Below are 50,519 nucleotides of genomic sequence, written 5' to 3' on the forward strand. Positions count from 1 at the left end.
GCGGCCGACGGTGCGACCGACGAGGAAGTCGTCGCGGCGCTGACGCACGACCTCGGCAAGCTGATGAGCATCCCGAACCACGGCGCGATCCAGGCGGAGGTGCTCAAGCCCTATGTCTCCGACGACATCTATTACGGCGTGATGTGGCACCAGCATTTCCAGGGCCGCTATTATTACGAATATCTCGGCAGGCCCGGCAACATGCGCGACCAGTTCGCCGATCAGCCATGGTATGCCTTCGCCGAGAAGCTCGTCGACCGCTGGGACGCGCCCGCGTTCGATCCGGATTTCGCGGTCGACAGCCTCGACAGCTTCGAACCGCAGGTGATGAAGGTGTTCGGCGCGCCCAAGCGCGCATTCTAGGGCGGATGGCGGCTGCGGCGTTGTCGGCGCGGACGCGGGAACATGAGTATGCCGGTGCCCGATAGCGACCCCGCCATCGACCCCAGCCGCGCCCATCGCGCAGGTCGCCCCCGCCGACGTGCCCGGCCTGAACGGGCTGCTCGGGCTCGCGGTCGGGGTGGTCGTCATCGCGGCGCTGTATTTCGCGCGCGAAGTGCTCGTGCCGATCATGCTCGCGGTGCTGCTGTCGTTCGTGCTGGCCCCCGGTGGTCGGGCTGCTCCGCCGGGCGCACCTGCCGCGCGTGCTCGCGGTGGTGACGACGGTGCTGTTCGCGCTCGGGCTCGCCGGGTTGCTCGCCGCCTGATCGGCACGCAGATCGCGTCGCTGACCGGCGACGTGCCGCGCTATGCGGCCTCGGTCGAGGCGAAGGTCGCGGGCTTGCGCGCGTCGACGATCGGCTCGCTGCCCCGGTTGATCGACAAGGTCGGGCGGCAGTTCGACCGGGCCAGCGGCGGCCAGCCCGCAGTGCTGCGGCGCGCGGCGGTCGGCAGCGCGGCGCGGCCGATGCAGGTCGAGGTCCAGCCCGCCCCCGCGACGCCGCTCGGGCTGGCGCGGTCGGTGCTCGGGCCCGTCGTGGGGCCGCTTGAAACGACGCTCATCGTCGTCATCGTCGCGATCTTCATCCTGCTGCAGCGCGAGGATCTGCGCGACCGCATGATCCGGCTGCTCGGGTCGACCGACCTCCACCGCACGACCACCGCGATGGACGACGCGGCCGCGCGGCTCGGGCGCTATTTCCTCAGCCAGCTGGCGATCAACGCGGTCTTCGGCATGGTCATCGCAGTCGGTCTGGCGCTGATCGGCGTGCCGCTACCGCTCTTGTGGGGCGTGCTCGCCGGGCTGCTGCGCTTCCTGCCGTATATCCGGCGCGTTCCTGTCGGCGATGCCGCCGCTGATCCTCGCGGGTGCGGTCGGCGCGGACTGGACGCTGGCGATCGAGACAGTGTTTGCTGTTCCTCGTCGCCGAGCCGGTGATGGGCTATGTCGTCGAGCCGCTCGTCTACGGCCGTTCGACCGGGTTGTCGCCGGCCGCGGTGGTCATCTCCGCGGTGTTCTGGACGTGGCTGTGGGGCCCCATCGGGCTGGTGCTGTCGACGCCGCTGACGCTGTGCCTCGTCGTCCTCGGCCGGCATTTCGACCGGCTCGAGTTCCTCGACGTGCTGCTCGGCGACCGGCCGGCGCTGTCGCCGATCGAAAGCTTCTATCAGCGGCTGCTGGCGGGCGACGCGGACGAGCTGCTGCACCAGGCCGAGCAGCAGCTGACCGAACGCCCGCTCGCGGCCTATTACGACGAGATCGCGCTGCCGGCGTTGCGGCTGGCTGCGGCCGACGCCGAACGCGGCGTGCTGACGCCGACGCGGCTCGTCCGCGTGCGGCGGGCAAGCGCGGCGTTGCTCGCCGACCTGGCCGACCATGTCGATACCGTCGCGGCGCCGCAGCGGCCGGTGCCCGGACCGGTCGCCGCGCCGGCGGCTGCCATCCGCCGCGTCGGCGACACCGGCGCTGCGCTTGCCGCGGCATGGACCGTGGCGGGCGCGGTCGCGTGCATCGCCGGTCGCGGGCCGTTCGACGAGGCGGCTGCGACGATGGTCGCCCAGCTTGCCGAGCGGCAGGGCTTCGGCTGCACGGTGTTCGCGCACGAAGCGGCGTCGCGCGAGCGTCTGCCCGGGCTCGATCTGCGCGCCGCGATGGCGATCGTCGTGTGCGGTGTCGGCTTCGGGGGCGTCCAGCCGAACCTGCGCTTCCTGCTGCGGCGCCTGCGGCAGCGGCTGCCCGGCGTGCCGATCGGCGTCGCCGTCTGGCAGCCGGGCGCGGACGAGGGCGAGCATCGCGGGGCGGTCGCCGCCGACGATTTCGGGACGAGCCTGCGCGAGGCGATCACGCAGTTGCGCGCGCATGCCGTCCGCGCGAACGACAGCGACCGCCAGATGCTGACGGCCGCGTTCGGGACCGATGCCTAGCTCGGCTTGACGCCGTACCCGGCGTAATCCTCGTCGATGCGCGGCGCGAAGAAGCGTGCGCCGTCGAGGTCGGCGTCACCCGTCGCGGCCGCGCCCTGGCGGCGGCGGACGACCCCGCGCAGGTAAAGGCTGGCGGCGAGGTTGGGGTGCAGGTCGAGCGCGGCATCGAGGTCGGCGCGCGCATCGTCGAGCCGGCCGAGCTTGAAGTAGACCAGCGCGCGGCTGTCGAGCGCCGCTGCGGGCGAGTCGCCGAGCTCGATCGCCTTCGTGCAGTCCTTGAGCGCGGTGTCGAGCTTGACGCCCTGCGTCGCCTTGATCCAGCAGCGCGCCGTTCAGCAGCTGCGCGTCGCCCGGCTTCGACGCGACCGCGGCATCGACCGCCGCCAGCGCCCCGTCGGTATCGCCGCCATGCGCGAGCACCTCGGCCTTCGTCGCCTGCAGCCGCGCGCGGTTCTCGCCGCCCGCCGCGATCCGTTCGTCGAGCAGCGCGAGGGCTGCCGCCTGCTGGCCCCATCCGCGCCTGGTAGAAGGTCAGCTGCGCAACCGTGTCGGGCGCGCCCGGGTCGAGCGCATAGGCCGCGCGGACGTCGGCGAGCGCCGTGGCGTCGGCGCGCAGCTGCCAGTGCAGGAACGCGCGCTCCCGATAGGCCGCGACCGTGGGGCGGGTGGCGATGACCTGATCGAGGTCGGCGATGGCGGCGCGTCGGTCGTAGACGCCGGCATGGAACTGCGCGCGCTTCTGGTAGGACGAGGCTTTTTCGGTCGCTTCCACGATCGCCCTCGCATAGGCCGCCTCGATCGGCTTGAGCCGCCCCGACTGCGCGGCGCTGCGGATCACCGTCCACTCGGGCGGATAGTCGCGCGGCGCGGTCGCCTTGAGCAGCCGCGACTGCGCCAGCTGCAACCGCGCGCGCGTTTCGGCGACGGCGGCGGGCGCGATCTCGCTCCCGGTCTCCTCGACCCGCTCGGTCAGCACCACCGTGCCTGCGGTGTTCGTCACCGACCGCACGATATGCTCGCCCGCGATGGTGGTATCGAGCGTCTGGTCGCCGTCCAGCGCGAAGCCCTTGCCGCCGGCGGGCAGCACCACCCGCGTCTGGCGCAGCAAGGTGGCGACGACGCCGGTGGCGACTGGAATGTCGCGCCATTCGGGCCGGGCGCGGTCGCCGCCGAACTTGAACTGCGCGACGCTGCGGTCGATCTGCCATTCGAAGCGCTGGTCGTCGCGCCGCCAGTCGCCGTCGGTCAACCCCGTGACCTTGATCGTCGCCGTCGCGCTGTCGCCGTCGTAATGGACCTCGCGCGTGACGATCGTCGCCGGGCGGACGAGCCGGCCGATTAGGTTGTCGATCAGCTCGCGGCGTTTCTCGGGCGTCGCCTGCGCGGCGGCGGCATTGGCCTGCTCGGCCAGCGGCCCGCGGAGCGACACGGTCGCCGCGAACGGTGCGACGATGCCGATCCCGGCGGACTGGTCGATGGTCTCGTCGATCATATAGTCGGGCCGGGCATTGGCATGGGTCGGCACCGGCATCAGCGTCGCGCCGCCGCTGCGCACCGGCAGGACGGTGTGCAGAAACGGCGTGTCGCCGAGGTCCGCAAGCCGCGTGCCGGTTCTGGTGCCGTCGAGCCAGTAGCTCGCGCCGTCGATGGTGGCGCGCACCAGGACATGGTTGAACGCCGCGGGGGAGGGCAGTCGCCGGGGCAGATAGTCGCCGAGCTGCGTATGCGCGAGCACCGGCTCGGCCTCGATCCCGAGCCCGGCGAGGATCGTCAGCAACAACATGGTCTTCGCCTTGCAGTCGCCGTAGCGCACCGCCCACGTCGTCTCGGGCGGCTGCGGGATATAGTTGCCGTGGTCCATCCCGTTGAACAGGTAGCGGACGTCGGACTGGACGGTGCGCAGCGCGAGCGCGGTCCGCGTCTTCGCGTCGGGGCTGGCGGCCTTGATGCGCGCGACCTCGGCGGCGAGCGGCGAGCCCGGCTTGATCAGCCCCGCCGTCTGGTAGAGCGGTGCCATCACCTTCGACACCGCCGCCCAGTCGTCGAAGCTCGACAGCTCGAGCACGGGCAGCGGGTGGAAACGCGCCGGCGCATCGCCGGGAAGCTCGATCGGCTTGGCGAGCGGCAGCGTGACCGTCAGCTCGCGGAAGCCCCCGACGGTCGCGAGTTTCGCCGCGACCGTGGTCTGCGCCTTCCAGTGGACGGTCGACCCGGCCCACAGGATGCGGGCGCGCGCGAAGCTGGCGCGCACCGGATCGGCGATCAGATAGGCGCTCGACTGCATCGCGCCCTTGAGCACCGGATCGCGCCGGGTGGCCGAATAGGTCACGCGCAGCACGTCGCCGACGCGCAGGTCCTTGATCGCCATCGTCGCGGTCAGCGTGCCGTCGAGCTGCAGCTGCTCGAGCCCGCGTTCGCGGCGTAGGACGGTTAGCGGCGGGTGGTCGCCGGGCTTGTCGCCGAGCTGGTCGATGGTCTCGCTACCCCGGATAACGGCGATGCGGTGGACGATGAGGTCGCCCAGGTCGGGCTGCCACTGCAGGTTGATCGTGCCGGCGTGCGCGAGCGCCTGCTCGGAGGTGATCCGGTTGGCGACATCGAGATACACCCAGGTCTCGCCGTCGACGAGACGCTGCTGCTGGTCGAAGATCGCGATGTCGGGGGCACCGTCGCCGGGCCGCGCATCGGCGGCGGGCGCGGGCACGATCCACGACGGCGCCGGGGCATAGACCGGTTTCTCGCCGGCGAGCGCCGGAGCCGCTGCCGCCATCAACACAATCGCCGCCAACCGCATCGTCGCCCCCGCCGGATCCGGCCTAGGGCTTAAGTGCTAACCGCTTGGCATACAAGCGGCACGCGGTTACGCGGCGCGCGCCAGGCCGGGCTTCAGCACGACCTTCGTCGCCTCGTTGGGGTGGTCGTGGAACAGCTTGTACCCGTCCGCGGCGGCTTCGAGCGGCAGCCGGTGGCTGATCATGAACTCGGTATCGATCTTGCCGTCGAGGATCGCCGTCAGCAGCGCCGGCAGGTATTTCTGGACGTGCGTCTGGCCGGTCTTCAACGTCAGCCCCTTCTCCATCACCGCGCCCATCGGGAACTTGTCGAGGAAGCCGCCGTAGACGCCGGGCACCGAGACGCGCCCGCCCTTGCGGCAGGCGATGATCGCCTGGCGCAGCGCATGCGGCCGGTCGGTGCCGAGGAAGGTCGACACCTTGAGCTGGTCGAGAACGTTGTCGACGAACAGCCCGTGGCTTTCCAGCCCGACCGAATCGATGCACGCGTCGGGACCGAGGCCGCCAGTCATCGCCTGCAGCGCCTCGGAAGTCTTCGATTCCTCGAAGTTGATCGTCTCGGCGCCGAAGCGCTTGGCAAGTTCGAGCCGGTGCGGGAGATGGTCGATCGCGATGACGCGCTCGGCCCCCATCAAAAACGCCGACTGGACCGCGAACAGCCCGACCGGGCCGCAGCCCCACACCGCGACGGTGTCGCCGGGCTCGATGCCGGCATTCTCGGCCGCCATCCAGCCGGTCGGCAGGATGTCGGACAGGAACAGCACCTTGTCGTCGTCGATGCCCTCGGGGATAACGATCGGGCCGAAATCGGAGAACGGCACGCGGACATATTCGGCCTGCCCGCCCGAATAGCCGCCGGTCAGGTGGCTGTAGCCGAACAGCCCGGCCATCGGCTGGCCGTAGACGGTCTGGCCGAGATCCTGGTTGTCGACCGGCAAGCCGTTGTCGCAGGCCGAGAACTGCTGCTTGCCGCAGTAGAAGCACGACCCGCAGGCGATGACGAACGGCACGACGACGCGCTGGCCCTTCTGGAGCGTCGACTTCGGCCCGACCTCGACGACCTCGCCCATGAACTCGTGGCCCAGAATGTCGCCCGCTTTCATCGTGGGGATGTAGTGGTCGTAAAGATGCAGGTCGGACCCGCAGATCGCGGTCGACGTGACCTTGATGATCGCGTCGCGCGGGTTGACGATGCCGGGATCGTCGACGGTATCGACGCGGACGTCGTGCTTGCCGTGCCAGGTCAGTGCGCGCATCGGATCAACCTTTCATGTCGTCGGCGTCGGCAGCGGCGCGGTTGCGCGCGGCGGTCGCGATTTCGCCGGTTTCCATCAACTGCTTCAGCCGGCGCAGGTCGCGGCGCGACTGGATGCTCGGTTCCTTCTGGAACAGCAGCGCGATCAGCTTGCCGACCTTGCCGCCCGGCGGGTCGTAGGTCAGCGTCGCGCTGACGACGGTCCCCCGGCCGCCAGGCGCGTCGCGGAACTCGATACGGCCGGAGTTGGCGATGTCGGCATCGCCGGTCGAGGTGTAGGTGAAGCGCTCGCCCGGCGTCTCGTCGGTGATCACCGAGTCCCATTCGACGGTGCGGCCGGCAGGTGCCGCGACGACCCAGTGCGAATGCGTCGCGTCGCGAACGTCGATCCGGACGATGTTCTCCATGAAATGCGGCAGGTTGGTGAAGTCGCGGAAGAACGCATACAGTTCGGCGCGGGGCTTGCCGATCGTCACCGACTGCAGGCTGATCTCATGGCCCTCCGCCCCGATCTCGGCCGCGGTCTCGCGCCGCACCGCGGCATCCTTGGCGACCGCGCCGGGGGCGTCGTCATGCAGTTCGGCATCAGTGGCGGGGCGGGCGGAAGTCATGGCACGGCTCCGGTCGTTGGCCGCCAGACAACCGGCCTGCGCGCGTCGCGTTCCCTCCGCCGACGAAACAATCCGCCGTGCGGGGTCAGCCGGGCGCGTGGGCGGCGAGCAGCGCGGGCGGCAGTTCGATCGGTGTCGCGGTTGCGGTGAACAGCAGCGTCGCCTCGATCGGCCGGTCGCCGAAGATCACGCGCAGCGCCGCGACATAGGCCGCCATCTGGCGCAGGTAATAGACCGGCACCTCGGCAGCGCTCGCCGGAACCGCACGGCCGGTCTTGAAGTCGATCAGCCGGACGCGGTCGGGAAGCACGAGCAGCCGGTCGACCTTGCCGGCGATCACCGCCGTGCCGACGACCGCCGCGATCGGGGCCTCGGCGAGCGCGTCGGGCCCGAACAGGTTAGCGAAGCGCGGGTCGTCGACGATGCCGAGCACCGTCGCAAGCAGGCCGCCACGCGCCGCGTCGTCGAGATCGGCCGCGTTGCGCGCCAGCCATGTGGCACCCCGCTCTGCCCGCGCCGCGGCCGGCACCACCGGCAGCCGTTCAAACAGCGCATGGAGCAGCTGGCCGCGGCGTGCCGCGAGCTGCCCGGCGGGCGACGGCGGCACGTTGACGATGTCGTCCGCCGCGATCGCCGAGGGACTGAGCGGCCGCGGCGGCCGCGCCTCCTCGCGTGCGGCAGTCGTCGCCCAGGCGGGCAGCCGCGTCGGTGTTTGCGCGGCAGTGGCCGAGGTCGCGGTCGGCGCGGGCACCGCCGACCCGGCGCGGTAGCGGCGGACTTCGCCCCACACCGCATCCGGCTCAAGCGCCTGCGGATCGGTCGCCTGGACCGCTGCCTCGATGACGGCATACCAGCTTGCCTCGGGCAGCTTGGCGGGGCCATCGCCGCGCGGTTTCGCGAGCGCGCCGCCGACGAACAGCAGGTCCTCGGCGCGGGTCAGCGCAACGTACAGCAGCCGCCAATGCTCGGCGCGCCGGTCCGCGGCCGCCGCGGCGACCGCGGCTTCGATGCGGCCGACCTGCCCGGGCTTGCCGCCGTGGAAGATGGGCACGTGCACGTCGCCGTCGCCGAGCTCCATCAGCACATGGCCGCCCTGCTCGGCCGCCGGCGGCGCGGTCGCATCCGCGAGCACGACCACCGGGGCCTGCAGTCCCTTCGCGGCGTGGACGGTAAGGATGCGCACCGCATCGACCGGCGCGTCGGGGTCGCGCTTCAGGTCGACGTCGTCGGCCTCGATCCACGCGAGGAAACCCTGCAGCGACGGTGCATTCGCGACCTCGAACACCAGCGCCTGCGCGAGCAGCGCGTCGATCGCCGCCCGCGCCTCGCTGCCCAGCCGCGCGAGCAGCCTGGCGCGGCCGCCGAGCGGCCCCGACAGCACCGTCTCGAGGAACTCGTACGGCGCGCTGTAGTCGGCCAGCGCGAGCGCCGCGCGCAGCCAGTCGGCGGCCGGACCGCCCGCCGCGCGCACCGCCGGCCACAGTCGGCCTGGCCGGCCGTGCGCGAGCGCGAATAGCGTGTCGTGGTCCAGCCCGATGAACGGCGAGGTCAGCAGCGTCGCGCACGCCAGATCGTCGTTCGGCTGCAGCACGAAGCGGATCAGCGCGAGACAGTCCTGCACCGCGAGCGGCGCGGTCAGCCGCAGCCGGTCGACGCCGGCGACCGGTACGCCGCGGTCGTGGAGCGCGCCGACCAACGCCCCGACGAACTCGCCGCGGCTGCGCACCAGCACGAGAATGTCCTCGGGACGCACCGCGCGGCCGCGCGCCGGCAGCCAGAGCGGCGTCGACGGCGCGAGCCACGCGGCGATCTGGTCGGCGAGCTTGTTCGCCATGCGGACCTGCGCCTTCGGCAGCCACGCGACCTCCTCGCCGTCGTCGCTCTCGTCGGCGTCCGCGACATCGGGCGCGAGCGGCGGCCACAGCGTCACCGCGCCGGGCAGGTCGCCGCGCGCGGCATGGTGCGGCGGGATCGCATCGGGGCGGCCGAACGCCGCCGGGGTCAGCGTCGCGACGACCGCATCGACGACCTCGAGCACCGCGCGGACCGAGCGGAACGACTGGCTGAGCGGGACATCGGCCCAGCCCAGCTGCGCATCGGCGACGCGGCCGGCGAAATGCTCGCGGCGGTCGCCGAAGACCCGCGGATCGGAGCCCTGGAAGCTGAAGATCGCCTGTTTGAAGTCGCCGACCACGAACAGCGTGCGACGGACGTCGCGCGCGCCCGCACCGTCGAAGAACTCGTCGGTCAGCGCCTCGATGATCGTCCACTGGTCGACGTTGGTGTCCTGCGCCTCGTCGATCAGCAGATGGTCGATGCGGCTGTCGAGCTTGAAGCGCACCCACTCGCCGAGCCCCGGCTGCGTCAGCAGCGCGGCGGCGCGCGCGATCATGTCGCCGTAGTCGATCACGCCGGCGCGGTGCTTGTAGAGCGCATAGGCCCCGCCGATCCGCGCGCCGACGCGCAGGTAGCGCGCCGCATGCGCCGCCGTCGCCAGCCGCGCGGCGAGCCCGCCTACCGCGCCGACCGCGTCCGCTAGCTGCTCGGCGAGCAGGACCTGCGCCGGGTTCGCCTTGCTGCCGCCGGGCATCAGCGACTTGAAGCGTTCGCCGCCGACACCGTAGAATACCCGCTGCAGCATCGGCAGCTGCTCGACCTGCATCGCTGGCGAACAACCGAGCCAGCCGAGCAGCGCATCGGCGCGGTCGACATAGGTCGCCGTGCCGCTCGCGAGCCAGACGTTCGCCAGCCGGCGCAGTCCGGGCTGGTCGAGCCGCGCGACCGCGGCCGCGACGATCTCGGCCACACTGCCGCCGACCGGCACCTCGAGCAGCCGGCGCAGCTGCGCTTCGAACCCGGCCGGGTTGCCGAGTGCTGCGACCGCGTCGGCATTGGCGAGCAGCGTGGTCGTCACGTTCGCCAGCCGCGCTTCGCCGCCGGCGACGCTGATCGCGGCGATGTCGGCCTCGAACCCGGCGTCGCCCGCGGCTGCCGCCGCGTCGATCGCGTCGGCGAGCACGCGCGACCGAGCGCCGAGCGCCGAGCGGTCGTCGAGCGCGGTGAATCCCGGCGCGATCCCGGCCTCGAGCGGGAAACTGGCGAGCAGCGACTGCGCGAAGCCGTGCAGCGTCTGGATATTGAGCCCGCCGCGCGCCTCGAGCGTGCGTGCGAACAGCCGGCGCGCGGCCGCACAGGTCGGCGGATCGGCGGGGCTGCGGATCGCCGCGAGATCGGCGCGCAACGCCGCGTCGTCGATCGTCACCCAGTCGGCGAGCCGCGCGAAGATGCGGCTCTGCATCTCGGCCGCGGCCGCCTTGGTGTAGGTCAGGCACAGGATGCGCTCGGGCGACGCGCCTTCGAGCAGCAGCCGCAGGACGCGCGCGGCGAGCACCTGCGTCTTGCCGGTGCCGGCGGACGCCGACACCCACGCGCTGTCGGCCGGCTGCGCGCCGTCCGCCTGGTCGTCGGTGAGCGGCTTGAGCGCGCTCATGCTTCGGGTCGCCCGCGCCATTCGGCGACCCGCGCGAGCTGGTCGAAATCGGTGTATTTCTCCGCATAGTCGGGGTGCAGCTTGGCGGTGAACGGCGCATCGCCGAGCAGCCGCTGCGCGCACAGCGCGTCGAACTGCGCGGCGATCATCGCGATATGGTCCGCGGCCGGCATCGTCAGCTTGCGCAGCGTCAGCGGATCGTTGACCGCCCCGGGCTTCGTGCCGCCGCCGAGCTTCCAGTAGCGCAGCGCGCCGACCGGGCCTGCCGGCAGGTCGGCGAAGTCGCCGCGTGTCGCGAGCCAGCCGAGCAGGCCCAGCTGCGGCGCATAGCCGGCGGCGACCTGCGCGCGGCTGGGCACCGCGCCGGTCTTGTAATCGATGATCGCATAGTCGCCGCCGCGGCGGTCGATGCGGTCCGCAGCGCCGGTCAGCACGATGCCGTTCGGCAGTGTCACCGCGGTGCGGGCCTCCGCCGCGACCGGCTGCCAGCCGTCCGCCTCCCACGCGGCGAGCGTTACCGCGACCCAGTCCATCATCCGCCGCACCCGCGGCGCCCACAGCGCGCGCATCAGCGGGTGCCCGGCCCAGCGTGCCAGCTCCGCCTCGGTGAGCGTCGCCAGAACGGCGACGTCGCGGTCGCCGGATTTGACCCAGCGTTCGAGCACCGCATGCACCGCGCTGCCGCGCTCGGCGGCGGTCGGATCCTGATCGAGCGGCTCGAGCGGGCGCAACTTCAGCATCCGCGCCGCATAGAAACTGAACGGGTCGGCCTTGAGCTGCTCTGCCGCCGTCACCGACAGCCGGCGCGGCCGCAGCACCGCGGGCGGCGCGGGCTTGGGCCGCGACGCGGGCTTCACCGCGTCGCTGCGGTCGAGCGCGCGGGCGTGCGCGAGCAGTTCGTCGTCGGGCGCGATCGCGGCGCCCGCCAGCGCCTGCAGCCGCAGCCACAGCCGCGACGGCACCTGCGGCGCGGTATCGCTGCGCCGCGCGCGCGTCAGCAGCACCGCGGGCCCCCCCATCGCGGCGACGAAGTCGTGTGCGGCAAGCCCGACCCGCCGATCGAGCGATGGCAGCCGCAGCCGCGCGCGGATCGCGGGGGCGAGCCATGGGTCGGGGCTCGGCTGCGGCGGCCAGCTGCCTTCGCTAAGGCCGCCGAGGATCATCAGGTCGGCGCGCTGCAGCCGCGCCTCGAGCAGGCCGTAGATCGCCAGCCGCGGATGCTGGCCGAACGCCTCGCGCACCGCGGTCTCGCCGAGGAACGCCGCCATCAGCGCCGGCGCGTCGGCGGGCGCGAACGGCTGGAGCGCGTAGCCGAACCGCTCGAGCCGTTCGATGAGGCCAGCGAGCGCGCGGCCCGCGGCTCCGGCCCACAGCGTGTCGCCGCACAGCGCGGCCGCGACGCCGCGCAAGCCCGCGACGATGCGCGCAAGGTCGGTCGCATCGCCGTCGAAGCAGCCGGCGAGCGGGGCGAAGGTCGCCGCGAGCGCCTGCCACCACGGCGCGAGCGTCGGGTCGCCCGCGGCGACGCGCGCGCCGACACCCGCAAGGCCCGGAGCGGGCCGGACACCGCGCAACACCAGATCGAGCCGGCGCGCATGGTCGAGCCAGTCGAGCCGTGCCGTGCCGCCGTCGACGAGCGGATGCTTCAGCACCGCGAGCAGCGCGACCGGCGTGAACCCGCGCGCGGCCGCCTCGACCAGCGCGAGCAGCAGCGCGCCCGGCGGCGTGTTGCGCAGCGGCGTGCCGGCCGAATCGTCGATCGCGATCCCCCAGCGCGCGCAGTGCGCCGCCACCCGCCGCGCCAGCCCGCGATCGGGGGTGACCAGTGCGGCGGTCCGGCCCGGCGTCTCGAGCGCGCGGCGCAGCGCGAGCGCAATCACCTGCGCCTCCTCCGCCGGGTCGTTCGCGACGACGCTGGTGACGCCCTCGAACAGCGCCGGGTCGGCGGGCGCCGTCCGCCCGGTGAACGCCGCCGGCCGCATCGCGCGCGCGACCGCGGCGGTACGCGCGGCGGGGCCGTCGGCAGCGCTCGTCGCCGGCCACGCGATCACCTCGCCGCGTGCGACGCCCAGCCGGTGGAGCAGGCATTTGAGCGTATATTGCGGGTGGTTCTCGCTGTCCGCACCGGCATGCTCGGCGTCGGGTTCGGTCAGGTGGCAGCGGATGCCGGCCCATTCGTCGTCGGGCATCGCGGTGTCGAGTCCGGGCAGCACGACCATGCCCTGCGGCAGCCGCGCGACCGCGGCGAGCAGCCGCGCGACCGGCGGCGCGGCCGCGGTCACGCCGGCGGCGACGATCGGCCCCGCCGGCAGGTCGCCGGCCCGCCAGCGCGCGGTCAGCCGGGCGAGCAGCAGGCGCTGACGCTGCGCCGGGTCGGCCGCGCCGAGAGCCGCCAGTTCCGCCGGCCAGTGCTCCAGCAGCACGCGGAAGACCTGCAGCGTCTTGTCCCAGTGCACCGCGAGGCCCTCGGGAACGACGTCCGCAAGCGCTGAACTGGCGGCGGTGCGCTCGGCGCTGGCGGCGCTGCCTTATGTCCCGGACCCGGCGTATCTTGCCATCAACGTCTCGCCCGCGGTCGCGACCGCGCCCGCGTTGCGCGTTTTGCTTGAGCAGGCGCCCTCGGGACGGCTGTTGCTGGAGGTGACCGAGCATGCCGCGATCGAGGACTATGATCTCCTTTCGCGCGCACTGGCGCCGCTGCGCAGTCACATCCGCATCGCAATCGACGATGTCGGTGCGGGCTATGCCGGATTGCGCCACATCCTTGATCTCGCACCCGATGTGCTCAAGCTCGACATCGGCCTGACCCGCGACGTCGATCGCGATCCGGCGCGCCGGGCGCTGATCGAGGCGATGGTGCGGTTCGGCGGCGACATCGGCGCGAGCATCGTTGCAGAGGGTGTCGAGCGCGAAGGCGAGCGCGCAACGCTCGCGGCGCTGGGCGTAGGCTATGCGCAGGGCTGGCTGTTCAGCCGCGCTGTGCCGGCGGTCGCCGCGAGCCGCCAGCTGCTTGCGGGCGTGCCGTTGGTGACAGTTCCCGACTTGAACGCGCGCGCGGCGGCCTGACTCGCTTTCTTCCGCGGCCAGCCCCGCCTATATCGTTGGCTATGTCCATCCGTCCCTGGCGCGACATCGCGCGGCGTCCTTCGCGGCAGATCATGGTCGGGGCCGTCCCCGTCGGCGGCGACGCGCCGGTGACGGTGCAGACCATGACCAACACGCCAACCTCCGACGCGCGCGCGACGATCGACCAGATCAGGCGCTGCGAGGAAGCAGGGGTCGACATCATCCGGGTGTCCTGTCCCGACATCGAGTCGACCGCGGCGCTGCGTCAGATCGTCCGCGCCGCGCGCGTGCCGATCGTCGCGGATATCCACTTCCACTACAAGCGCGCGCTTGAGGCGGCGGACGCGGGCGCGGCCTGCCTGCGGATCAACCCTGGCAATATCGGCTCGGCCGAGCGGGTACGCGAGGTGGTGAACGCCGCCAAGGCCAATGGCTGCGCGATCCGCATCGGTGTCAATGCGGGTAGCCTCGAGCGTGACCTGCTGGAGAAATACGGCGAGCCGTGTCCGGAGGCGCTGGTCGAGAGCGCGCTCGATCACATCAAGCTGCTGCAGGACCACGACTTCCATGCGTACAAGGTCGCGGTGAAGGCGTCCGACGTGTTCCTGGCGGTCGCGGCGTATCAGCAGCTGGCGGAGGCGGTGGACTGTCCACTGCATCTGGGGATCACCGAGGCGGGCGGGTTCGTCGGCGGGACGGTGAAGAGCGCGATCGGCATCGGCTCGCTGCTGTGGTTCGGCATCGGCGACACCATCCGCGTGTCTCTGTCCGCCGAACCTGAGGAGGAGGTTCGCGTCGGTTTCGAGATCCTGAAGTCGCTCGGCATCCGCAACCGTGGCGTGCGCGTCGTGTCGTGCCCGTCCTGCGCGCGCCAAGGCTTCGACGTGATCCGCACCGTCCAGGCGCTGGAGGAGCGGCTGCAGCACATTCGCACGCCGATGTCGCTGTCGGTGCTGGGCTGCGTCGTCAATGGCCCTGGCGAGGCGCGCGAGACCGACATCGGCATCACCGGCGGCGGCAACGGCAAGCACATGGTCTATCTGTCGGGCGTCACCGACCATCATGTGCAGGACGCGGGCATGATCGAGCATATCGTTGCGTTGGTCGAGGCGAAGGCGGCGGAGATCGAGGCGGCCGACGCGGCGCGGGAGGTGGTGGCGGCGTAATTGTCCGAGCATCGCGTTGGCGGGCTTGGCGCTGACGATCACCCGCGCTGAGTTGCGCAGCCCGGGCGCGGAAGTTCGGAGGGTATGCTCGGGCGGGGGGCTGCTGGTGTCGGCCGATGTCGTCCGTGCGGGTGGCATGACGGTCCGTCCGTTAAAGAACAGCGGTGACATCAGGCATCTGCTGCCGAGCAGTCGTGGACGCATCGTCATCGCTGCCGGTATCGGAACGACTCCGGCGACAACGATGACCTGACAGACTCCACGTTGCACGGGATTGTCGCGGCCACCTATCTCAGCATCGCTCTTACCTTCTTCCGGAGAATGGACGAGGACGGGAGGATGCTGCCTTGATTGCTGCACTACGGACGGTGTTGCCGAATTGCTGCGCCTGGCGCGGCTCGGGCGGGATGCGGAGCAGAAGACTGCCCGGCTAGGCGTGCTGTCGCGGCCCGGCTAAGCGCGCCGGGTGAACCGCAGTGCTGCCGTCCCGTTCCTCGTCGCTTGCCTCGGCATCGCGATCTTCTGTTGCATGGATGCGCTGATGAAGGGGCTAGGCCTCGCGCTCGGGGCATACAGCGCGCTCCTGTGGCGGACGCTGGTGGGAACGGTGGTGACCGGCGGGCTGTGGGCCGCCGGCGGGCCCGCCTGGCCGTTGCCCGCGCTGCTCAGGCTTCATGTGGGGCGTGGGATGGTAGTCGCGGCGATGGCGTTGCTGTGGTTCCATGCGATAACTTTGGTGCCGTTGGCGGAGGCGGTGGCGATCTCCTTCTTCGCGCCGCTGCTGGCGATCTGGCTCGCCGGGCTGTTCCTGCACGAGGCGGTGAGCGCGCGGGCGGTGGCGGGATCGTGCCTGGGGCTAGCCGGGGTGGCGGTGATCGTCACCGGGCGGCTGGGCGCGCCGCACGGGCCGCGGGTGGTGGAGGGCGTCGCGGCGGTGATCGCCTCGGCGCTGCTGTATGCGGGCAACCTCGTCCTCCAGCGGCACCAGGCGCAGCAGGCGCCCCCGCAGGAGATCGCCTTCTTCCAGACGCTGACCGTGCTCGCCTGCCTCGCCCCCGCCGCGCCTTGGTTCGCTACGGGGCCGACCCCGGCGCAGTGGCCGGCGATCGCCGCAGCGGCGGTGTTCGCGAGCGTGTCGCTGCTGCTCCTGTCCTGGGCCTATGCGCGGGCGCAGGCGCAACGGCTGGTGGCGACCGAATATACCGGCTTCCTGTGGCTGTCGCTGCTCGGCTGGTGGTTCTTCGGCGAGGCCTTGACGGCGGCGACGCTGGCAGGCGCGGTGCTGATCGTCGGCGGCTGCCTGCTCGCGCTGCGGCAGGGTGCGCCCGCGCCCGCGCCGCAGGAGGCGATGCTGTGACCATGATACGGCCCGCAACACCGGCCGACGTGCCGACGATCCTGCGCTTTGTGCGCGAGCTGGCGATCTACGAGCGCGAACCGGACGCGGTCGTGGCGACCGAGCCGCTGCTGCAGGCGGCGCTGTTCGACCCACGCCCGGCGGCGCAGGCGGTGATCGCCGAGGTTGCGGAAGGGCCGATGGGGTTCGCGCTGTTCTTCCAAACCTTCTCGACCTGGACCGGACGACGCGGGCTGTACCTTGAGGATCTGTACGTCAGCGAGACGGCGCGGGGGCAGGGCGTGGGCAAGGCATTGCTGGGTCATCTGGCGCAGGTGGCGCTCGACACCGGCTGCGCGCGGTTCGAATGGTCGGTGCTCGACTGGAACGCGCCTGCGATCGCTTTCTACCGCGCGATGGGTGCGGTCGCGATGGAGGAGTGGACGGTGCAGCGCATCGAGGGCGCGGCGCTGGCGCAGCTGGCGGGGCGGGGCTGATGGAGGGGCTGGTCGATTGGGTCGCGGAGGCGCTGGCGCCGATGGCCGTAACCAGCCGCGCGATGATGGGCGGACGGACGCTCTATGCCGACGGCGTGGTGTTCGCGATCCTCGCCGACGACCAGCTGTGGCTCAAGGCGGACACGATGAGCGATGGGGCGTGGGACGCAGCGGGGTGTGCACGCTTCACCTACAGCTTCGGCGACGGGAAGACGGGCAGCATGAATTACCGCCGCGCGCCCGAAGATTGCTACGACGACGTCGATGAACTCAGGCGTTGGGCGGTGCTGGCGCTGGAGGCGGGGCGGCGGGCGCCGGCGAAGAGGCCGCGTGCCAGGAAGCCGAAGACCTAGGTCGACGCCTCGGGATCGGCCGGATGCGCCTGGTAGCGCTCGATCGCCTCCAGCGTGATGCGCCGCGCCTCGTCGCGATCGCCCCAGGTGCCGATGCGGACCCACTTCTTCTTCTCCAGGTCCTTATAGTGGGTGAAGAAATGTTCGATCTGCTCGAATACGATCTCGGGCAGGTCCGCCCGCTCGCCGACATTGCTATAATAGGGGAAGGTGTCGTCGACGGGAACGCAGACCAGCTTCTCGTCACCGCCCGCTTCGTCCTCCAGGTTCAAGACCGCGATCGGGCGGGCGCGCACCACGCAGCCCGGGATGAACGGCGAGCGCGACACCACCAGAGCGTCGAGCGGATCACCGTCGAAGCTGAGCGTGTGCGGCACAAAACCGTAATTGGCCGGATAGCGCATCGGCGTGTGGAGGATACGGTCGACGAATAGCGCGCCCGACGCCTTGTCGAACTCGTACTTTACCGGTTCGCCGCCGGTCGGCACCTCGATGATGACGTTGAGGTCGTCGGGCGGGTTCTTGCCCACCGGGATGAGATCAATGCGCATGAGAATGTCCTGAACGAGCGGCCGTGCAATGCTGCGGTGCAACATCGCGCCAGACGCCCTATCGCGGGGCGAGCAGCCGATCCAGTCCCGTCTCACCTTCGCCGATCTTTTGCAGGCGCGGGTAACGGGGACCGTCATGGTAGTCGATGCTGATCTGGCGCACCCGCTGGCCGTCGCGCACGGTCAGCTGGATCGGCGCGGTCGCGTTCTTCGCCGCGACGATCGCCGCCTTGAGCCGGTCGCCGGTATAGGTGTCGCCGTTGATGGCGAGCAGCGTGTCGCCCACCGTGAACCCGGCGCGGAAGGCTGGGGAGTTCCAGATCGTTTGCGTGACGATGCCGTCCTTGTCGACGACCAGTCCGATCGAATAACTGGCGTCGGTGCCGCGGATGCGCTCCAGCCCCCGGAAATACAGCGTCGGCTCGGGGGTGTAGACCAGCCGGTAGCCGTTCATCGTAAAGCCGTTGACCGGTGCCGGCCGCCCGGTCTCGGTCAGGCGGCGGTGGAGGAAGGCGGCCCAGTCATAGGGTGAAATGGCGTTCAGCGTGCTGACCACGTCGTCGAAGGTATATGTCAGCTCGCCCCAATCGCCGTCGCGGACCCCGAAGAAGGCGCGGGCGAAGTCGTCGATCGACTTGGTCCCATGCGACTGCTCGCGCAGCATCGCATCGACCTCCATCCACACCATCAGCCCTTCGTTGTAATAATCCTCCGACCGCTGCCAGCTGGTCCAGCCCTTCGGCCGCCGGGCGGAGATGATCGGATCGTTGGTGGTGTCGATCAGCGGCCGCCACTGGCGCGCGGGAGCGAGGTCGTAGCTGCCCGCGATCGCGGCATAGGCGTCCAGCGTTTCCTGCTTGCTGACCAGCCCCGACCGCGCCTGCAGCACATAGCCCCAGAACTGCGTCTGCCCCTCATAGACCCAGAGCAGCGAGTCCCGCATCGGCACGTCAAGATTGGGCGTCCAAAGGTCCGCGCCGCGGCGGAACTTGCCGTCCCAGCTGTGGGTGTATTCGTGCGGCAGCAGGTTGCGCGCGACGCCCTGCATCTCCCATTCGGTGAAATATCCCGGCCGCGTGCCGTCCTCCGACGAGCGGTGATGCTCCAGCCCGATGCCGCCGATCTGGTCGGAGATCGAGAACAGGAAATGGTAATTGTCGTAATGCTGTGCGCCGAAAGTGCGGACCGCCTGCTCGACCAGCCGGCGGTGCGCGTCAATCTGCGCTGGCGTCGCGTTCAGCTGCTCGGGCGTGTCCGCCACCGTATCGAGCGAAACGCGTGGGCTGAGCTGCCACGAATGCGCATAGCGGCCCGCCAGCACCGGCGAGTCGACCAGGATCTCGTAGTTCGTCCGCTGGTAGGTATAGGTCGAACCGGTGCTCGACGACGGCAGCCCCGAATAGGCGGTCCACCCGGACGGATATCTCACCGTCGCCTGGACCGGGATGCGGCGGCTGAAATAGCCGGCCGGGTAGAGGCTGGTGGCGATCCATTGCAGTCGCAGGATGTTGGGAGACATCATCACCGGGCCTTGTTCGGGCCGGGTGGACGACAGGAACTGGAACTCCGCCGTTACTTGACGGGCGCCCTCGGGTACGTCGATGTGAAAGGCGTAAACGTTGACCGGATCGCGCGTCCAGGGCAGCTCGCGGCCGCCGGCGCGGAAATGCAGCCCGGCGACCTTGTCGATCTCGTTGCGCGGATTGTGCCCGCCCGGCACCCATTTTGGATACAGCAACACCATGTGACCGGCGCGCGGCGTCGGGATCGTCTCCCGCACCTGGAAGATGCCTTGTTCGTTGTTGGTCGCATCGACGTCGAGCTGGATCGTACCGGGAAAGGGAATGTCCTGCGGCGCGGGGATGCGGTCGACATAGGCCGCGGGCTGAGGCGCAGAATTGCCCGCCGGGACCTGTGCGCCCAGTGCGAGGGGTAGTGCGACGGGCAGCGCAGTGGCGGCGAGGAGCGAGGCGGCGAAAAGCGGACGGCGCATCAAGGCTCTTTCGGCTGGGAAGACTGGCGGCTCGTCTGAACCCCCGCGCGCCGCGCGTCTAGGGGCAAGCGTGGCGGTTTAGCCCTTGCTGCCCAACACGTTGATGCTGAAGGCGAGCACACCCAGGTTGAACACGAACGCCGCCAGCGTGTGCCCCAGCACGATGCGCCGCACGCGCCGCGACGCGATCTCCACGTCCGAGGTCTGGAACGTCATGCCCAGCGTGAAGCTGAAATAGAGGAAGTCCCAATAATCGGGCTCGTCGCAATGCGGAAAGTCGAGCCCCTTGTCGTCACCGGGGCTGCCATTCTCGTCGCCATAATAGAGGTGGGCGTAATGAAGGGCGTAGATGGTGTTGGAAAACAGCCAGGCGAGCACCAGGGTCGCGATGATCAGGACGGTGGAGGCCCCGCCGCTCTTGTCCTGCACCTCCTTGAACACGGAAGTGAGCACGACGAGCAGCGTCACGCTGGTGATCGCCAGCAGCACGGCGCGGTTCGCGTCATTGCGCTTGGCGGCGTCGCGCATCTTGTCCGCCTCGCCGTGGCGGAAGAAGGGCGTGATCGACACCAGGAACACGGTTGCCGCGATGTCGAACCCCGCGAGCAGGCCCGGCCCCGTGCCCAGCGTCGGCGCCAGCCCGGCGGCGGCGATGGGGAACAGCAGGCAGAAAAGGATGAAGCGCGGCGGCGCGACGCGGCGTCCTAGGTGCAGGTTCATGCCGCCACGCTAACGGGGGATGCGCGCCGCGCCTAGAGCAGCCGGTCCTGATCCTTCTCCTCGCGCCCCGCCTTGCGGAAGGACAGGTTCGCCTCGACCAGCGGAATGTCGGGGCGTTTGCCCGCGAAAAGCTCGGCGAGCGTGACGATCTGCAGGCGCGCGTAGCTCCGGCCGGTCTGCGCGGCAGTGAAGCGGCCGACCGCGGCGGCCTCGCGCTCCATGGCGCTGGTCGGCATCGCGGCGGTGATGAAGACGCCGATCGGCGCCTTTTCGCGCTCCATCGCGGAATGGAGATCGCGGATCATCTGCACGCCGACATTGGCGCCGCCCTTGACCGAGACGATCGCCTTTTCGGTCCGCTTGCCGTCGGGCTTGAAATAGATGACGCCGTCGACGCCGCCGTCCGCGCCCTTCTTCCTGCCGCCATAAGGCATCGCGTCGACCATCGATACCGCCCACCACTGGAACTGGTATTTGTCGCGCGCGGCGAGATCTTGGGCGCTGGCGAGGTCCTTGGGCGTGCCCTCGACGGTAAAGGCGATGCCGGGAAAGGCGTCGCGCAGCCGCTTTTCAATCAGGCTGATGGCGAGGTGGGTGACGTCGATCCCGATCCACTGCCGCCCCAGTTTCTGCGCCGCATGGACGGCGGTGCCACAGCCGCAGAACGGGTCGAGCACGACGTCGCCGGGGTCGGAGGAGGCGGCGATGATGCGTTCGAGAAGCGCGAGGGGTTTCTGGGTGGGATAACCGAGGCGCTCTTGCGCTTGCGAATTCGGCGCCGGAATATCCGTCCACAACGCCTGCACCGGCAGGCCTTTCGCCTCGTCCAGATAACGCTTCAGTCGGATGCCACCGGTGCGGGTGAAATGCAGACGACCCTCGTCATCAAGACGGCGCATGGTCTCAACCGGCATGCGCCAAAGCGAAGCAACACCTTTGTACGTGTATGTGTAGCCGCCGCCCGAGAGCCCCTTTGCGGTCAGATTGTCATCCATCCAGCGCCGTCCGTCAGCATCGGTCTGACGGAATCGGGTCGCGTAGTCGGTTTCATAAGGGAGATATTGCTGGTGCCATGTGTAGTCGACCGATCGGCCGAAGAACAGGATGGTGTCCGTGTTACGCCCGTAGCGTGATCCGTCGGCGTGCGCGGTGGTCCGCTTCCACGTGATCTCGTTGAGATAACGATGCGGCCCAAACACGCCGTCGAGCAGCAGCTTTAAATAGTGTGACGCGGTCGGGTCGCAGTGGAGGTAGAGGCTGCCGGTCGGCTTGAGAACGCGGTGCAGTTCGAGCAGGCGCACCGCCATCATCGCGAGGTACGCCATCATGTCGTTCTCGCCCAGGAACGCCCGCATTGCGTTCAGCAGGTCGAACGCCTTGGTGTTGCCCGAGCGTGCGACCTGATCGAAGGCGTCCTCGGCGGTGTCGTTCCAGCGCCAGCTGTCCTCGAACGCCTCGATCTGCGCATCGGCGCCGGTGCCGGTCGGGGACTTGAACAGGATGTTGTAGGTGGCGTTCGAGTTGAACGGTGGATCGAGATAGACGAGGTCGACGCTCGCGTCGCCCACATGCTCGCGCAGGACGCGCAGATTGTCGCCGTAGTGGAGATGATTGCCGGGATCGTTGCGTTGCACGAACGCTCTTGAATCAGCAACTTAACCGCTGGGAAAACAATGCGCCGCAGAATGGTGTCGGTTACCCGCAAGCGACTCTTACGACTCAATAAAAGTAGAATCATTTTGGCGGAATAGGCCGGGATCACCGCAGCCTTCGTCTTGATCGCGTAAAAGGAAGCCCCACCGCGGCAGCGCCGGGCGGGGCTTCTTAAGCTCGACAGGATGCGAGAACCTACCCGGCGCCGTGCGCCGCCAGTGCGGCGAGCAGCAGCAGCGCCACGATGTTGGTGATCTTAATCATCGGGTTCACCGCCGGGCCGGCGGTATCCTTGTAGGGATCGCCGACGGTGTCGCCGGTCACCGCGGCCTTGTGCGCCTCGGAACCCTTGCCGCCATGATTGCCGTCCTCGATATATTTCTTGGCGTTGTCCCACGCGCCGCCGCCGCTCGTCATCGAGATGGCGACGAACAGCCCGGAGACGATCACGCCGAGCAGCATCGCGCCGAGCGCGGCGAAGCCCTGTGCTTTCCCGCCCACCGCGGCGATGATGAAATATACCGCCACCGGACTGACGACCGGAAGCAGCGACGGGACGATCATCTCCTTGATCGCGGCGCGCGTGACGATATCGACGGTGCGGCCGTAGTTCGGCCGCGTCGTCCCGGCCATGATTCCGGGATTGTCGCGGAACTGCGCCCGCACGTCCTCGACGACGTGCCCGGCGGCACGGCCGACTGCGGTCATGCCGAACGCGCCGAACAGATAGGGCAACAAAGCGCCGAGCAGCAGCCCGACGATCACATAGGGGTTGCTGAGCGAAAAGTTGACCACCGGCTGCCCCGGCACGACCGTCAGGCCCAGCGCCGTGGCATAGCGATCGAGGTCGGTCGTGTACGCCCCGAACAGGACCAGCGCGGCCAGCGCCGCCGAGCCGATCGCATAGCCCTTGGTCACCGCCTTGGTGGTATTGCCGACCGCATCGAGCGCATCGGTGCGGTGCCGCACGTCGTCGGGCAGCCCCGCCATCTCGGCGATCCCGCCCGCATTGTCGGTCACCGGACCATAGGCGTCGAGCGCCACCACCATGCCAGCCAAGGCCAGCAACGCGGTCGCGGCGAACGCCACGCCGATAATGCCCGCCAGCTGATAGGTCGCGATCACCGCAACCACGATCACCAGCGTCGGCAGCGCGGTGGATTCAAGGCTGATCGCCAGCCCCTGGATGACGTTGGTGCCGTGGCCCGTCTCCGATGCCTTGGCGATCGACTTCACCGGACGATAGTTGGTACCGGTATAATATTCGGTGATCCACACCAGCAGCCCGGTTACGGCCAACCCGATCATCATGCACCAGAACAGGTCCATCCCCGAAAAGTGCAGCTGATCGGCGAGGCCGGCGGTCGTCTCTTCACCCAGACTACCGCTCAGATCCATCGCCGAGCCGACGAGGTTCGACTTCATGTCGCCGCCCAGAATCCAGCTGGTGGCGCCGTAGATCGCCGGCACCGACAGGATCACCGTTGTCCAGAAGCCCTTGTAGAGCGCGCCCATGATCGACTGCTTGGCACCTAGGCGAACGAAATAGGTGCCGATGATCGACGTGATGATGCATACGCCGCCGACGATCAGCGGCAGCACCATCAGCTGGAACAGCTTAGCCGCGTCGGGCACCAGCAGCGCGATCGACACCATCGTCAGGCCGAGCGTCACGACATAGGTCTCGAACAGGTCGGCGGCCATGCCGGCGCAGTCGCCGACATTGTCGCCGACATTGTCGGCGATGGTAGCGGGATTGCGGGGATCGTCCTCGGGAATACCAGCCTCGACCTTGCCGACCAGATCGGCGCCGACATCGGCGGCCTTGGTGAAGATGCCGCCGCCCAGCCGCGCGAAGATCGAGATCAGCGAGGCGCCGAACGCCAGCGCGGTGAGAGCGGCGGTGATGGTGTGCCGGTCGGCCTCAACCGTCAGGCTTAGCCCGCGCAGGCCCACGAGGTACCAGAAGATGCCGGCGATCGAGAGCAGTCCGAGCCCGGCCACGAGCATGCCGGTGATCGCGCCCGAGCGGAACGCGGTGGTGAGCCCGCCTTGCAGCGAGGTCCGTGCGGCCTCGGCGGTGCGCACATTCGCGCGCACCGAGATGTTCATGCCGACATAGCCCGCGACGCCGGACAGGATCGCGCCGATCAGAAACGCGACTGTCGACAGTCCTCCCAGGGTGAAGAACAGTACAACGGCCACGATGACCCCGACGATGCCGATCGTGGTGTACTGGCGGCCGAGATACGCCTTGGCGCCCTCCTGGATGGCGGCGGCGATGTCCTGCATCTTCGCGTCGCCCGCGGGCTGGCGCAGCACCTGGCTGGACGTGAAGGCGCCGTACAGAACGGCGATCACGCCGCAGAGCATGGCGAGGTAAACGGCGTTCATGTAGGTTCTTCCCCTGCAGCGGTTATAGCGCAGAGCGCCGGCCGGGCGCGCGCGATTGTGCGGGGGGTCTATAAGCCGGGTGTGCCCGCTGGCAAGCCGTTCGGATCATTGCCGTGTTCGTAGCCGAGGCGCGCGGGAAGGGAGAGTGGATCGCCGCCGCTGGTGAGGCTCAGGCCCGTGCCGGTTGCGAATGCGCCGATGCGGGCGGCGGGGACGGGCGGCGCCCGCTCGGGCGGCAGCGCGAAGAGCAGTTCATAATCGTCGCCCGCCGTGACCGCGGCGAGCCGGTTGGGGTTCCAGGCGGCGAGCGCCGGCGACAGCGGCACCGCGTCCAGATCGACCACGACCGCCAGCCCGCTCGCCGCAGCCATGCGGCTCGCATCGATCAGCAGGCCATCGGAGACATCGCTCATTGCATTCACGACCGACGCCAGTGCGCGACCCTCGGCGAGCCGGGGCTGCGGCCGCCGGTAGCGGGCGAGCAACGCAGCCGGGCCATCCTGGCCTCGCGCAATAGCGAGTCCTGCGCCCGCATCGCCGATCGTGCCGGTTATCCACAACGCGTCGCCCGCGCGCGCCCCGCCTCGTGCAGGCGCGACAGTCGAGCGGCCCAACGCGGTCAGGGTCAACACGCGCGGCGCGCTCGGCGGCAGCGACACCGTATCGCCACCGATCAGCGCCACCCGATAGTGGCGCAGCGCCTCCTCGAGGCCGGTGAGAAAGCTCGCATCCCAGGCCTCATCGCGCAGCGGATAGTTGAGCAGCACTCCCTCGGGGAACGCGCCCTTGGCCGCCAGATCGGAGAGATTTATCGCGACCAGCTTCCATGCAACATCCGGTGCCGGGTCGGCGGGCAGGAAGTGGATCCACTCCACCAGCGTGTCGGTGGTAACGATCAGATCGCCGACGACCGCCGCATCATCGCGCAACCCCCGCGCGCCGGGGTGAAGCGGCAGGCGGCGCAGTGCGGCGAGGAAATCGGCTTCGGTCAGCCCCGAACTTCCTTCGCGATCGAATCCAGCAGGCCGTTGACAAACCCCGCCTCCCGCCGCGCATAGAATGCGTGGGCGACATCGACATATTCGCTGATCACGGCACCCACCGGCACGTCGGCGCGGGCGAGAAGCTCGTAGGTGCCGCAGCGGAGGATCGCCTTCATCGGCTTGTCGAGCCGCTCGAGCGTCCAGCCGCTCGCCAGCTTGCCCGCGATCGCCACGTCGATGTCGGCGGCGCGGGCGGTCGCGCCCTTCACCAGATCGTCGAAGAAATCGACCTCGGCGTCCGCATATTCCGCGCCTTCGATCGTAGCCCCGAGCCGGTGCTGGTGAAACTCGTGGAGCAGCGTGGGGATCGCGGTGCGCTCCATCTCATGCTGGTAGAGCGCCTGAACGGCGGCAAGCCGCGCAGCAGCACGGGCGGTTGTTCGGGCGGTGGTACGGGGCATAGGTAGCGCGCATGTAGGCGGCCTGCGCCGCTACGTCACCCCGAGGCGCAGCGCGACCGAGCGGGCGTGCGCGGGCAAACCTTCGGCCTGCGCCAGGGCTACCGTTGCCGGACCGAGCACCGCCAGCGCAGCGGCGTCGAGCTGCAGGAAGCTCGTCCGCTTCATGAAGTCGAGCACGCCCAGCCCGCTGGCGAAACGCGCGCGGCGGCCGGTGGGGAGGACGTGGTTGGGGCCGGCTATGTAATCGCCGATCGCTTCGGGTGTGTGACGCCCGAGGAAGATGCTGCCGGCGTGGCGGACGCGGGCGAACAGCGGCTCCGGGTCGGCGACGGCGAGTTCCAGATGCTCGGGCGCGAGCCGGTCGACCAGCGGCATCGCCTCGGCGAGCGTGTCGACGAGCACGATCGCACCGTTCGCATCCCATGCCTGGCGCGCGACGGAGGCGGTGGCGAGATCGCCCAGCTGGCGGTCGACCGCGGCGGCGACCGCTTCGCCCAACACGGCGTCGTCGGTGAACAGGATCGACTGGGTGACGGTATCGTGCTCGGCCTGGCTGAGCAGGTCGGCGGCGATCCAGTCGGGATCGTTGCCGCGGTCGGCGACGACGACGATCTCGCTCGGCCCGGCGACCATGTCGATGCCGACGACGCCGTACAGCTGGCGCTTAGCTTCCGCGACCCAAGCATTGCCGGGGCCGACGATCACGTCCACCGGCGCGATCGGACCTGCGCCATAAGCCAGCGCCGCGACACCCTGCGCGCCGCCGACCCGCCAGATCTCGTCGACCCCGGCAAGGTGCGCGGCGGCCAGCACGAGCGGGTTGACCTGTCCGTCGGGGGTCGGGGTCACCATCGCGATCCGTTCGACGCCCGCGACCTTGGCTGGGATCGCGTTCATCAACAGCGAGCTGGGATAGGCGGCACGCCCGCCGGGGACGTAGAGCCCCGCCGCATCGACCGCCCGCCAGCGCGCGCCGAGGCGGACGCCCGCGTCGTCGCGGTAATCGCTGTCGGCCGGGCGCTGCTTCTCGTGATAGGCGCGGATGCGTGTCGCCGCGAGTTCGAGCGCCTCGCGCAGGACGGGATCAAGTGCTGTGAAGGCGGCGGCGCATTGCGCAGGTTCGATCCGCCAGCCTGTCTCGTTCAGGTCGAAGCGGTCGAACTGCCGGGTATAGGTCGCGACCGCCGCCTCGCCGCCGTGCTTTACCGCGCGCACGATCGCTACGACGTCGCGTGCGACGTCGGCGGCAGCCTCGCGGCGCGAGTTGACGAGGGCGTCGAACGCGGCGGCGAAGCCAGGATCCAGCGTGGAGAGGCGGATCACGCCGCCACCGATCGCCGGAACGCCTCGACCAGCGGCACGATCTCGGCGCGGGTCTTCATCGCCGCGCGGTTGACGATCAGGCGCGAGGTCACCTCCGCGATCACCTCGACCTCGACCAAGCCGTTCTCCTTCAGTGTCCGGCCCGAGCTGACCAGGTCCACGATCCGCGGCGCCAGCCCCAGCGTCGGCGCCAGCTCCATTGCGCCGTTGAGCTTGACGCACTCCGCCTGCACCCCGCGGCGGGCGAAATGCTGCGCCGTGACATGCGGGTATTTGGTGGCCACGCGCAAATGGCTCCACCCCCGCGGATCGTCGTGCGCCGCCAGCGCCGCGGGCTCGGCAACCGACAGGCGGCAATGGCCGATGCGCAGGTCGACCGGCGCATACAGCTCGCTGTAATCGAATTCGGCGAGCACATCGGACCCGACGATGCCCAGCTGTGCCGCGCCGTGCGCGACGAAGGTGGCGACATCGAAGGCGCGGACGCGGATCAGCTCGATGCCCGCGTCGTCGGTCGCGAAGCGTAACGCGCGGCTGTCCTCATCAAAGAACGCCGCCTCCGGCCGCACCCCTGCGCGCGCGAGCAGCGGCTGCGCTTCGACGAGGATGCGTCCCTTCGGCACGGCGATGATGAGCGGGTTGGCCACGGCCGCCGGGCTTTACGCACCGCCCTTCGCAGGTGCAACAAGCGCAGCAGGAGGACGGCATGGCGGGCGAAGCGAACAACCGGGGGGCGTTCCGGATCCAGGAATATTACTGCCGGCAGATGGGCGCGCCGCGTTACGCCGCCTTGTGTGCGGCGGTCGCCGATGGGCTGACGCGGGCGACCGCGGTCGGACGGCGACTGCTCGACTGGGCGGGGGAGCCGACCAGGGATGCGCTGCCGCTGCGCTTCATCGGCGGGCTGCATGCGCTGGTGCTGGCGGGAAAGGATGCCGGGCTGGCCCGCGTCTTTGCGGGGGAGGTGACGGAGGACGCGATCGCGGCCGGGCTGGAGCGGGTGCTGGCCGTGCATGAAGCCGACCTGTTGCCGTGGCTGGACGGGCCGCCGCAGACCAACGAGCCGGGGCGGTCGGCGGCGCTGATGTGCGGGCTGATGGCGGTCGCGCGGCGGCACGGGCCGCGGATCGAGGTGATCGAGATCGGATCGAGCGCGGGGTTGAACCTGCTGATCGGGCGGTACGGGTTCGACCTGGGGGGAACACGGGTCGGCCCGCCTGACGCGCCGATCGTGCTGACGCCGGCGTGGACGGGCGCTGCGCCCGAGCCGGTCGAGGTCGAGATTGTGTCGGCGCGCGGGTGCGATGTGGCGCCGATGGACGCGGCCGATCCGGCGGTCGAGGCGCGGCTGTCGGCCTATGTCTGGGCGGAGAAGCCCGAGCGGCTGGAGCGGCTGCGCGCGGCGATCGCGATGGTGCGCGACGAGGGGGTGCAGCTCGACCGCGCCGACGCCGCCGACTGGGTCGAGGCGCGGCTGGCCGAGCCGCAGGCGGCAAGCGTCACGCGGGTGCTGATGCACTCGGTCGTCTGGCAGTACCTGCCTGCCGGCACGCAGGCCCGCATCCGTGCCGCGATGCAGGCGGCAGGGGCGCGGGCGACGGCGGAACGGCCGCTCGGCTGGGTGATGATGGAGCCGAACCGCGCGATTGCGCACCAGGTGATGCGAGTACTGAGCTGGCCCGGCCATGCCGAGCCCGAGGTGCTGGGCGTCGCGCACGCGCACGCGGCGTGGATCAGATACGGCGCACCCGATACGGGCGAAGCGATCGAGCTGCCGGAGTCGGCGCAGGTCTGGCCCTAGACGCCCCAGTCGCGCATTGCCTTCAGCACGGCGGGCGCGTTTTCCCACGGCACGAAATGCCCCGCCTCGACCTTCGCCACCGTCAGGTCGGGGACCAGCGCGTCAAGTCCCGCCAGCTGCATCGGCAGCAGCGCGGTGTCGGCCATGCCCCAGATTACCAGCGTCGGCTGCGTCACCGGCGGGAAAGGGCCGTCGAGGAAGGCCGGGCGCGGCGGGTTCTCGTCCATGGCGGGCACGATCAGTGTCGACGCACGATACCAGTTGAGCATCGCGGTCATCGCACCGGGCTGACCCCACTCGTCGAGATAGGCGGCTCGGTCCGCGCCCATCACCGCGCGGGTCAGCACCTGCGCGAAGGTCGACGAGAAGAAATGCTCCAGTCCCGCGCCGACCAGCCCCTTGTCCAGCGAGGTGTCGCGGAAGCGGCGGATATACTGGCTGGCGGCGCGCTGGTCGCGGTGATCGAACAGCGAGCGCTGGAAGACGAACGGGTGGGGCGCGTTGACGATCACCAGTCGCGCCACCCGCGCCGGCTGCTGCAACGCGGCCAGCCATGCGATCGCGCCGCCCCAGTCATGGCCGACCAGCGTGAACCGCTCTACCCCGTAGTGGTCGGCCAGCGCGGTGAGGTCGGCGACGATCTTGTCGGGGGCATAGCTGTCGACCGATTGCGGCTTGGAGGAACGGGCATAGCCGCGCTGATCGGGGGCGAGGACGAAGTGGTCGTGCGCGAGATCAGGGACGATTGCTCGCCAGGTCCGGTGCGATTCCGGGAAGCCGTGAAGCAGGATCACCGCGGGCCGGTCGCGTGACCCCGCGATCTGGACGTCGAGATCGACGCCGGTCGGAAGCGCCACACGGTCGAGGGTGTCGGTCATCGCAATGGCCTCATGGATAGCTGACGGTCAGCGGGCGGTCGGGAAGGGGGATGAACTCGGCCGCGTCGTCGGGAACGGGCGTGAACGCGCCGCTGCGCCAGTCGCGCTTGGCCTGTTCAATCCGGTCGGGGCGCGAGGACACGAAGTTCCACCAGACGTGGCGCGGCCGCGCAAAGGCGTCGCCGCCGCACAGCATCACGCGGCCACCGGTCGCGGAGGCGAGCGTCGCAACGGCGCCCGGCCGCAGCACGTAGAGCCGCTGCGCCGCCAGCGGGACCCCGTCGAGCGTCGCTTCGCCCGCCGCCAGATACACTGCGCGTTCGTCGGCGCTGTCATCGATCGGCGTCCGCCCGCCGGGCGCGAGTGCGATCGCGGCGTAGACGGCGCCGGCGTGCGCGGTCGTCGGCGCTGCCGCCCCCCAGAGGCTGCCCATCACCACCCGCGCCGCCGCCCCGTCCGCGCCGATCACCGGCAGCGCGGCGGCGGGGATGTGCTCGAACGCCGGGTCGGTCTCCTCCAGCGCGTCGGGGAGCGCCAGCCAGGTCTGGATGCCCGACAGCACCGGGCCGTGCGACCGTTCATCGCCGGGCGAGCGCTCCGAATGGACAATACCGCGCCCGGCGGTCATCAGGTTGACCGCGCCCGGCTCGATCCGCTGCTTCGTGCCGAGCGAATCGCGATGGTCGATCGCGCCGTCGAACAGATAGGTGACGGTGGCGAGGTTGATGTGCGGGTGCGGGCGGACGTCAATGCCCTGCCCGGAGGCGAGCGTCGCCGGGCCCATCTGATCGAAAAACAGGAACGGCCCGACCATCGTCCGCGCGCGGGCGGGGAGAACGCGATGGACCTTGAACCCGCCGAGATCGTGGGTGACGGGCTCCAGCACCTGTTCGACGACGTCATCGAGCATCGGCGGGCTCCGTGGCGGCGAGCATCGCCGCAAGGTCGTCGGGATAGAGGCGTTCGGGATGGGCGGCCAGCGCCGCGGCGGTGAACCAGCGCCACTGCGTCATCACCCGCCGCTCCAGCGCGGTGTGGCCGCCGGTGTCGACCGCGCAGCCGTCGACGTCGACGCGGAACCAGCGCTCGTCGGCGATGACGTCGACCCCCTCGATGGTGCGGAACGCGACCGTTCGCTGCGCCACCTCCGGCCCGCAGTCGCGGTCGATCCCGACCTCCTCGCGCAGCTCGCGGCGCGCCGCCGCCGCATAGCTTTCGCCCGCGTCGAGCGCCCCGCCCGGCGTACACCAGAAGGGCGGGCGGTCGTTCGGCGTGAAGCGGAACAGCAGGACGCGCCCGTCGCCATCGACCAGCAGGATGCGCGCGGCGGGACGGGGCTGCCGGGTCATTCGGCCCCTCGTGTCTCGCCCGGCGCCATCGTGCGGATCGCGAGCGCGTGGATACCGCCGGGGGCAATCAGGTCGGCGAGCGCGTGGTTGACCAGCCGCTGGCGCGCGACGCGGGAGAGGCCGGCGAAGGCGGCGCTTTCGACCATCACGCTCCAATGCGTTTCGCCCGAGCCGTCGTCGCCCATGTGTCCCGCATGGAGATGGCTGTCGTTGCGCACCGTCAGGATGGTCGGGACAAGCGCGGTGGCGAGGCGGCGCTCGATTTCGGGCGCGAGCCGGGGCTTGTGAGCGGGTTGCGGCGTGGCGGGGTCGGGCATCACCGCCTACATAGCGCGGTTCGATCCCCAAGGCATGAGCGGAGTAGGCGTGACGGAAGAGAAGCGGGAGCGTGCGGGACCGCGCTTTCATGGGCGAGTGGAGGCAAACGGGCGGGGGTGTGCGGAGCCGGGCTGCGACGGCCCCGGGGAGTTTCGCGCGCCCGCGCTCGACGTGCCGGTCGCCGGACGCGACGGCCCCCCGCCGTTCCGCTGGCTATGCCTGGACCATGTGCGCGCGTTCAACAGCCGCTATAATTTCTTCAGCGGGATGAGCGCCGAGGAGATCCATCAGGCGCAGCGCCCCCATGCCGGGTGGGAGCGCGAGACGCGCGCCTTCGCCAGCGCGGGCGACCGGGGACCGCGCTGGGCGGACTTCACCGATCCGCTGGACGCGATCGCCGCGCGGTATCGCCGCGAGCCTGCGCCCGAGCGCGGCGATGGCAAGCCGCTGTCGGGCGAGGACCGCGCGAGCCTGAAGGTGCTGGGGCTGGCGTCTGATGCCGACCGCACCGCGCTCAGGCGGCGCTATTCGGAACTCGTCCGCCGCTATCACCCCGACCGCAACGGCGGCGACCGCAGCCACGAGGCCATGCTGCGCGCAGTGATCGACGCCTATCAGCAGCTCCGCCAGGCCCCGGCGTTCGCCTAATCCCGATCCGGCGCGCCGAGCGGGAAGAGGTGGCGATACGGGCGCGCCTCCTCGACGCAGCGCGCCACCGATGGGCGGGCGAGCAGTTTCGCGCGGTGCGCGCGCAGCGTCGCGAGCGTCGCCGGAATCGGCGATACCAGTCGGCGTAGAACAGGCTGGGCGCGGCGGCGCAGTCGGCGAGCGTGAAGGTCTCGCCCGCGGTCCAGGCGCGCCCGGCGAGGCGCGCGTCGAGCCACGCATAGATCGCGTCCAGCTCTTGCGCCGCCTGCGCGACGCCGAACGGGTCGCGGGCGTTGGCGGGGCGCAGCGCATCGGCGACATGCTTGTTCATCGGCGTCATCACATAATCGTCGAAGATGCGCGTCATCATCCGCATCTCCACTGCCGCCGCCGGGTGGTCGGGCAGCAGCCTGGCGGGGCCGGGGTGGACCCGGTCGAGATGCTCGACGATCGCATCGGTCTCGACGATCACCTGCCCGTCGTCGACCAGCACCGGCATCTTCCGCAGCGGCCAGGCTTGGGCCCAGGCGGCGGCGTCGGCGGGCCGATCGGGCCCGAGCAGCCGCAGCGCGAACGGCGTGTCGTGCTCGTAGAGCGCGATCAGCACCTTCCAGCAATAGGAGGAGAAGGGGTGGCCGAACAGCTCGATCACCAGCTGCCCTCGGCCATCGCGCGCTGCCGTGCCCGTTCGCGGTCGCTCGGCGGCGGCAGGTCGGGGGGCGTGCCGGTCCTGACCGCACCGGCGATCGCGTAATGGCCGACCGTGACGCCGTGCTCGCCGACGGCATGGCCGGTCAGCCGCAGCGCCCCGGGCGGCGTTCCGTCGCCGAACAGCCGCTTGCCGCGGCCGAGCACGACCGGAAAGGTCATCAGGATCAGCCGGTCGATCAGTCCGGCGGCGAGCAGCGGCGGGTAAAGCGTCGACGATCCCTGGATCAGCAGGTCGGGGCCGTCGCTCTCCTTCAGCGTCCCGACCGCGTCAGTCCCGGCGAGGCGGCGGCTGTTCGCCCAGGGCAGCGGGTCATCATGCCGGGTGACGACATGCTTGGTGGCGGCGGTGAGCGCCTGGCCCATCCCCGCCTCGTCGCCGGTGACATAGGGCCAGTGCGCGGCGAAGATGTCGTACGTGCGCCGCCCGAGCAGCAGGTCGTAGGGCGGGGTGAACACCTCGCCCAGCGCAGTCTCCACCACCGGGTCCCACACCCCGAACACCCAGCCGCCATTCGCGAAGCCGCCGGTCGGGTCCTCGGTCGGGCCACCGGGCGCCTGCATCACGCCGTCGAGCGAGACGAAGGCGGCCCCGGTCAGCCTACGCATCGGCGGTCTCCCCCGCCCGCGCCGCCTCGATCGCGGCGACGTCGACCTTCTTCATGCTCATCATCGCGGTGAAGGCGCGCTTGGCCTCGGCGCCGCCTGCCCGCATCGCGTCGGTCAGCGTGCGCGGGGTGATCTGCCAGTTCAGCCCCCAGCGGTCCTTGCACCAGCCGCACATGCTCTCCTCCCCGCCATTGCCGACGATCGCATCCCAATAGCGATCGGTCTCCGCCTGATCGTCAGTGGCGATCTGGAAGGAAAAGGCCTCGCTCTGCGGAAATTGCGGGCCGCCGTTAAGGCCGAAGCAGGCGACGCCGCAGACCGTGAACTCGACACCGATGACGTCGCCGGCCTTGCCGCTGGGATAATCGGCGGGCGCGCGCTGGACGGCGGTGACGGCGCTGTCGGGAAAGGTCGCGGCGTAGAAGCGTGCGGCCTCCTCCGCGTCGCCGTCGTACCACAGGCAGATCGTCGCCCTGCTCATGGCTGTTCTTCCTTGCCCGGCCCGACCAGCGCGAAGCGCGCGCCTTGCGGGTCTTCGCCCATGACGATGCGCTGTCCACCAGGCACGTCGTGCGGGCCCATGGTGATCGTGGCCCCGCCAGCGGTGGCGCGGTCGATCGCGGTGTCGAGGTCGGGGACGCTGAAATAGAAGTTCCAGCGCGACGGCTGATCGCCTTCCGGCTGCATCAGCGCGCCCAGCACCGTGTCACCCAAGTGCAGGAAATGATAGCCGCCCATCGGCCCCATGTTCATCGTCTCCGGGTTCTCCCACCCGAACACCGTCCGGTAAAAGGCGAGTGCGCCCGGGGCGTCGCTGGTCCATAGCTCGTTCCAGCTGCAATGGCCGTCGACCGGCGCGGGGGAGAACGCGGTGCTGGTCCCGTCGGTCGCGCCGCGCATGACGTAGAAGGGCGCGCCCTGGGGGTCGGCGAACAGCGCGACGCGGCCGACATTGGGGATGTCCCAGGGCGGCATCAGCACCGCGCCGCCCGCCGCGCCGACCTTGGCTGCGGTCGCATCGACATCGTCAACGCCGACATAGAAGAGCCAGCCCGGTTTCGCGCCGCCCCCCTGCATTTCCTCGGTCAACGCCATTACGCCGCCGACATTGCCGTCAGGGGCGGTGATCATCCGATAATCCATCGGCCCGGCGGGCCGCGCCTCGATCGTCCAGCTGACTGCCGCGTCGTAAAAACGTTTCGCGCCGTCCACGTCGGGGGTGAGCAGTTCGTACCAGATCGGCGTGCCGTGTGGATTGGCCATGTGTCGTCTCCCTATGCGTCGAGCAGTGCGCAAAAGCCGCCGAAGATCAGCCGCTTGCCGTCGAACGGCATCGGCGTGTCATCTGGCTGCATGCGCGGATCGGCCATCACCTTTGCCATGCCGGCATCGCGCGTCCCTTTGTCGGGCCATTCGATCCAGGAAAAGACGACCGCCTCGCCCTCCGCCGCCGCGACGGCGCGGTAGAAGTCTGTCTGCGTGCCCCGCGGTACGTCGTCGGCCCAGCTCTCCACCACCCGCGTCGCGCCGTACTCCCTGAAGATTGGCGCCATCTTTGCCGCAAAGTCGCGATAGGCGTCGGCACCGACCCCCGCTTTGATCGGCGCGAGGAACCCATCGATATACGTCATCACCGTCTCTCCCGCTTCACAAGGTGGAACGCACCGCGCGCGCGCGTCAAGCGGACGCTCAGACGGGCAGCGCGCGCGCCGCGATCGCTAGCGCCGTCACCATGAAGGCGGCCATAGCCGCCAGCAGCGCCCGCATCGTCACGCCGCCTCGGTCTGCAGCTGCTGCTGCATCGCCTCTAACGCCCCCATGTCCATATGGAACGGGCCAAAGCCGTGGCCGTCCAGGTCCTCGAATGCACGACTGTACATGAAGCCCTGATCCTCCGGCTCGTGTGCCTCACGCCCGCCCGCCGCAATCGCGGCCTCGGTCAGCGTATCGACCTCGGCGCGGCTGTCGAGCCCCAGCGCGACCAGTATCTGGCTGAAGGTGCGCGCGTCGACGATCTGCTTGGGCGTCAAGGTGGCATAGAACGCCTTGTCGAGCACCATGATCGTGATCGTATCCGTCCACATCAAGGAGGAGGCGTGGGCACCGGAAAACTGCTCGTTCTTTGTCAAGCCGAGCGCTTCGTAAAAGGCGGTCGACTTCGCCACGTCGGCGACCGGCAGGTTGATGAAGATCATCTTGGCCATTGGTTGCTTCTCCCGAATCACGATTTGCCTTCGATGCGTCCATCGGTTATGAAAAGCAACCATGAAGTCAGAAAGAGTAACTGATATCGATCGCGGCGTGGGTATGCGCTGGTATGACGACGCCTGCGGTACCGCGCTGGCGATGGAATTGGTCGGCGAGCGCTGGTCGCTGCTGATCGTGCGCGAACTGATGTTCGGACCGCGGCGCTTTTCCGAGCTGAAGGGCGGGCTGAACGGGATCAGCGCCAACGTGCTGACGCAGCGGCTCGACGGGCTGGCGCGCGCCGGCATCATTGAACGGCGCCGGCTGCCCTCGCCTGCCAACGCGCAGGTTTATGACCTCACTGACTGGGGCCGCGAGAGCGAGCGCTCGATCCAGGAGCTCGGCCGCTGGGCGGTGCGCTCGCCGCGGCACGACGTGACGTTGCCGCTCAGCCCGGCGTCGATGATGATGAGCTTCCGCACCATGTATGCGGGCGGCGGCAGCGGCGTGTTCGGCTTCCGGCTCGGCGCCGACAGCTTCGTCGCGCGGCCGGGCGACACGTTCGCGGTCGAGCGCGGCGACCCCGTGGGCGCGGACGCGGTGTTCGTCGCGGCCGATGCGCCCGCGCTGGCGGGCTATATCTATGGCGGCGTGGCGCTCGCGGCGTTGGAGGCCGAGGGCGTGCTGCGGGTGACAGGCGATCGCGCCGCGGCCGAGCGGTTCCGCGAGCTGTTTCCGCTGCCGCCCAAGCTCGCGGCTTGACGCGGGAGGCTTCCGTTCGCACTGGATAAAGCCAATCTTGCTCAGGCTTCGTCCATGACCGATCTCCCCAACACCCAGCCCGACAGCCGCGAGGCGACCGTCCTCGCCGCGCCCGACAAGACGATCAGCGTCCGTGAGCTGTTCGGGATCGACACTGACATGCAGGCTCCCGCCTTTAGCGAGGCGGACGAGCGCGTACCCGACCTCGACCCCGCCTATGTGTTCGACGCCGACACCACGCTGGCGATCCTGGCCGGCTTTGCGCACAACCGGCGCGTGATGGTGCAGGGCTATCACGGCACCGGCAAGTCGACCCATATCGAGCAGGTCGCGGCGCGGCTGAACTGGCCGTGCATCCGCATCAACCTGGACGCGCATATCAGCCGCATCGACCTGATCGGCCGCGACGCGATCGTGCTGCGCGAGGGGCAGCAGGTGACCGAGTTCCGCGAGGGGCTGTTGCCGTGGGCGCTGCAGACCCCGACCGCGCTGGTGTTCGACGAGTATGACGCGGGCCGCCCCGACGTCATGTTCGTGATCCAGCGCGTGCTGGAGACCGAGGGCAAGCTGACGCTGCTCGACCAGAACCGCGTGATCCGGCCCAACCCCTGGTTCCGCCTGTTCGCGACCGCGAACACGGTGGGGCTGGGCGACACCAGCGGGCTGTACCATGGCACCCAGCAGATCAACCAGGGGCAGATGGACCGCTGGAACATCGTCGTCACGCTCAACTACCTCCCCGCCGCGGTCGAGGCGCAGATCGTGCTCGCCAAGTCGGGCGAGTACGACCACGCCGGCGGCAAGAAGGAGGTCGACGCGATGGTGCGCGTCGCCGACCTGACCCGCAAGGGCTTCGTCAACGGCGACATCTCGACGGTGATGAGCCCGCGCACGGTGATCACCTGGGCGCAGAACACGCTGATCTTCGGCGATGTCGGCTTCGCGTTCCGGTTGTCGTTCCTCAACAAGTGCGACGAGGCGGAGCGGCCGCTGGTGGCGGAATATTATCAGCGGGTGTTCGGCAAGGACCTACCGGAAAGCGTGGTGGGGAAGGGTTGATGGCTCCGGCGGGCTAAGCTACCTAGCCCGTCCGGAGGTAAGCGATGGCCGAGGCCGATCCGCGCAAGACGTTCAACGTCCATGACGCCAAGTCCAATCTGTCGCGGCTGATGGACCGGGCCCGCGCCGGGGAGGAAATCGTCCTCGCCAAGGCGGGAGAGCCGTGGGCGAAGCTGGTACGGGTCGACAGGACGGAGCCGATCCGCCGCAAGCCCGGAGGATGGCCCGCCGCGCGCGATCTCCCCCTGGAGGTCTGGAGCGAGCCACTATCCGAAGAGGAACTCGCGGCCATCGACGATCGGCCCGAGCAAGAGCGACACTGATCGGTGTTTTTGCTGGACACCGTGGCGCTGGTGACCTGGTGGGGCGACTCCCCCCGGTTGGGCGCGCAAGCGCGAACAACGCTGGAGCGATCTAGCGAGGCGATGTTCGTCAGTCCGGTGAGCGTCTGGGAGATCGCCAACAAGAACCGGCTCGGGAAGTTGCCCGAGTTCGACGGTTTCGGCGACGAGTGGACAGGGCTGATCCGTCGCGATGCCTTCACCTTGCTTCAGGTCAGCGGCGACCATGCGATCCGGGCCGGTTATCTGAAGGGGCCGCATCGCGATCCGTTCGATCGCCTCATTGCGGCTCAGGCTTTGGAGGAAGGTTTGGTCGTCCTCACGAACGATGGCGAAATAGCCGCCTTCGGCTGCGAGGTGCTGTGGTGAGCGTGGACACCCCCCTCGACCGCTTCAAGGCCGTGCTCGCGGGCACTGCGCGGGCGATCGCGGACGAGCCGGAGGTGGAGTTGGCCTTCACCGCCGACGCGCCGGTTCAGTCGGGCAAGCATCTGAAGGTGCCGATGCCCGCCCGCCAGCTGCCCGCCGAGCAGGTGGCGGAGGCGCGGGGGTTTGCGGACGGGTTCGCGCTGAGGCTCAAGCACCATGATCCTGCGCTGCACGGGCGCGGCGCGCCGGCCGACCCGGTGGCGCGCGCGGTGTTCGATGCGATCGAGGGCGCGCGCGTCGAGGCGTTAGGGTCGCGCGGCTATGCGGGGATCGGCGACAATCTGGCGACCGCGCTCGACGTCCGGCTGCGCAGCGATCCGATCACCCGCGCGCGCACCCGCGACGAGGTGCCGCTGTCGACCGCGCTGTCGCTGCTGGTGCGCGAGCGGCTGACGGGGCGGGCGTCGCCGGCCGCGGCCGATGCGGGGCTGGCGCTGATCCGGCCGTGGGTCGACGAGTGTGCCGATCTGGACGCGCTGGCGCTGGCGATCGACGACCAACGCGCGTTCCAGGCGCTGGCGATGACCCTGCTCGAACAGCTGCAGCTGGTCGACGGCGATGCTGCCCCCGATCAGGCGGACGAGGGCGGGGCGGACGAGGAAGGGTCGGATCAGGCTGAAGGCGAGCAGGAAGAGGATGGCGAGCAGCAGGGCGGCGAGGGCGAGGCCGAGGTCGAGGCGCGCGGCGAGCAGTCGGAGGCGGACGAGCAGAACGGCGACGGCGAGGAGCGCGGCGAGCAGGATGCCGAGGGCGCGGAAGGAGAACCCGGTGACGAGGGCGAGGAGGGGATGCAGCCGGTGCGTCCCAACCGCCCGCCCGCCGACCTATCGCCGCAATTCGACTACAAGAGCTGGACCACGCAGTTCGACGAGGTCGTCGCCGCGACCGAGCTGTGCGACGCCGACGAACTGACGCGGTTGCGCGGCTATCTCGACCAGCAGCTCGTGCATCTGCAATCGGCGGTGTCCAAGCTCGCCAACCGGCTGCAGCGGCGGCTGATGGCGCAGCAGAACCGGTCGTGGGACTTCGACCAGGAAGAGGGAATGCTCGACGCCGCGCGCCTGGCGCGCGTGGTGGTCAGCCCGGGCTCATCGCTTTCCTACAAGGTCGAGCGCGAGACCGATTTCCGCGACACGGTGGTGACCCTGCTGATCGACAATTCGGGATCGATGCGCGGGCGGCCGATTTCGATCGCGGCCATTTCCGCGGACATCCTGGCGCGGACGCTGGAGCGGTGCGGGGTCAAGACCGAGATACTGGGCTTCACGACGCGGGCGTGGAAGGGCGGGCAGGCGCGCGAGACCTGGCTCGCCGCAGGCCGCCCGCCGCAGCCGGGGCGGCTCAACGACGTCCGCCACATCGTCTACAAGAAGGCGGACGAGCCGTGGCGGCGCGCGCGGGCCAGCCTGGGGCTGATGATGCGCGAGGGGCTGCTCAAGGAGAATATCGACGGTGAGGCACTGCTCTGGGCGCATGCGCGGCTGCTGGCGCGGCCGGAGGAGCGGCGCATCCTAATGGTGATCAGCGACGGCGCGCCGGTCGACGATTCGACCCTGTCGGTCAACAGCGGCTCGTATCTGGAGCGGCATCTGCGCCAGGTGATCGGCTGGATCGAGGGCAAGTCGCCGGTCGAGCTGGTCGCGATCGGCATCGGCCACGACGTGACGCGCTATTACGAACGCGCGGTGACGATCATGGACGCCGAGCAGCTGGGCGGCACGATCATCGAGCAGCTGGCGGCGCTGTTCGACGCGGACGGGCGCTGACGCCGGCGGCGCGGCAAGCCCGCCAGACGCGGTTTCTCGCGCGAGCGCCGCATCCCTGCTACCCCTGGTCTGGGGAAGCGGGGCGGAAGCGATGATCGACGAGCGCGATAGTACAGGCAGGGCGGCGGTGCGCTGGTGGCGCATCGCCGCCCTGCTGCTCGCGGCCTATGCCGTGTTTACCTGTGCGGAGTTCGCGCTGTGGGATGCGCACCGGCTGCCGGGCACGGGCACGATCGGCGTCGAGCAACTCGATATGGCGATCGATCCGGCCGGTCCGGCGGGCACCGTCCGGGTAGCGGCGGTGGCGGCGGGGTCGCCGTTCGCGGCCGCCGGCGTCAGGGTGGGCGATCGGCTGCACTTCCGTCCAGCCTATGACTATCTGCGCTATCGGCAAGCAGGAGAGACCGTCCACGCCGTTGTCGAGCGCGACGGGCGCGCGATGCCGGTCAGCGTCACGGCGGCGCCGCGCACCGGCGCGCCCGACTGGGACGGCGTGCGCTTCTACCTCGGCAATCTGGTGCCCGCCCTGTTCGGCGGGTTGATCGTCTGGCGCAGCCGCCGCGGCGTCGCCGGGCTTTTGCTGGGCACCGCAATGGTCGTCTTCGGGCCGCCGTCGCCGTCGGCGATGATGTGGGAGGGCGCCTCGCCGGCGGGGTTCCTGTTCTTCGCGACGCTCAACCGGGTGTGCATCGTCGCCGTCGGCTTCTTCCTGCTGGCCTTCGCGATGCGCTTCGTCGCCGAGAGCGTCGGCGGGGTCGGGCGGCGGCAGTGGCAGGCGCTCAAGCTCTACGGCGTAGGCTGCATCCCCGTGCTGGCCGTCTGGACCTGGTGCGATCTGACCGCGACCAGCCTGCCGGCGATCGGCAACGGGAGCGGGCTGGTGGCGGCGATCGGCTATGTCGGGTTTGCGGCCAGCCTGTTCTATCTCGCGCTCGGCTGGCTGCGGACGGCCAAGGCGGAACGCAACCGGTTCGCGCTCTTCTTCGCGGGCGTCGCGGCGTTCGTCGTGGCCCAGACCATCTCCTTCGTCGTGTTCGTCAACCTGTCGGCCATGTACTCGGCGTCGCACCCGTTGCTGGCCGTCGCCGAGCTGCTGAGCGGAGTCGTCGCGCCGGGGCTGCTGACCCACGCCATCCTGCGTCACCGCGTGCTCGACATCGGCTTCATCCTCAACCGGACGCTCGTCTACGGCGCGGTCAGCGCGGTGCTGCTGGTCGCGTTCGGGCTGATCGAGCGCGGCGTCGACGAACTGGTGACCATCGAGGGGCGCGAGCAAAACGCGCTGGTCGATGCGGGAATTGCGCTGGGCGTCTACTTAGTTTTCCATCGCTTTCGCCACACCGCAGAGCATTGGACCGAATCCTTCTTCTTCCGCGAATGGCATCATAAAGAAGCAGCGCTGCGCCGCGCGATCGAGCACGCCGGCTTCATTAACAGCACCGACGCGCTGCGTGCTTCGGCGCAGATGGCGCTCGGCCGGTTCTGTGATGGAGCCGCGGTCACGGTTTACCGCCACAGCAAGGGTGGACATTTCATCGAGGCTGACGGCGTCGTCGTCGATGGGGACCATCCCGCGGTCGTTGAAATGCGTGCCGAGGCGAGACCGGTGCGGCTTGAGGGACGCGGACCGGACGCCGCTGAACTGGGGCTGCCGATGGCTCATCGACGCGAGCTGATCGGGTTTATCCTGATCGGCGCAAAGCCGGGCGCAACCGATTACCGGCCGGACGAAGTCGACCTGCTCGGCTGGGCCGCGCATCAGATCGGGCAGGACTTCCATACCTTGGAAATGGACCGGCTGGAGACAATGGTTCGGGTGCAAGCGGAGCATATCACCGTCCTGCAGGCGCGATACGATGAGCGCGTTGGCGCAGGGCCGGCAGCCCGCCCCGCATGACGATCGACGCGCCGCGCGGCAGCTTCGCGGGCCCGGTGAAGCGCTCGGTGACGATTGCGGGGCACCCAACGTCGATCAGCCTGGAGCCGGTGTTCTGGGCCGCGCTGGAAACGGCGGCCGTTCGGCGCGCCCTGCCGCTGTCCGCGTTGGTGGCGGAGGTGGATGTGCTGCGGATCGGACAGGCACGGCCACCCAACCTGGCCAGCGCGCTACGCAGCTGGTTGTTGCGCGAAGTTGCAAATCCCTCGCAATAGCGTTGACTCTGCGAACGCCTCGCAATAGCGGACGTGGCGAAGGGAGCCTCGCTTGGCAAAGTCCGTTTCATTCGTGGCGCTGTCGTGCATCAGCGCATTCACGACCGCACCCGCTGTTGCGTCCGCCTCACCCGACCCCACCGCCGGACCCGACGATCAGCGTCGTGCCGACGTCGTCGTTCAGGGCCAGCGGCAGGAACAGCCCAGCGACCCGAAGCAGGTCGCGCCGCTGGTCGACACACCGCGTTCGATCGTCGTCCTCCCCGCCGAGGTGATTGCGCAGACTGGCTCCAACTCGCTGCAGGACGCGCTGCGCACTGTGCCGGGCATCACCTTCGGCGCGGCGGAGGGCGGCAACCCGATCGGCGACCGCCCCTTCATCCGCGGCTTTGACAGCCAAGGCTCGATCTATGTCGACGGCGTCCGTGATCTCGCGTCGCAGACCCGCGAGGTGTTCGCGGTCGATCAGGTGCAGATCGTCCGCGGCTCGGATTCGACGCTGGGCGGGCGCGGCTCCGCGGGCGGCACGCTCAACATCATCTCGCGGCTGCCGCGAACCGGCAACTTCGGTTCGGTGCTCGCGAGCTATGGCGAGGCGGACTACAAGCGCGTCTCGGGCGATCTCAACCTGCAGGTCGCGCCCAACGTCGCGTTCCGCATCCAGGGCGTGTGGCACGACCAGGATTTCGCCGGGCGCGATGCGATCTATGCACGGCGCTGGGGCGTGGCACCGGCGGTGACGATCGGACTGGGCCAGCCGACGCGGCTGACCGCGAGCTATTATTATCTGGAAAGCCACGAGCTGCCCGACAGCGGCATCCCGTACCTCTACACGATCGGCAATGCGCCAGGGACGGGCAACGTCCTGTCGCAGCCCGCGATCGGCCGCGTGACGCTGGCGAACGGCACCACCGGCACGGTCGATCGCTCCGCCTTCTACGGGCTCGCCGACCGCGACTTCCGCAACGCGACGACGCATCAGGCGATGTTGCGCGTCGAGCATGATTTCGGCAGCCTGACGCTGCGCAACACCGCGCGGTTCAGCCACAGCGATCAGGCATATATCTTCCTGCTGCCCGACGACAGCAACGGCAACGTTTATGGCACCACCGCGACGAATACCGGCGCCAACCTGACCAGCGGCGGCTACGTGTGGCGGCGCGGCAACACACGCTATGGCTATACCGAAAGCATCATCGACCAGACCGACCTGTACGGCCGCTTCCACACCGGCGGCATTGAGCATTCGATCGCGCTCGGCACCGAGTTCGCCTGGGAAAAGGCGCGGCGCGGCACCTTCGTCACGCGCGGTTATCTCAACGCCGCGGGCACCGAGATCCTGTCGACCGGCTCGACGATCACGCCCCGCTGCAACACCGGGACGGTGGCGCGCTATTACTGCACGAGCCTGTTCGCGCCCAACCCCTACGACCCGTGGGTGAACTACACGTCCGACACCTCGACCACGCCCGCGGCGATCGTGCGCAGCGCGGCCCAGGAGGAGACGCAGAACGACGGTATGACGCGGGCGGCCTACGCGTTCGATTCGATCACGCTGACGCCGCGGCTGATCCTCAACCTGGGTGCGCGCTACGACCGGTTCACCTCGGTGATCCGGCCCGGCGGCACCTATACGACGGCGACGCAGGTCCAGCTCCGTCGGGTCGACTCGCTGTTTAACTGGCAGGCGGGGCTCGTTTTCAAGCCGACCCGCGACACCAGCCTGTATGCGAGCTACGCCACGGCGGCGACGCCGCCCAATTCGCTGCTCGGCGAAGGACGCGAGGACAATGCGCTGCCGACGACGGCGACGGCGGCCAACCTGCAGCTGCTCGATGACCTGAAGCCGCAGAAGACCCGGTCCTACGAGGTCGGGGCGAAGGGCGCGTTGTTCCACGAGCGGCTGCAGCTGGGCGCGGCGGCGTTCCAGACGGATATCGACAATGCGCGTGTGACCAGCGACAGCAACACCGTCGCGTTCATCGGCCGCAGCCGCATCCGCGGCGTCGAGCTGACCGCCAGCGGCACGGTGCTCCCGGGCTGGGCGGTGTTCGGCGGCTATACCTATCTCGATCCGGTCATCGTCGATGGCGGGTCGACGGCGCTGACGGCGGCGGCGGTGGGGACGCGGGCGGCGCAGGTGGTGCTGGTGCCTTCGGTCAACACGGGCAAGCAGCTGCCGCAGACGGCGCGCAACCAGTTCACGGGCACTACCAATGTCGAGCTGTTCCACGGCTTCCAGATCGGCGGCTCGGCGCTCTACACCTCGCGGCAATATGGCGGCTATGCCGACAACCGGACCGCCACGCAGACCGCGGGCGGGGTGGTGACTGTAACGCCCGCAACCAGGGTGCTGTACCGGTCGATCCCCGGTTACTGGCGGTTCGATGCGCGCGCGAGCTGGCAGGTCGCGCCGCACCTGGAGCTGTCGGTCAATGCGCAGAACCTGACGGACAAGGTGTATTTCAGCCAGGCCTATGCCAGCCATTATGCGACCATCGCGCCCGGACGGACCGTGTTCGGCGCGGTCGGGGTGAAGTTTTGAGCACGCTCGTCAAAATCCTCCCCGGCACGGGGAGGGAGACCGCCGGCGAAGCCAGTGGTGGAGGGGGGGCCGGCACAGGCGGTGTGCGCGCGGCGCGCCCCCTCCACCAGCCTGCGGCTGGTCCCCCTCCCCGTGCCGGGGAGGAGTGGGCGGAGGCGCTGGCCGGTCCGGCGCGCGCCCAGGTCATCCGCGAGGCGGCGGAGGCGGGGCTGGCCGAGGCACAGGCGGTGCTGGGCCAGATGCTGCTCGACGGCACCGAGGTGGCGGGCGATGCGCGCGCGGGCTTCGGCTGGTTCATGCGCGCGGCGGCGCAGGAGCATGTCCTCGCGCTCAACATGGTCGGGCGCTGCTACGAGCTGGGCTGGGGCGTCGCGCCCGATCCCGCGCGCGCGGCCGACTGCTACCGCGTCGCGGCCGGGCGGGGGCTGCCCGAAGCGATGTACAACTGGGCGACGCAGCTGACGCTGGGGCGCGGCGTCGCGGCGGACAAGGCGGCGGCGCTCGGCTGGCTGCGGCGCGCGGCGGCGACCGGCTATGCCAAGGCGGAGAACTTCGTCGGCTCGTTCCATGAGGACGGCTGGGCGACCCCGGTCGACCTGCTCGCCGCGGCGCAATGCTATGCCCGCGCGGCGCACGGGGGCGACTTCCGTGGCTGCTTCAACCACGCCCGCATACTCGTCCGCAAGAAGCGTGTGCGCGAGGCACTGCGCTGGGTGGAGCAGGCGCTGGCGCTGGGCACGCCACGCTTTCGCGAGCAGGTCCGCGACTGGCTGGAGGGGCAGGGCGATGCGGAGCTGCGGCTGCGCGGGGTGGCGGCGGCGGACCGGTGCTGACAGTCGTTCCGGGGCTGCTCGACGCTGCGGCCGTCGCGCAGGTGCGAGCGGTGATCGACGCGGGACCGTGGGCGGACGGCAATGCCACCTCGGGCGCACAGTCCGCGCTTGCCAAGGCCAACGAGCAGCTGCCGGAAGACTGCGACGCCGCGCGGGCGGCGGGGGCAATCGTCCTCGACGCGCTCGCCGCATCGCCGCTGTTCGTGGCGGCGGCGCTGCCGCTCAAGGTCTTCCCGCCGCTGTTCAACCGATATGCCGGGGGTCAGGCGTTCGGCACCCATGTCGACAACGCCATCCGTATCCGGCGAGGCAGCGACTTCCGGATCAGGAGCGACCTGTCGGCGACGCTGTTCCTCGCGCATCCGGGCGATTATGACGGCGGCGAGCTGGTGATCGAGGGCCAATTCGGCGAGCAGCGGGTGAAGCTGCCCGCGGGCGATCTGGTGGTGTACCCCGCGTCGAGTCTCCATCGTGTCGAGCCGGTGACGCGGGGGTCGCGGGTCGCGAGCTTCTTCTGGGTGCAGTCGATGGTGCGCGACGACGCCGCGCGACGGGTGCTGTTCGAGCTGGACGAAGGTGTGCAGGCGGTCGCCGTGCGGCTGGGGCAGGGCGATCCGGCGGCGGTGAAGCTGACCGGCGTCTATCACAATCTATTGCGGCGCTGGGCGGAGCTGTGACAGGCGCTTGGCCGACAGGAATGGTGGCATGACCAAGCTGAAATGGCGGCGGACCTGGTTTTCGGTCCATAAATGGATCGGGCTGATCCTGGCGATCCTCATCATCCCCCTGTGCCTGTCGGGTGCGGCGCTGGTGTATGGACAGGCGCTCGATCACGCGCTCAATCCGCAGCGCTACGCCACCACCGGTGCGCAACTGCTGCCCGCCGACCGCTACGCCGCCGCGGCGATGATGCGCGCGGCGCCGGGGGAGCGCGTGGCGCAGCTGACCTATGCGGAAGGTGGCGGCGGTCCCGTGCAGGTCGCGCTTGCGCCTGCGGTAGGCGGCGCGGCGCGCGGCGGGCCGCCCGCGCGGACAGTCGTGTATCTCGAGCCGCGGACGGCGCGCGTGCTCGACGTCGCGTCGAGCAATGGCGGGCTGATCCGCTTCATCCACCAGCTACATGGGTCGTTGCAGGTTCCGGGCGGCTGGGGGCGCACGATCGTCGGCTGGATAGGGGTGGCGATGATGATTTCGGCGTTCACCGGGCTGTGGCTGTGGTGGCCGACGATCGGCAGCGTGCGGCGCGCGCTGCACTGGGGGCGGCACCGTAACCTGGACACCAACATCCACCAGACGCTGGGCTTCTGGATCTGCCTGCCGCTGTTCGTGCTGTCGCTGACGGGCGCGTGGATCGCGTTTCCGGCGTTCTTCGGCACCCTGACCGGCGGCGTCGCGCCGCGCGGGCCCGACCGGACGATGCAGGCGCGGGCGCGGCCGGTCGCGACGACGCGGCTGACCGCGCAGACGGCGGTGGCGCGGGCGGGAATGATCCTGCCCGGCGCGGTGCGCTCGGTCACCTGGCCGACCGAACGCAAGCCCGACTGGACGGTCGCGATCGGCGCGGCGCGGGGCCGTGGCGTGTCGGTGGCGGACGACGGCGGCGTCGCGGCGCTTGCTCCGGACCAGGGCGTCGCGGGCGGGCAGAACCGGCTGGTCCGCGGCATCCATGAAGGCAGCGTCGGCGGGCCGGTGTGGCGGCTGATCGTGTTCGTCGCCGGGCTGATCCCGGCGGTGCTGGCGGTGACCGGGGTGGTGATGTGGTGGCGGGCCAGGGGATGGAAAGCGCAGCTGCGCGCGCGGCAAGTGGCGCGAGCCTGAACCATCTCCCCTGCAGACCGGGGGAGGTGAGGCTATCGTCCCAGCAAAACCCGCGCCTGGCCGGCGATCTGGGCCAGCATGGCCGCGTTTGGCTGCGCGGCGTGGCGGGCGCGGTCGATCACCTGCTTGAACTGCGCGACGCGGGCGGCGTTGGTGGCGAGCCAGGCATCAACCGTCGTCTGCGGATCGGCGGCTCCCCCGCGCGCCAGGAACTGCAGCCGCAGCTGCTGGAAATCCCGCGCGAGCCCAGCCAGCAGCAGCCGCTCCCACGGGTCGGACGAGGCGATCCGCGCCGCCGTCGCCTGCGCCCAGTCGAGGCCCAGTGCCTGGCCCAGCGAGGTGAAAGCGCGCGTCAGCACCGTCTCGTCCAACCTCAGCCGCTCGCCCAGATCGGCGAGCCCGACCGCGCCGTCGAGCTGGAACAGCCGCACCACCCGCGTGGCGAGATCGGCGGGGGCGCCGGCGGACTGGAGCTGGCGGGCGATGCCGTCGCTCTGCGCGCGGCCCTCCTCCAGCAGCAGCGCCTCGGTCGCGCGATCGAGCGCGTCGATACCGCGCCCCAATCGCTCCAGCACAGGCCCGACCGCCGCGCCCGCACCCGTCACCCGCAGCAGGTCGGCGATGTGCGAACGCGTCGCCGCCGCCACCTCGTCAAACAGCAATAAGCGTGCGGCCTCGGGCATGGCCGCGGCCTCGATCGCGGCCCACAGGTCGTCGAGCCCGAACAGCCGCTCCGCCACCACGAACATCGCCGCGATGTCGCTGAGCGCCGCGCCTTCCTCCTCCGCCAGCTCGAAAGGGTAGAGCACGCCCATGCGGTTGACGAGGCGGTTGGCGAGCTTGGTCGCCACGATCTCGCGGCGCAGGCGATGGCCGTCGATCGCCGCGGCGAAGCGCTCGCGCATCGCGGGAGGGAAGGCGGCGTGGAGATCGGGCAGCAGCTCGGCCTGATCGCCCAGCATCCCGTGCTCGATCGCCTCCTGCAGCGCCAGCTTGGCGGTGGCGAGCAGCACCGACAATTCGGGCCGCGTCAGCCCGCGCCCCTCCTGCCCGCGCCGCAGCAGCTCCTCGTTCGCCGCCAGCCCCTCCACCCTGCGGTCGAGCCGCCCGCTGCCCTCAAAGATCTCGATCGCGCGGACATAGGAGGGGATGGCGGTCGCGCCGTCGCGTTCCATAAACGAGAGCGCGAGCGTCTGGAGCCGGTTGTCCTCCAGCACCAGATGCGCGACATCGTCAGTCATCGACGCGAGCAGCGCGTTGCGGTCCGCTTCCGCCAGCCGGCCCTCGATCATCTCGCGGTTGAGCGCGATCTTGATGTTGACCTCGTTGTCCGAACAGTCGACGCCCGCCGAATTGTCGATGAAATCGGTGTTGATCCGCCCGCCGCGCGCCGCAAACGCGATCCGCGCCGCCTGTGTCACGCCCAGGTTCGCGCCTTCGCCGATCGTGCGGACGCGCAGCTCCTCGGCGTCGACGCGCAGCCGGTCATTGGCGGGGTCGCCGACCGCGACGTTGTTCTCCGCCGCCGCCTTCACGTAGGTGCCGATGCCGCCGAACCAGAGCAGGTCGGCGGGCGCCTTCAGGATGGCGCTGATGAGCTCCCGCTTGACCGGCCCCAGGGTCCGCCTCCAGCCTGCCGCCAACCTGTTAGGACACGCCCGATGATGCTGCGCCCCGCCCGCCTGGCCATGGCCCTCCTGCTCACGACCCCAGCCGCCGCCCTCGCCCAGCCCGCCTCCTCGCCCGCGGCGAGCGCTGCGCCCGCCCCGCCCGCCGACCTCAAGCTCTTCCCCGACAGCCGCGTGGTGACGCATGAGCGGATCAGCGTGGAGATCACGGGCAAGGGGCCCGACATCGTGATGATCCCGGGCCTCGCCTCCTCGCGCGAGACCTGGCGGGGAACGGCCGAGCGCCTGCGCGGCCGCTACCGCGTGCACCTGGTGCAGGTTGCGGGCTTCGGCGGCGAGCCCGCGCGCGCCAACGCCAGCGGGCCTTTCTTCGACCCCACCCTGGCCGAGATCGACGCCTATTGCGCCACGCTGAAGCGGCCGATCGTGATGGGCCACAGCCTGGGCGGCACGTTTGGCCTGGCCTTGGCGCAGAAGCGTCCCGAGCACCTGTCGAAACTGCTGATCGTCGATTCCCTGCCCTTCTACGGCGTGCTCATGGGCGGACCCAACGCGACGGTGGAGACGGTGAAGCCCATGGCCGAGGCCATGACCAAGCCCGGCGGCGCCGGCGGCTTCTCGCCCGCCCAATACCGCCAGATGATCGCCGCCATGGTCACCGCCCCCGCCGATGTGGAGCGGGTGCTCGGCTGGGGCCAACGCAGCGACGGGCGCGTGGTGGCCCAGGCCATGCACGACGATATGCTGGCCGACCTGCGCCCCGGCCTCGCCGCCATGAAGACGCCTGTGACCGTGATCTACGAGACGCCGATCGCCGCGGCGGTCACCACCGGCTATGCGCCGCTCACCACGAAGACGCTCGTGCCCGTGGCCGACGCCAAGCACTTCATCATGTACGACCAGCCCGCGCGCTTCGACGCCGAGGTCGACGCCTTCCTCAAGCGCTGAGGCTCAGCCCAGCGCGGCCACCAGCGGCCCCGCGAGGCTCGCATCGATCAGGATCGTCAGCGCCTGCAGAAGCAGGATCAGCACGATCGGGCTAAGGTCGAGCCCGCCCAGGGGCGGAATGACGCGCCGGATAGGCGCCAGGATCGGCGCGGTCACCTGATCGAGCATCGTGGTGAAACGGTAGACGTTGGGATTGCGCACGTTCAACACGTTGAACGCGATCAGCCACGACAGGATGGCCGAGATGATCACCGCCCAGATCACCAGGCTGATCGCGGCGTGCAGAAGAAAGAGGATGGCTTGGCCCATGGGGCTCCTCGAAGGGTTCCGGCTCCCCGTCTAGCCGCCCGCGCCCCCGCCCACAACGCGCAGCCGCCAGGCGCCCTCCCAGACGCCCGCCTCGCCTTGACAGCCAAGGGGCTCGCCCGCTATCTGCCGCCTCCCTCAAGGGGGGCCGTAGCTCAGTTGGTAGAGCGCCTCGTTCGCAATGAGGAGGTCAGGGGTTCGACTCCCCTCGGCTCCACCAGGAAATCAATGGGTTAGCACGACCGCCGGGAGCGCCTGAAAAGCCCGCTACCACCCCGCTACCCAGAGATCGAATTTCGTGGACCCTGGTGGAAATTGCAGATCAGGCGCTGCTTATGCCTCGACCTAAGCGGCCGCCACTCCCTCTACCAGACCGGGCACCACAATCACTGGCGCTTGATCAGATTGATCACGAAATCGCCGAATG

At 69.9% G+C, this 50,519-nt stretch carries 45 protein-coding genes, 1 tRNA gene and 5 pseudogenes; 24 read left to right on the forward strand and 27 right to left on the reverse strand.

Annotation, left to right across the window (positions count from 1 at the left end; genetic code table 11):
- The 3 genes and pseudogenes from ACP2AD_RS06420 to ACP2AD_RS06430 all read left to right on the forward strand — a co-directional run.
- Positions 1 to 363, forward strand: a pseudogene (locus ACP2AD_RS06420) (metal-dependent phosphohydrolase); the annotation flags it as partial.
- A gap of 118 nt (positions 364 to 481) precedes the next feature.
- Positions 482 to 1,378 (forward strand): AI-2E family transporter, encoded by an 897-nt coding sequence (locus ACP2AD_RS06425; protein WP_425229264.1) that lies wholly within the window; start codon positions 482 to 484, stop codon positions 1,376 to 1,378.
- The gene (locus ACP2AD_RS06430) at positions 1,351 to 2,364 is read left to right on the forward strand and encodes an AI-2E family transporter (RefSeq protein ID WP_425229265.1); all 1,014 of its coding nucleotides are present in this window, start codon (positions 1,351 to 1,353) and stop codon (positions 2,362 to 2,364) included. Before ACP2AD_RS06425 ends, ACP2AD_RS06430 begins: the two co-directional genes overlap by 28 nt.
- On the opposite strand, the gene ACP2AD_RS06435 is transcribed toward ACP2AD_RS06430, so the two are convergent.
- From ACP2AD_RS06435 to addB, 6 genes and pseudogenes are all read right to left on the reverse strand, one after another.
- Entirely contained in the window at positions 2,361 to 2,681 is a 321-nt protein-coding gene (locus tag ACP2AD_RS06435) for a tetratricopeptide repeat protein (protein ID WP_425229305.1), read from the reverse strand. The two genes, ACP2AD_RS06430 and ACP2AD_RS06435, sit on opposite strands and share 4 nt — an antisense overlap.
- Before the next feature lie 1,808 nt (positions 2,682 to 4,489).
- Positions 4,490 to 5,158, reverse strand: a pseudogene (locus ACP2AD_RS06440) (DUF3857 domain-containing protein); the annotation flags it as partial.
- A 66-nt stretch (positions 5,159 to 5,224) separates the two neighbouring features.
- Positions 5,225 to 6,412 carry a zinc-dependent alcohol dehydrogenase gene (locus ACP2AD_RS06445; RefSeq protein ID WP_425229266.1) on the reverse strand — a complete coding sequence of 396 codons (1,188 nt, stop codon included), beginning with the start codon at positions 6,410 to 6,412 and terminating at the stop codon, positions 5,225 to 5,227.
- Positions 6,413 to 6,416: 4 nt separating this feature from the next.
- A complete protein-coding gene (locus ACP2AD_RS06450) occupies positions 6,417 to 7,022 on the reverse strand; it encodes an SRPBCC family protein (protein ID WP_425229267.1) in 606 nt (201 codons plus the stop codon).
- Between the two features lie 85 nt (positions 7,023 to 7,107).
- Positions 7,108 to 10,512 (reverse strand): double-strand break repair helicase AddA, encoded by a 3,405-nt coding sequence (gene addA, locus ACP2AD_RS06455; RefSeq protein ID WP_425229268.1) that lies wholly within the window; start codon positions 10,510 to 10,512, stop codon positions 7,108 to 7,110.
- Positions 10,509 to 12,998 (reverse strand): annotated as a pseudogene (gene addB, locus ACP2AD_RS06460) (double-strand break repair protein AddB); the annotation flags it as partial. The pseudogene addB and the gene addA, both read right to left, overlap by 4 nt.
- Before the next feature lie 16 nt (positions 12,999 to 13,014).
- Between addB and ACP2AD_RS06465 the strand changes: the two are divergent.
- From ACP2AD_RS06465 to ACP2AD_RS06490, 6 genes are all read left to right on the forward strand, one after another.
- Positions 13,015 to 13,578: an EAL domain-containing protein gene (locus tag ACP2AD_RS06465; RefSeq protein WP_425229269.1), complete on the forward strand. Its 564-nt coding sequence runs from the start codon at positions 13,015 to 13,017 to the stop codon at positions 13,576 to 13,578.
- 41 nt (positions 13,579 to 13,619) lie between these two features.
- Positions 13,620 to 14,744, forward strand: coding sequence for a flavodoxin-dependent (E)-4-hydroxy-3-methylbut-2-enyl-diphosphate synthase (ispG, locus tag ACP2AD_RS06470; protein ID WP_425229270.1), 1,125 nt, complete (start codon positions 13,620 to 13,622; stop codon positions 14,742 to 14,744).
- A 25-nt stretch (positions 14,745 to 14,769) separates the two neighbouring features.
- Positions 14,770 to 14,997, forward strand: a complete 228-nt coding sequence (locus tag ACP2AD_RS06475; protein ID WP_425229271.1) for a hypothetical protein — start codon at positions 14,770 to 14,772, stop codon at positions 14,995 to 14,997.
- A 213-nt stretch (positions 14,998 to 15,210) separates the two neighbouring features.
- A complete protein-coding gene (locus ACP2AD_RS06480; RefSeq protein ID WP_425229272.1) occupies positions 15,211 to 16,101 on the forward strand; it encodes a DMT family transporter in 891 nt (296 codons plus the stop codon).
- Positions 16,098 to 16,577, forward strand: coding sequence for an N-acetyltransferase family protein (locus ACP2AD_RS06485; protein WP_425229273.1), 480 nt, complete (start codon positions 16,098 to 16,100; stop codon positions 16,575 to 16,577). The genes ACP2AD_RS06480 and ACP2AD_RS06485 overlap by 4 nt, the downstream gene beginning before the upstream one ends.
- Positions 16,577 to 16,930, forward strand: coding sequence for a TfoX/Sxy family protein (locus ACP2AD_RS06490; protein ID WP_425229274.1), 354 nt, complete (start codon positions 16,577 to 16,579; stop codon positions 16,928 to 16,930). Before ACP2AD_RS06485 ends, ACP2AD_RS06490 begins: the two co-directional genes overlap by 1 nt.
- Here ACP2AD_RS06490 and ppa read toward each other — a convergent pair.
- From ppa to hisG, 9 genes are all read right to left on the reverse strand, one after another.
- The gene (ppa, locus tag ACP2AD_RS06495) at positions 16,927 to 17,481 is read right to left on the reverse strand and encodes an inorganic diphosphatase (protein ID WP_425229275.1); all 555 of its coding nucleotides are present in this window, start codon (positions 17,479 to 17,481) and stop codon (positions 16,927 to 16,929) included. The two genes, ACP2AD_RS06490 and ppa, sit on opposite strands and share 4 nt — an antisense overlap.
- Before the next feature lie 58 nt (positions 17,482 to 17,539).
- Complete coding sequence (locus ACP2AD_RS06500; RefSeq protein ID WP_425229276.1) at positions 17,540 to 19,474, reverse strand: M61 family metallopeptidase; 1,935 nt, start codon at positions 19,472 to 19,474, stop codon at positions 17,540 to 17,542.
- 78 nt (positions 19,475 to 19,552) lie between these two features.
- Positions 19,553 to 20,194: a DUF1345 domain-containing protein gene (locus ACP2AD_RS06505; RefSeq protein WP_425229277.1), complete on the reverse strand. Its 642-nt coding sequence runs from the start codon at positions 20,192 to 20,194 to the stop codon at positions 19,553 to 19,555.
- A gap of 32 nt (positions 20,195 to 20,226) precedes the next feature.
- Positions 20,227 to 21,828 carry a DNA methyltransferase gene (locus tag ACP2AD_RS06510; RefSeq protein WP_425229278.1) on the reverse strand — a complete coding sequence of 534 codons (1,602 nt, stop codon included), beginning with the start codon at positions 21,826 to 21,828 and terminating at the stop codon, positions 20,227 to 20,229.
- A gap of 214 nt (positions 21,829 to 22,042) precedes the next feature.
- The gene (locus ACP2AD_RS06515; protein ID WP_425229279.1) at positions 22,043 to 24,241 is read right to left on the reverse strand and encodes a sodium-translocating pyrophosphatase; all 2,199 of its coding nucleotides are present in this window, start codon (positions 24,239 to 24,241) and stop codon (positions 22,043 to 22,045) included.
- Between the two features lie 68 nt (positions 24,242 to 24,309).
- Positions 24,310 to 25,233 (reverse strand): thiamine-phosphate kinase, encoded by a 924-nt coding sequence (thiL, locus tag ACP2AD_RS06520; protein ID WP_425229306.1) that lies wholly within the window; start codon positions 25,231 to 25,233, stop codon positions 24,310 to 24,312.
- Positions 25,230 to 25,685 (reverse strand): transcription antitermination factor NusB, encoded by a 456-nt coding sequence (nusB, locus tag ACP2AD_RS06525; RefSeq protein ID WP_425229280.1) that lies wholly within the window; start codon positions 25,683 to 25,685, stop codon positions 25,230 to 25,232. Before nusB ends, thiL begins: the two co-directional genes overlap by 4 nt.
- Before the next feature lie 30 nt (positions 25,686 to 25,715).
- Complete coding sequence (gene hisD / locus ACP2AD_RS06530; protein ID WP_425229281.1) at positions 25,716 to 27,008, reverse strand: histidinol dehydrogenase; 1,293 nt, start codon at positions 27,006 to 27,008, stop codon at positions 25,716 to 25,718.
- Positions 27,005 to 27,655, reverse strand: a complete 651-nt coding sequence (gene hisG, locus ACP2AD_RS06535) for an ATP phosphoribosyltransferase (RefSeq protein ID WP_425229282.1) — start codon at positions 27,653 to 27,655, stop codon at positions 27,005 to 27,007. Before hisG ends, hisD begins: the two co-directional genes overlap by 4 nt.
- 59 nt (positions 27,656 to 27,714) lie before the next feature.
- On the opposite strand from hisG, the gene ACP2AD_RS06540 reads away from it, so the two are divergent.
- Positions 27,715 to 28,809 (forward strand): DUF2332 domain-containing protein, encoded by a 1,095-nt coding sequence (locus ACP2AD_RS06540; protein WP_425229283.1) that lies wholly within the window; start codon positions 27,715 to 27,717, stop codon positions 28,807 to 28,809.
- Here ACP2AD_RS06540 and ACP2AD_RS06545 read toward each other — a convergent pair.
- From ACP2AD_RS06545 to ACP2AD_RS06560, 4 genes are read right to left on the reverse strand one after another with little or no spacing between them, the layout of a single operon-like run.
- Complete coding sequence (locus ACP2AD_RS06545; protein ID WP_425229284.1) at positions 28,806 to 29,687, reverse strand: alpha/beta fold hydrolase; 882 nt, start codon at positions 29,685 to 29,687, stop codon at positions 28,806 to 28,808. The two genes, ACP2AD_RS06540 and ACP2AD_RS06545, sit on opposite strands and share 4 nt — an antisense overlap.
- Positions 29,688 to 29,697: 10 nt before the next feature.
- A complete protein-coding gene (locus ACP2AD_RS06550; protein ID WP_425229285.1) occupies positions 29,698 to 30,597 on the reverse strand; it encodes a pirin family protein in 900 nt (299 codons plus the stop codon).
- The gene (locus ACP2AD_RS06555) at positions 30,587 to 31,036 is read right to left on the reverse strand and encodes an NUDIX hydrolase (RefSeq protein WP_425229286.1); all 450 of its coding nucleotides are present in this window, start codon (positions 31,034 to 31,036) and stop codon (positions 30,587 to 30,589) included. Before ACP2AD_RS06555 ends, ACP2AD_RS06550 begins: the two co-directional genes overlap by 11 nt.
- On the reverse strand, positions 31,033 to 31,353 hold the full coding sequence (locus tag ACP2AD_RS06560; RefSeq protein WP_425229287.1) for a BolA family protein: 321 nt from the start codon (positions 31,351 to 31,353) through the stop codon (positions 31,033 to 31,035). The genes ACP2AD_RS06555 and ACP2AD_RS06560 overlap by 4 nt, the downstream gene beginning before the upstream one ends.
- Positions 31,354 to 31,387: 34 nt before the next feature.
- On the opposite strand from ACP2AD_RS06560, the gene ACP2AD_RS06565 reads away from it, so the two are divergent.
- The gene (locus tag ACP2AD_RS06565) at positions 31,388 to 32,002 is read left to right on the forward strand and encodes a J domain-containing protein (RefSeq protein ID WP_425229307.1); all 615 of its coding nucleotides are present in this window, start codon (positions 31,388 to 31,390) and stop codon (positions 32,000 to 32,002) included.
- 199 nt (positions 32,003 to 32,201) lie between these two features.
- Here the strand turns inward: ACP2AD_RS06565 and ACP2AD_RS06570 are convergent.
- From ACP2AD_RS06570 to ACP2AD_RS06595, 6 genes and pseudogenes are all read right to left on the reverse strand, one after another.
- Positions 32,202 to 32,654 (reverse strand): annotated as a pseudogene (locus tag ACP2AD_RS06570) (glutathione S-transferase family protein); the annotation flags it as partial.
- Positions 32,651 to 33,319 carry a dihydrofolate reductase family protein gene (locus ACP2AD_RS06575; protein WP_425229288.1) on the reverse strand — a complete coding sequence of 223 codons (669 nt, stop codon included), beginning with the start codon at positions 33,317 to 33,319 and terminating at the stop codon, positions 32,651 to 32,653. The pseudogene ACP2AD_RS06570 and the gene ACP2AD_RS06575, both read right to left, overlap by 4 nt.
- Positions 33,312 to 33,800 carry a VOC family protein gene (locus ACP2AD_RS06580; protein ID WP_425229289.1) on the reverse strand — a complete coding sequence of 163 codons (489 nt, stop codon included), beginning with the start codon at positions 33,798 to 33,800 and terminating at the stop codon, positions 33,312 to 33,314. The genes ACP2AD_RS06575 and ACP2AD_RS06580 overlap by 8 nt, the downstream gene beginning before the upstream one ends.
- A complete protein-coding gene (locus ACP2AD_RS06585) occupies positions 33,797 to 34,582 on the reverse strand; it encodes a VOC family protein (protein WP_425229290.1) in 786 nt (261 codons plus the stop codon). The genes ACP2AD_RS06580 and ACP2AD_RS06585 overlap by 4 nt, the downstream gene beginning before the upstream one ends.
- 11 nt (positions 34,583 to 34,593) lie before the next feature.
- Positions 34,594 to 34,950, reverse strand: coding sequence for a DUF1428 domain-containing protein (locus tag ACP2AD_RS06590; protein WP_425229291.1), 357 nt, complete (start codon positions 34,948 to 34,950; stop codon positions 34,594 to 34,596).
- Between the two features lie 138 nt (positions 34,951 to 35,088).
- The gene (locus ACP2AD_RS06595; protein ID WP_425229292.1) at positions 35,089 to 35,523 is read right to left on the reverse strand and encodes a VOC family protein; all 435 of its coding nucleotides are present in this window, start codon (positions 35,521 to 35,523) and stop codon (positions 35,089 to 35,091) included.
- A 61-nt stretch (positions 35,524 to 35,584) separates the two neighbouring features.
- Here ACP2AD_RS06595 and ACP2AD_RS06600 point away from each other — a divergent pair, with 61 nt between their 5' ends.
- From ACP2AD_RS06600 to ACP2AD_RS06650, 11 genes are all read left to right on the forward strand, one after another.
- A complete protein-coding gene (locus ACP2AD_RS06600; RefSeq protein WP_425229293.1) occupies positions 35,585 to 36,268 on the forward strand; it encodes a winged helix-turn-helix transcriptional regulator in 684 nt (227 codons plus the stop codon).
- A gap of 54 nt (positions 36,269 to 36,322) precedes the next feature.
- Positions 36,323 to 37,327 carry a cobaltochelatase subunit CobS gene (cobS, locus tag ACP2AD_RS06605; RefSeq protein WP_425229294.1) on the forward strand — a complete coding sequence of 335 codons (1,005 nt, stop codon included), beginning with the start codon at positions 36,323 to 36,325 and terminating at the stop codon, positions 37,325 to 37,327.
- A gap of 44 nt (positions 37,328 to 37,371) precedes the next feature.
- Positions 37,372 to 37,650 (forward strand): type II toxin-antitoxin system Phd/YefM family antitoxin, encoded by a 279-nt coding sequence (locus ACP2AD_RS06610; protein WP_425229295.1) that lies wholly within the window; start codon positions 37,372 to 37,374, stop codon positions 37,648 to 37,650.
- Positions 37,651 to 37,659: 9 nt separating this feature from the next.
- Complete coding sequence (locus ACP2AD_RS06615) at positions 37,660 to 38,037, forward strand: type II toxin-antitoxin system VapC family toxin (RefSeq protein ID WP_425229296.1); 378 nt, start codon at positions 37,660 to 37,662, stop codon at positions 38,035 to 38,037.
- Complete coding sequence (cobT, locus tag ACP2AD_RS06620) at positions 38,034 to 39,863, forward strand: cobaltochelatase subunit CobT (protein WP_425229297.1); 1,830 nt, start codon at positions 38,034 to 38,036, stop codon at positions 39,861 to 39,863. Before ACP2AD_RS06615 ends, cobT begins: the two co-directional genes overlap by 4 nt.
- Before the next feature lie 91 nt (positions 39,864 to 39,954).
- Positions 39,955 to 41,760: a hypothetical protein gene (locus ACP2AD_RS06625; protein ID WP_425229298.1), complete on the forward strand. Its 1,806-nt coding sequence runs from the start codon at positions 39,955 to 39,957 to the stop codon at positions 41,758 to 41,760.
- On the forward strand, positions 41,757 to 42,014 hold the full coding sequence (locus tag ACP2AD_RS06630; RefSeq protein WP_425229299.1) for a ribbon-helix-helix domain-containing protein: 258 nt from the start codon (positions 41,757 to 41,759) through the stop codon (positions 42,012 to 42,014). Before ACP2AD_RS06625 ends, ACP2AD_RS06630 begins: the two co-directional genes overlap by 4 nt.
- A gap of 52 nt (positions 42,015 to 42,066) precedes the next feature.
- Positions 42,067 to 44,559 carry a TonB-dependent receptor gene (locus ACP2AD_RS06635; RefSeq protein WP_425229300.1) on the forward strand — a complete coding sequence of 831 codons (2,493 nt, stop codon included), beginning with the start codon at positions 42,067 to 42,069 and terminating at the stop codon, positions 44,557 to 44,559.
- Positions 44,556 to 45,392: a tetratricopeptide repeat protein gene (locus ACP2AD_RS06640; protein WP_425229301.1), complete on the forward strand. Its 837-nt coding sequence runs from the start codon at positions 44,556 to 44,558 to the stop codon at positions 45,390 to 45,392. Before ACP2AD_RS06635 ends, ACP2AD_RS06640 begins: the two co-directional genes overlap by 4 nt.
- 14 nt (positions 45,393 to 45,406) lie before the next feature.
- Positions 45,407 to 46,069: a Fe2+-dependent dioxygenase gene (locus ACP2AD_RS06645; RefSeq protein ID WP_425229308.1), complete on the forward strand. Its 663-nt coding sequence runs from the start codon at positions 45,407 to 45,409 to the stop codon at positions 46,067 to 46,069.
- A gap of 28 nt (positions 46,070 to 46,097) precedes the next feature.
- Positions 46,098 to 47,210 carry a PepSY-associated TM helix domain-containing protein gene (locus ACP2AD_RS06650; protein WP_425229302.1) on the forward strand — a complete coding sequence of 371 codons (1,113 nt, stop codon included), beginning with the start codon at positions 46,098 to 46,100 and terminating at the stop codon, positions 47,208 to 47,210.
- Positions 47,211 to 47,242: 32 nt separating this feature from the next.
- Here the strand turns inward: ACP2AD_RS06650 and ACP2AD_RS06655 are convergent.
- Positions 47,243 to 48,808 (reverse strand): annotated as a pseudogene (locus tag ACP2AD_RS06655) (NAD-glutamate dehydrogenase domain-containing protein); the annotation flags it as partial.
- Between the two features lie 63 nt (positions 48,809 to 48,871).
- Between ACP2AD_RS06655 and ACP2AD_RS06660 the strand changes: the two are divergent.
- The gene (locus tag ACP2AD_RS06660) at positions 48,872 to 49,786 is read left to right on the forward strand and encodes an alpha/beta fold hydrolase (protein WP_425229303.1); all 915 of its coding nucleotides are present in this window, start codon (positions 48,872 to 48,874) and stop codon (positions 49,784 to 49,786) included.
- Between the two features lie 3 nt (positions 49,787 to 49,789).
- On the opposite strand, the gene ACP2AD_RS06665 is transcribed toward ACP2AD_RS06660, so the two are convergent.
- Entirely contained in the window at positions 49,790 to 50,095 is a 306-nt protein-coding gene (locus tag ACP2AD_RS06665) for a YggT family protein (RefSeq protein ID WP_425229304.1), read from the reverse strand.
- 141 nt (positions 50,096 to 50,236) lie between these two features.
- Here ACP2AD_RS06665 and ACP2AD_RS06670 point away from each other — a divergent pair.
- Positions 50,237 to 50,312: transfer RNA gene (locus tag ACP2AD_RS06670), tRNA-Ala, on the forward strand.
- The last annotated feature ends 207 nt before the right edge of the window (positions 50,313 to 50,519 follow it).

The sequence above is a fragment of the Sphingomonas sp. genome (assembly GCF_965248875.1).
Classification (GTDB): Bacteria; Pseudomonadota; Alphaproteobacteria; order Sphingomonadales; family Sphingomonadaceae; genus Sphingomonas.

Bases quoted from the DNA above. Each gene is read 5' to 3' on its own strand.
- ispG (WP_425229270.1), top strand. From the start codon at position 13,620: ATGTCCATCCGTCCCTGGCGCGACATCGCGCGGCGTCCTTCGCGGCAG.
- addA (WP_425229268.1), bottom strand. From the start codon at position 10,512: ATGAGCGCGCTCAAGCCGCTCACCGACGACCAGGCGGACGGCGCGCAG.
- nusB (WP_425229280.1), bottom strand. From the start codon at position 25,685: ATGCCCCGTACCACCGCCCGAACAACCGCCCGTGCTGCTGCGCGGCTT.
- ACP2AD_RS06550 (WP_425229285.1), bottom strand. From the start codon at position 30,597: ATGCTCGATGACGTCGTCGAACAGGTGCTGGAGCCCGTCACCCACGAT.
- ACP2AD_RS06590 (WP_425229291.1), bottom strand. From the start codon at position 34,950: ATGACGTATATCGATGGGTTCCTCGCGCCGATCAAAGCGGGGGTCGGT.
- ACP2AD_RS06660 (WP_425229303.1), top strand. From the start codon at position 48,872: ATGATGCTGCGCCCCGCCCGCCTGGCCATGGCCCTCCTGCTCACGACC.
- ACP2AD_RS06575 (WP_425229288.1), bottom strand. From the start codon at position 33,319: ATGCGTAGGCTGACCGGGGCCGCCTTCGTCTCGCTCGACGGCGTGATG.
- ACP2AD_RS06545 (WP_425229284.1), bottom strand. From the start codon at position 29,687: ATGACCGACACCCTCGACCGTGTGGCGCTTCCGACCGGCGTCGATCTC.
- ACP2AD_RS06580 (WP_425229289.1), bottom strand. From the start codon at position 33,800: ATGAGCAGGGCGACGATCTGCCTGTGGTACGACGGCGACGCGGAGGAG.
- ACP2AD_RS06490 (WP_425229274.1), top strand. From the start codon at position 16,577: ATGGAGGGGCTGGTCGATTGGGTCGCGGAGGCGCTGGCGCCGATGGCC.
- ACP2AD_RS06445 (WP_425229266.1), bottom strand. From the start codon at position 6,412: ATGCGCGCACTGACCTGGCACGGCAAGCACGACGTCCGCGTCGATACC.
- ACP2AD_RS06565 (WP_425229307.1), top strand. From the start codon at position 31,388: ATGAGCGGAGTAGGCGTGACGGAAGAGAAGCGGGAGCGTGCGGGACCG.
- ACP2AD_RS06650 (WP_425229302.1), top strand. From the start codon at position 46,098: ATGACCAAGCTGAAATGGCGGCGGACCTGGTTTTCGGTCCATAAATGG.
- ACP2AD_RS06555 (WP_425229286.1), bottom strand. From the start codon at position 31,036: ATGACCCGGCAGCCCCGTCCCGCCGCGCGCATCCTGCTGGTCGATGGC.
- ACP2AD_RS06600 (WP_425229293.1), top strand. From the start codon at position 35,585: ATGAAGTCAGAAAGAGTAACTGATATCGATCGCGGCGTGGGTATGCGC.
- ACP2AD_RS06540 (WP_425229283.1), top strand. From the start codon at position 27,715: ATGGCGGGCGAAGCGAACAACCGGGGGGCGTTCCGGATCCAGGAATAT.
- ppa (WP_425229275.1), bottom strand. From the start codon at position 17,481: ATGCGCATTGATCTCATCCCGGTGGGCAAGAACCCGCCCGACGACCTC.
- ACP2AD_RS06505 (WP_425229277.1), bottom strand. From the start codon at position 20,194: ATGAACCTGCACCTAGGACGCCGCGTCGCGCCGCCGCGCTTCATCCTT.
- ACP2AD_RS06665 (WP_425229304.1), bottom strand. From the start codon at position 50,095: ATGGGCCAAGCCATCCTCTTTCTTCTGCACGCCGCGATCAGCCTGGTG.
- ACP2AD_RS06585 (WP_425229290.1), bottom strand. From the start codon at position 34,582: ATGGCCAATCCACACGGCACGCCGATCTGGTACGAACTGCTCACCCCC.
- ACP2AD_RS06450 (WP_425229267.1), bottom strand. From the start codon at position 7,022: ATGACTTCCGCCCGCCCCGCCACTGATGCCGAACTGCATGACGACGCC.
- ACP2AD_RS06515 (WP_425229279.1), bottom strand. From the start codon at position 24,241: ATGAACGCCGTTTACCTCGCCATGCTCTGCGGCGTGATCGCCGTTCTG.
- ACP2AD_RS06630 (WP_425229299.1), top strand. From the start codon at position 41,757: ATGACGATCGACGCGCCGCGCGGCAGCTTCGCGGGCCCGGTGAAGCGC.
- ACP2AD_RS06560 (WP_425229287.1), bottom strand. From the start codon at position 31,353: ATGCCCGACCCCGCCACGCCGCAACCCGCTCACAAGCCCCGGCTCGCG.
- ACP2AD_RS06500 (WP_425229276.1), bottom strand. From the start codon at position 19,474: ATGCGCCGTCCGCTTTTCGCCGCCTCGCTCCTCGCCGCCACTGCGCTG.
- cobS (WP_425229294.1), top strand. From the start codon at position 36,323: ATGACCGATCTCCCCAACACCCAGCCCGACAGCCGCGAGGCGACCGTC.
- ACP2AD_RS06610 (WP_425229295.1), top strand. From the start codon at position 37,372: ATGGCCGAGGCCGATCCGCGCAAGACGTTCAACGTCCATGACGCCAAG.
- ACP2AD_RS06595 (WP_425229292.1), bottom strand. From the start codon at position 35,523: ATGGCCAAGATGATCTTCATCAACCTGCCGGTCGCCGACGTGGCGAAG.
- ACP2AD_RS06625 (WP_425229298.1), top strand. From the start codon at position 39,955: ATGATCGACGAGCGCGATAGTACAGGCAGGGCGGCGGTGCGCTGGTGG.